The sequence below is a fragment of the Glaciimonas immobilis genome, assembly GCF_011947285.1.
Taxonomy (GTDB): Bacteria; Pseudomonadota; Gammaproteobacteria; order Burkholderiales; family Burkholderiaceae_D; genus Glaciimonas; species Glaciimonas immobilis.
This window is the reverse complement of the sequence record NZ_JAAOZT010000011.1, coordinates 1-55,123: the sequence shown is the minus strand read 5'-3', so window position 1 is coordinate 55,123 and position 55,123 is coordinate 1. Positions and strand designations below refer to the sequence as shown.

The 55,123-nt window shown below is 51.0% G+C and carries 47 protein-coding genes, 1 pseudogene and 1 riboswitch; of the genes and pseudogenes, 26 read left to right on the top strand and 22 right to left on the bottom strand.

Annotation, left to right across the window (positions count from 1 at the left end; all coding sequences use genetic code 11):
• Positions 1 to 409 precede the first annotated feature (409 nt).
• Positions 410 to 1,028 (bottom strand): annotated as a pseudogene (locus HAV38_RS17120) (trimeric intracellular cation channel family protein).
• A gap of 510 nt (positions 1,029 to 1,538) precedes the next feature.
• The gene (locus HAV38_RS17115) at positions 1,539 to 2,003 is read right to left on the bottom strand and encodes a YXWGXW repeat-containing protein (RefSeq protein ID WP_168056609.1); all 465 of its coding nucleotides are present in this window, start codon (positions 2,001 to 2,003) and stop codon (positions 1,539 to 1,541) included.
• Between the two features lie 260 nt (positions 2,004 to 2,263).
• On the opposite strand from HAV38_RS17115, the gene HAV38_RS17110 reads away from it, so the two are divergent.
• Positions 2,264 to 2,563: a 4a-hydroxytetrahydrobiopterin dehydratase gene (locus tag HAV38_RS17110; RefSeq protein WP_184013434.1), complete on the top strand. Its 300-nt coding sequence runs from the start codon at positions 2,264 to 2,266 to the stop codon at positions 2,561 to 2,563.
• Positions 2,564 to 2,588: 25 nt separating this feature from the next.
• Complete coding sequence (locus HAV38_RS17105) at positions 2,589 to 3,359, top strand: SDR family oxidoreductase (protein ID WP_168056608.1); 771 nt, start codon at positions 2,589 to 2,591, stop codon at positions 3,357 to 3,359.
• A 24-nt stretch (positions 3,360 to 3,383) separates the two neighbouring features.
• Here the strand turns inward: HAV38_RS17105 and HAV38_RS17100 are convergent, their stop codons facing one another.
• Positions 3,384 to 4,427, bottom strand: coding sequence for a flavin reductase (locus HAV38_RS17100; protein WP_168056607.1), 1,044 nt, complete (start codon positions 4,425 to 4,427; stop codon positions 3,384 to 3,386).
• 365 nt (positions 4,428 to 4,792) lie between these two features.
• Here HAV38_RS17100 and HAV38_RS17095 point away from each other — a divergent pair, with 365 nt between their 5' ends.
• The 8 genes from HAV38_RS17095 (at position 4,793) to HAV38_RS17065 (ending at position 13,927) form a co-directional block, all read left to right on the top strand.
• Positions 4,793 to 5,590 (top strand): TatD family hydrolase, encoded by a 798-nt coding sequence (locus tag HAV38_RS17095; RefSeq protein ID WP_168056606.1) that lies wholly within the window; start codon positions 4,793 to 4,795, stop codon positions 5,588 to 5,590.
• Positions 5,590 to 8,142, top strand: coding sequence for a DNA internalization-related competence protein ComEC/Rec2 (locus tag HAV38_RS17090; protein ID WP_168056605.1), 2,553 nt, complete (start codon positions 5,590 to 5,592; stop codon positions 8,140 to 8,142). Before HAV38_RS17095 ends, HAV38_RS17090 begins: the two co-directional genes overlap by 1 nt.
• Before the next feature lie 169 nt (positions 8,143 to 8,311).
• A complete protein-coding gene (locus tag HAV38_RS17085; RefSeq protein ID WP_245182413.1) occupies positions 8,312 to 9,094 on the top strand; it encodes an alpha/beta hydrolase in 783 nt (260 codons plus the stop codon).
• A 214-nt stretch (positions 9,095 to 9,308) separates the two neighbouring features.
• Positions 9,309 to 11,789 carry a penicillin-binding protein 1A gene (locus HAV38_RS17080; RefSeq protein WP_245182412.1) on the top strand — a complete coding sequence of 827 codons (2,481 nt, stop codon included), beginning with the start codon at positions 9,309 to 9,311 and terminating at the stop codon, positions 11,787 to 11,789.
• A 477-nt stretch (positions 11,790 to 12,266) separates the two neighbouring features.
• Complete coding sequence (locus tag HAV38_RS22135) at positions 12,267 to 12,395, top strand: hypothetical protein (RefSeq protein ID WP_260326442.1); 129 nt, start codon at positions 12,267 to 12,269, stop codon at positions 12,393 to 12,395.
• Between the two features lie 149 nt (positions 12,396 to 12,544).
• Positions 12,545 to 12,823 carry a SemiSWEET family transporter gene (locus HAV38_RS17075; protein WP_168056603.1) on the top strand — a complete coding sequence of 93 codons (279 nt, stop codon included), beginning with the start codon at positions 12,545 to 12,547 and terminating at the stop codon, positions 12,821 to 12,823.
• Between the two features lie 378 nt (positions 12,824 to 13,201).
• Positions 13,202 to 13,627, top strand: coding sequence for an OsmC family protein (locus HAV38_RS17070; protein WP_168056602.1), 426 nt, complete (start codon positions 13,202 to 13,204; stop codon positions 13,625 to 13,627).
• Between the two features lie 75 nt (positions 13,628 to 13,702).
• The gene (locus HAV38_RS17065; RefSeq protein WP_168056601.1) at positions 13,703 to 13,927 is read left to right on the top strand and encodes a hypothetical protein; all 225 of its coding nucleotides are present in this window, start codon (positions 13,703 to 13,705) and stop codon (positions 13,925 to 13,927) included.
• Between the two features lie 432 nt (positions 13,928 to 14,359).
• Here the strand turns inward: HAV38_RS17065 and HAV38_RS17060 are convergent, their stop codons facing one another.
• From HAV38_RS17060 to HAV38_RS17035, 6 genes are all read right to left on the bottom strand, one after another.
• On the bottom strand, positions 14,360 to 14,521 hold the full coding sequence (locus HAV38_RS17060) for a hypothetical protein (protein ID WP_168056600.1): 162 nt from the start codon (positions 14,519 to 14,521) through the stop codon (positions 14,360 to 14,362).
• Between the two features lie 128 nt (positions 14,522 to 14,649).
• Positions 14,650 to 14,823, bottom strand: coding sequence for a cytochrome bd-I oxidase subunit CydX (cydX, locus tag HAV38_RS17055; RefSeq protein WP_168056599.1), 174 nt, complete (start codon positions 14,821 to 14,823; stop codon positions 14,650 to 14,652).
• An 84-nt stretch (positions 14,824 to 14,907) separates the two neighbouring features.
• Positions 14,908 to 16,050, bottom strand: coding sequence for a cytochrome d ubiquinol oxidase subunit II (cydB, locus tag HAV38_RS17050; protein WP_168056598.1), 1,143 nt, complete (start codon positions 16,048 to 16,050; stop codon positions 14,908 to 14,910).
• Positions 16,047 to 17,666, bottom strand: coding sequence for a cytochrome ubiquinol oxidase subunit I (locus HAV38_RS17045; protein WP_168056597.1), 1,620 nt, complete (start codon positions 17,664 to 17,666; stop codon positions 16,047 to 16,049). The genes cydB and HAV38_RS17045 overlap by 4 nt, the downstream gene beginning before the upstream one ends.
• Positions 17,650 to 17,952 carry a cytochrome oxidase putative small subunit CydP gene (gene cydP / locus HAV38_RS17040; protein WP_184013435.1) on the bottom strand — a complete coding sequence of 101 codons (303 nt, stop codon included), beginning with the start codon at positions 17,950 to 17,952 and terminating at the stop codon, positions 17,650 to 17,652. Before cydP ends, HAV38_RS17045 begins: the two co-directional genes overlap by 17 nt.
• Before the next feature lie 2 nt (positions 17,953 to 17,954).
• Positions 17,955 to 18,602 carry a GbsR/MarR family transcriptional regulator gene (locus HAV38_RS17035; RefSeq protein WP_245182411.1) on the bottom strand — a complete coding sequence of 216 codons (648 nt, stop codon included), beginning with the start codon at positions 18,600 to 18,602 and terminating at the stop codon, positions 17,955 to 17,957.
• Between the two features lie 516 nt (positions 18,603 to 19,118).
• On the opposite strand from HAV38_RS17035, the gene HAV38_RS17030 reads away from it, so the two are divergent.
• The 5 genes from HAV38_RS17030 to HAV38_RS17010 all read left to right on the top strand — a co-directional run bounded on the left by HAV38_RS17030 (position 19,119) and on the right by HAV38_RS17010 (position 26,334).
• Positions 19,119 to 21,077 carry an IucA/IucC family protein gene (locus tag HAV38_RS17030; RefSeq protein ID WP_168056596.1) on the top strand — a complete coding sequence of 653 codons (1,959 nt, stop codon included), beginning with the start codon at positions 19,119 to 19,121 and terminating at the stop codon, positions 21,075 to 21,077.
• Entirely contained in the window at positions 21,067 to 22,287 is a 1,221-nt protein-coding gene (locus HAV38_RS17025) for an MFS transporter (protein ID WP_168056595.1), read from the top strand. Before HAV38_RS17030 ends, HAV38_RS17025 begins: the two co-directional genes overlap by 11 nt.
• Before the next feature lie 54 nt (positions 22,288 to 22,341).
• Positions 22,342 to 24,450 carry a TonB-dependent receptor gene (locus HAV38_RS17020; RefSeq protein ID WP_168056594.1) on the top strand — a complete coding sequence of 703 codons (2,109 nt, stop codon included), beginning with the start codon at positions 22,342 to 22,344 and terminating at the stop codon, positions 24,448 to 24,450.
• A gap of 182 nt (positions 24,451 to 24,632) precedes the next feature.
• Complete coding sequence (locus HAV38_RS17015; RefSeq protein ID WP_168056593.1) at positions 24,633 to 25,229, top strand: GNAT family N-acetyltransferase; 597 nt, start codon at positions 24,633 to 24,635, stop codon at positions 25,227 to 25,229.
• Between the two features lie 304 nt (positions 25,230 to 25,533).
• Complete coding sequence (locus tag HAV38_RS17010; protein ID WP_168056592.1) at positions 25,534 to 26,334, top strand: alpha/beta fold hydrolase; 801 nt, start codon at positions 25,534 to 25,536, stop codon at positions 26,332 to 26,334.
• 178 nt (positions 26,335 to 26,512) lie between these two features.
• On the opposite strand, the gene HAV38_RS17005 is transcribed toward HAV38_RS17010, so the two are convergent.
• Positions 26,513 to 27,154 (bottom strand): glutathione S-transferase family protein, encoded by a 642-nt coding sequence (locus HAV38_RS17005; RefSeq protein WP_168056591.1) that lies wholly within the window; start codon positions 27,152 to 27,154, stop codon positions 26,513 to 26,515.
• A gap of 385 nt (positions 27,155 to 27,539) precedes the next feature.
• Here HAV38_RS17005 and ppa point away from each other — a divergent pair, with 385 nt between their 5' ends.
• Positions 27,540 to 28,082 carry an inorganic diphosphatase gene (gene ppa, locus HAV38_RS17000; RefSeq protein WP_168056590.1) on the top strand — a complete coding sequence of 181 codons (543 nt, stop codon included), beginning with the start codon at positions 27,540 to 27,542 and terminating at the stop codon, positions 28,080 to 28,082.
• A 202-nt stretch (positions 28,083 to 28,284) separates the two neighbouring features.
• Here the strand turns inward: ppa and HAV38_RS16995 are convergent, their stop codons facing one another.
• Positions 28,285 to 28,971, bottom strand: coding sequence for a dihydrofolate reductase family protein (locus HAV38_RS16995; RefSeq protein WP_168056589.1), 687 nt, complete (start codon positions 28,969 to 28,971; stop codon positions 28,285 to 28,287).
• A 415-nt stretch (positions 28,972 to 29,386) separates the two neighbouring features.
• Here HAV38_RS16995 and HAV38_RS16990 point away from each other — a divergent pair, with 415 nt between their 5' ends.
• A complete protein-coding gene (locus HAV38_RS16990) occupies positions 29,387 to 30,838 on the top strand; it encodes a sensor domain-containing diguanylate cyclase (protein ID WP_168056588.1) in 1,452 nt (483 codons plus the stop codon).
• A 223-nt stretch (positions 30,839 to 31,061) separates the two neighbouring features.
• Here HAV38_RS16990 and HAV38_RS16985 read toward each other — a convergent pair whose 3' ends face one another.
• The 3 genes from HAV38_RS16985 to HAV38_RS16975 all read right to left on the bottom strand — a co-directional run bounded on the left by HAV38_RS16985 (position 31,062) and on the right by HAV38_RS16975 (position 33,630).
• Positions 31,062 to 31,214, bottom strand: a complete 153-nt coding sequence (locus HAV38_RS16985; RefSeq protein ID WP_168056587.1) for a hypothetical protein — start codon at positions 31,212 to 31,214, stop codon at positions 31,062 to 31,064.
• A 166-nt stretch (positions 31,215 to 31,380) separates the two neighbouring features.
• Positions 31,381 to 32,262: an EamA family transporter gene (locus HAV38_RS16980; RefSeq protein WP_168056586.1), complete on the bottom strand. Its 882-nt coding sequence runs from the start codon at positions 32,260 to 32,262 to the stop codon at positions 31,381 to 31,383.
• A 144-nt stretch (positions 32,263 to 32,406) separates the two neighbouring features.
• Complete coding sequence (locus tag HAV38_RS16975; RefSeq protein WP_375791687.1) at positions 32,407 to 33,630, bottom strand: GNAT family N-acetyltransferase; 1,224 nt, start codon at positions 33,628 to 33,630, stop codon at positions 32,407 to 32,409.
• Between the two features lie 271 nt (positions 33,631 to 33,901).
• Here HAV38_RS16975 and HAV38_RS16970 point away from each other — a divergent pair, with 271 nt between their 5' ends.
• The 9 genes from HAV38_RS16970 (at position 33,902) to HAV38_RS16930 (ending at position 44,251) form a co-directional block, all read left to right on the top strand.
• Complete coding sequence (locus HAV38_RS16970) at positions 33,902 to 35,524, top strand: NAD+ synthase (protein ID WP_168056585.1); 1,623 nt, start codon at positions 33,902 to 33,904, stop codon at positions 35,522 to 35,524.
• 178 nt (positions 35,525 to 35,702) lie between these two features.
• Positions 35,703 to 36,041 (top strand): P-II family nitrogen regulator, encoded by a 339-nt coding sequence (locus HAV38_RS16965; protein ID WP_168056584.1) that lies wholly within the window; start codon positions 35,703 to 35,705, stop codon positions 36,039 to 36,041.
• Positions 36,042 to 36,495: 454 nt separating this feature from the next.
• Positions 36,496 to 37,539, top strand: coding sequence for a nicotinate-nucleotide--dimethylbenzimidazole phosphoribosyltransferase (gene cobT, locus HAV38_RS16960; RefSeq protein ID WP_168056583.1), 1,044 nt, complete (start codon positions 36,496 to 36,498; stop codon positions 37,537 to 37,539).
• Positions 37,540 to 37,544: 5 nt separating this feature from the next.
• Positions 37,545 to 38,369: an adenosylcobinamide-GDP ribazoletransferase gene (locus tag HAV38_RS16955; protein ID WP_168056582.1), complete on the top strand. Its 825-nt coding sequence runs from the start codon at positions 37,545 to 37,547 to the stop codon at positions 38,367 to 38,369.
• An 8-nt stretch (positions 38,370 to 38,377) separates the two neighbouring features.
• Positions 38,378 to 38,998 (top strand): histidine phosphatase family protein, encoded by a 621-nt coding sequence (locus HAV38_RS16950; RefSeq protein ID WP_168056581.1) that lies wholly within the window; start codon positions 38,378 to 38,380, stop codon positions 38,996 to 38,998.
• A gap of 62 nt (positions 38,999 to 39,060) precedes the next feature.
• Positions 39,061 to 39,316, top strand: a riboswitch (cobalamin riboswitch).
• A gap of 114 nt (positions 39,317 to 39,430) precedes the next feature.
• A complete protein-coding gene (locus tag HAV38_RS16945; RefSeq protein ID WP_245182410.1) occupies positions 39,431 to 41,332 on the top strand; it encodes a TonB-dependent receptor domain-containing protein in 1,902 nt (633 codons plus the stop codon).
• An 86-nt stretch (positions 41,333 to 41,418) separates the two neighbouring features.
• The gene (locus HAV38_RS16940; protein ID WP_168056611.1) at positions 41,419 to 42,426 is read left to right on the top strand and encodes a FecCD family ABC transporter permease; all 1,008 of its coding nucleotides are present in this window, start codon (positions 41,419 to 41,421) and stop codon (positions 42,424 to 42,426) included.
• 38 nt (positions 42,427 to 42,464) lie between these two features.
• Positions 42,465 to 43,244 carry an ABC transporter ATP-binding protein gene (locus tag HAV38_RS16935; protein WP_245182409.1) on the top strand — a complete coding sequence of 260 codons (780 nt, stop codon included), beginning with the start codon at positions 42,465 to 42,467 and terminating at the stop codon, positions 43,242 to 43,244.
• A gap of 110 nt (positions 43,245 to 43,354) precedes the next feature.
• Positions 43,355 to 44,251, top strand: coding sequence for a cobalamin-binding protein (locus HAV38_RS16930; RefSeq protein ID WP_168056580.1), 897 nt, complete (start codon positions 43,355 to 43,357; stop codon positions 44,249 to 44,251).
• A gap of 2,246 nt (positions 44,252 to 46,497) precedes the next feature.
• Here HAV38_RS16930 and HAV38_RS16925 read toward each other — a convergent pair.
• The 8 genes from HAV38_RS16925 to HAV38_RS16890 all read right to left on the bottom strand — a co-directional run.
• Positions 46,498 to 47,649 carry a Gfo/Idh/MocA family protein gene (locus HAV38_RS16925; RefSeq protein WP_168056579.1) on the bottom strand — a complete coding sequence of 384 codons (1,152 nt, stop codon included), beginning with the start codon at positions 47,647 to 47,649 and terminating at the stop codon, positions 46,498 to 46,500.
• Positions 47,650 to 47,789: 140 nt separating this feature from the next.
• Complete coding sequence (locus tag HAV38_RS16920; RefSeq protein WP_168056578.1) at positions 47,790 to 48,722, bottom strand: DNA ligase; 933 nt, start codon at positions 48,720 to 48,722, stop codon at positions 47,790 to 47,792.
• Positions 48,723 to 48,899: 177 nt separating this feature from the next.
• Positions 48,900 to 51,002: a T6SS phospholipase effector Tle1-like catalytic domain-containing protein gene (locus tag HAV38_RS16915; RefSeq protein WP_168056577.1), complete on the bottom strand. Its 2,103-nt coding sequence runs from the start codon at positions 51,000 to 51,002 to the stop codon at positions 48,900 to 48,902.
• Entirely contained in the window at positions 51,003 to 51,485 is a 483-nt protein-coding gene (locus HAV38_RS16910; protein ID WP_168056576.1) for a DUF3304 domain-containing protein, read from the bottom strand.
• Between the two features lie 166 nt (positions 51,486 to 51,651).
• Positions 51,652 to 52,143 (bottom strand): DUF3304 domain-containing protein, encoded by a 492-nt coding sequence (locus HAV38_RS16905; RefSeq protein WP_168056575.1) that lies wholly within the window; start codon positions 52,141 to 52,143, stop codon positions 51,652 to 51,654.
• A gap of 166 nt (positions 52,144 to 52,309) precedes the next feature.
• The gene (locus HAV38_RS22325; RefSeq protein WP_425338701.1) at positions 52,310 to 52,678 is read right to left on the bottom strand and encodes a DUF3304 domain-containing protein; all 369 of its coding nucleotides are present in this window, start codon (positions 52,676 to 52,678) and stop codon (positions 52,310 to 52,312) included.
• A gap of 141 nt (positions 52,679 to 52,819) precedes the next feature.
• Positions 52,820 to 53,698 carry a DUF4123 domain-containing protein gene (locus tag HAV38_RS16895; protein WP_168056573.1) on the bottom strand — a complete coding sequence of 293 codons (879 nt, stop codon included), beginning with the start codon at positions 53,696 to 53,698 and terminating at the stop codon, positions 52,820 to 52,822.
• Positions 53,695 to 55,123: DUF2345 domain-containing protein (locus HAV38_RS16890; protein WP_168056572.1), on the bottom strand; the 1,429-nt coding region annotated here is incomplete at its 5' end. The genes HAV38_RS16895 and HAV38_RS16890, both read right to left, overlap by 4 nt.

The window sequence follows — 55,123 nt, the reverse complement described above, 5'->3', positions numbered from 1 at the left end:
GTCTGGCAGCTCGTCGGGCTCATAACCCGAAGGTCGTAGGTTCAAATCCTGCCCCCGCAACCATTAGGTCGAAACCGTTGAACAGCTTAGCTGCTCAACGGTTTTTGCTTTGGATAATCGATTTTGTGGCGAATTGAATACAGTTTTGGCAAACGGAACGACGGGTTCGCCTACGAGATGGTTTGCAGCGGTTTTACCGGTTTATAAAAGTACGACCATTATTAATATTTTGACATTGGATAATCCTGGTCTTTGCGAACCGAGCGGGATACTCAAGAGTCAACGGGTTATGCGGTCGGCGGCGGAATGCCAAAGCAGGTGCGTTGCTATAAGCTGCACCTTCAGATTGGCCCTGTCATTGATGATCGAGCCGATCCTACGTGGCGTGAAGCATGTGTCTGATGTGTCTTCAATCCAGTCCACGGATACCAACGCCGCTAAAACCGGGCAAGCGCCAGTGAAACCGCAGAGCCAATAAACGAAACAAAAATCCCACGCCGATAGCGATTAGCATTGCCATCTCGTTCGTGACCTGAAACCACAGTAAGCCGACGTACAGGCCACCGGTTAGCAGCGACACGGTCGCGTATAGTTCTTTCCGCAGTACCCATGGGATTTCGTTGCACAATACATCCCGTAAAAGGCCACCAAAAACACCGGTCATCATTCCAGCGACGACGACAATTGCCGGGGACATGCCGATAGACATTGCAACATCGCATCCGATCACGGTGAAGGCGACCAGACCCAATCCATCGACGACCAAAAAGACGGTGCGCAAGTGATGCAGTATGCGCGCTACCATCGCCGTAACGAGGGCGGCACCGATGGTGAACAACAGGTATTCTGGATTGGCAATCCAGCCGAGAGGGTAATGTCCGAGTAATACGTCGCGCACCGTTCCACCCCCCCAGCGCTGTTACGGTCCCTATCAAGCAAATGCCGAACAAATCCATGTCGCGACGCATGCCCATGATGGCACCGGACATGGCCTCGGCGACGATTGCGATCAGGTAGATGGAATGCAGTAGCAAGTGTGTTCCTTTGCAGGGTAGGGAGCATAAATCGGACCGCCCTTGCAGGTCGGCTCGGGGAGTTCGTTGTCTAGCCTTTCTTGTAAGATAGATGCAGCGGCATAAAGATAACGTAACGGGCGATGGCTGTCACTTTTTTCGGAAAGCGCAAAGATCAGACCGAACCGCGTTCTGGCGCGAGAGGACCGCAGCTTCGTGTCGGCTGGCGGCTTCTCCAGCGTGTTTTATGAGGTGCTGGTCAAGCTAAAACAGCGTAGACCACGCCCGCATCGTGAACGTTTTAAAGGCCGATAGCTGACCGTACCGATCAGATCGCTACTTTTGCACTTCAATTTAGGAAAATAACTTGATGTGGTGGTTGTATAAAACGACGAGCGCATTAATTCGATGCTTTATGATGTGCAAAAAATTCCCTCGTCGCTTTCGCGCTGAAGGATTTTTGTCTCACCAAGTAATCGGGAGGGCCACTGATGCCATCCCCAGAACTTAGTGCCACTGATTTAATTAGTGATTGCCACCACGATGATCACCTCCGCCGCCACGATGACCATCGCCGCCACCGCGATTTTCGCCGCCATGATCACCGCCACCACCGCGATGATTGTCATAATGCGGACGACCGTTGCCGCGATTGTCCGGGCGACCGCGCCCGCCCGGCCCGTGCTGCCAGCCGCCGCGGTTTAATTGCCAGCCCTGACGACCTTGTTCCCAGCGAGGACGCTGGTATATATAGCCTGGGCGTGCCCGGTTCCAGTATCCCTGGCGCCATACATGATGACCACCGGTCCAATTCCAGTAACCTGGCGCCCAGATATAGCCAGCCCGGCGTGGTGGAAGGCGTTCATAGCGCGGGGGAGGAGGCTGTGAGCCGATGATAATATTCACGCCCACCTGAGCATTCGCTTGCGTTGAAATAATCGCGGTAGAGCTAAGGGCGACTAACAATGCCGCACAGAGTAAGCGTTTCATGATGGCCTTAAAAATTGAATATACACAAACTATACCTCTATAAACATTTGTCACAAGCAACGATTCAACTCGTTACAAAATCTCCTTCTCAAATACGTTGCGTCACAATCCGGAGATATGCAGTGTTTTGGGGAGGTATATTTTTGGTTGTCAAAGATAAGAGCGGACCCATCTGTCGTAACCAAAGGAAAAGATGCATGCTTTTCTCCGCTTAATCCTTTCTGGCGATAGAATTGAGTTTTGATACACGGATAATTGTTATGACACGACCGTCTCTGATCGGCACCGATAGCGCCTTGCGCAGTTTAACCGGCTGGACCGCTGTAGTTGACCGCGATGCAATTCAAAAGACATTTGCGTTCGCCGATTTTAATGCTGCGTTTGCGTTTATGACTCAGGTCGCTTTGCTGGCGGAAAAAATCGATCATCATCCCGAATGGTCCAATGTTTATAATCGCGTCGTCGTGTTACTCACCACGCACGATGCAAACGGGGTCACTGAAAGGGACCTCCAGATGGCGCAATTTATGGATCGTATTGCAGTGAAGAGCGCACCGTAACCACTTACAACGTAAAAGAACCCCCATGACGCAACCTGTAGTATTGATAACCGGCGCTGCCAAACGCGTCGGTCGCGTAATCGCCCAGCGCTTCGCACGCGCCGGTTATGCGGTAGTGGTGCATTATGGTAATTCCCAATCCGAGGCGCTGGAAACCGTTGCGCTGATTGAGGCAACCGGCAATCGTGCAATCGCGTGTCGTGCCGATTTAGCCAACCCCACTGAACTGGGGGTCATGATGGCGACCACTTACGCGACTTTTGAACGACTCGACGTGTTGGTCAATTGCGCGGCTATTTTTTTTCCGGACACGCTGGCGGACTTTGCTCTCAATGACTTGGAGCGTTCATGGCAGATTAATTGTCGTGCGCCATTATTGCTGACCCAGTCTTTTTATCAGCAGGCCAAAATACGTGGTCAGCAAGGGGTGGTCGTGAACGTAGTCGATCAGAAGGTCCGGGAAAATTTTCATCCTGACGATTTTAGCTACACGGTGGCTAAGGCAGCGCTCGGCAATATGACCGCGATGTTAGCGGTCTCAGGCGGTGACGTATTGCGGGTGAACGCGCTGTATCCGGGACTGATGACGCCTAGCGGAGATCAGACGCAGGCAGATTTTGAGTTCTCCTCGGCGCGCTCCACTCCGTTGGGTTACGTTGCGCCGCTGGGTGATATTGCAGATGCTATTTTGTTACTGACGCGTCCGTCCTTCAACGGTGCCGAGTTTGTGGTGGACGCCGGGCAAAACCTGGTGCGGGTAGAGCGGGATGTCGTGAATCTTTACCGCGCGCCTTAAATTCGACAGGCTCCGGGATGCCCTTTACTCGTCTAAAGAAAGAGTGTCACCGGGAATATTAATGAAGCGGCGCAACAAAGTACGCAGAGCAATCGCGTCGACTGTGCCCATTTTTTTCATCATATCTGCTTCAATCGCCGATCCGGCCTCGGCAATTTTTTGCGCCAGTTGCTTGCCCATTGCTGTTAGATAGAACAAACCGTTGCCAAATTTTTCGCCATGATCAGTCACAACCTGCAACAAGCCACGCGCTGTCAGGTCGTCCAGCACGATGCTTAATGGTGAATGACCGGCATAAGCAAACAAGCGGTTTAATTCGGCAATACTTAGTCCATCCCGGGCGGCAAGCGTATTGAGGATAAAAAATTCCGTGTCGTTCAGGCCTTGCTGAGCGCCAAATTCGCGGAGTTTGCCGTATAGCTGGAAATAGGCACTTCCCAGTAAATGGCTCATGGCGCTGGTGTTCAATATGCGTGCACCGGTGGTGGCCTTGATCAATGCTTCGGCTTCGTCAGCCAGTTCTTTACGGGTGGCGATGGCATAGTTGCCGCGCTGATACACCAGTGGTGGGAGATCGGAGTGATCAAAATGCATCACCTCGCCGACCATGATGATGTGATCGCCGCCGTCGTAACGATAGGCCGTCTTGCATTGCATGCGGGTAGTGCAGGCCGGCAGCAGCGGAATGCCGCCAAGTCCCTTTTCTGTCTCTAAGCCTGCAAATTTAGCAATTCCACGCTTGGCAAAACGGTTAGCCAGCGCCTCCTGATCGTGTGACAAAATATGCACCGCCCAATATTCAGCGTGCTCGAATACCGGCGCGCTACTTGACGATTTGGCCAGACTCCACAAGACCAGCGGCGGGTCTAGCGATACCGAGTTGAAGCTGTTTGCGGTAATCCCAACGCGATTTTCTGCGTCAGCGCCGTCAATCGTGCCTTGGCCGCACGCTGTGACAATGGTGACGCCGGTGGTAAACGTCCCTAGAGCGCTGCGATATTCTTGTTGGTCGAAAAGCCGAACCAGTGTTTCGGCAGACGCTAACGGAGTGGGTTCTTGTGTGAGCATTCGATTTAATAAGTTTTCTTCGAACAGCATGTTATCAGGTATGACATGAAACTGGCGTGTTGCCCACGTTAGTACGCATTAGTATGCGTTGGTCGGCATCGGCAGGCATTGGATATTTCCTGGCAAATAAATAAAGGTGACGCTTGGGGCGACAACGTAATGTGACAACGGCGAGACCGGCGTTAGGTCACATTAATCAAGTCCGTAACTGCGTCGCAATAGCTACGTCACATAAGGAAAAACCTTAACTTTAGCCGTAATACCGTTTAACGATATTACCGCATGCTACGATATTAATCTGCGAATTCAGCCATGTCTTCGCTTCACCGCAATTCACCCTCTTGATGAGCAAATAGGAAGCATTCATGTGGATAGACACGCACTGTCATCTAGACGCCGCAGAATTTTGCGGCGATCAGGCGCGTTATGCTGACGCTGCAGCCCAGCAAGACGTCGCCTGGATTGTGATTCCCGCGGTTGAACGTGGCAATTTTGCCAGGGTTGCAGCGATAGCGGCGGCGCAGCCAAATTGCACTTATGCACTTGGCATACATCCCATTTTTGTTCCAGATGCAAAGGAAGCGGATTTACTTGCGTTAAGACAGGCGATCATTCTGGCGCTAAAAGATCCTTTATTTGTCGCAATTGGTGAAATAGGTTTGGACTTCTTCGTTCCCGGTCTGGGCGAAGGCGCGCTGCGTGAGAAGCAAGAATACTTTTATATGGAACAACTTAAACTGGCACGAGAGTTTGATCTGCCGGTTCTCCTGCACGTCCGGCGATCTCAGGACATTGTGTTAAAACATCTGCGACGCATCAAGGTGACGGGCGGGATTGCCCATGCATTTAACGGCAGTTTTCAACAGGCTCAGGCATTTATTGGCTTAAATTTTAAACTTGGGTTTGGCGGGGCAATGACGTTCATGCGGGCCTTGCAGATTCGAAGGCTGGCGGCGCAGTTACCGCTGGATGCGTTGGTGCTGGAGACCGACGCACCCGATATGTCGCCTGCGTGGTTGCATCCACAAAAGAACGTACCGGCACAAATCCCACAAATTGCAGCGGTGCTGGCAGATCTGCGCGGTATCCCGCTCCAACACCTCGCTGAGGTCACGACAACTAACGCTCGTACAGCATTGCCGCGCCTGGCGCTCCTGAATTAGTGCGCAGCTTTATTCTTGGTTTTCTGGGTGGTGTCGGTTATTTACAAACGCAAGGCGAGCTACCGTCGTTTTCTTTAGTTGGTATCCTTTTGCTAGCGGCGGCTCTTGCAGGTTTATTGGTCTGGCGACTGGACTATCGTCTTGTTAAAATTTCTGGATTAGCTGGATGTGGAGCGTTACTGGGCTTTTGCTGGGCGGCACTGTTTGCGCATTATTATTTACAGCAGGAATTGCCTGTAAAGTGGGAGGGTCGTGACGTGACCGTTATCGGCACCGTTGAAAGTCTTCCGACGTATTTCGAGCAGGGTGTGCGCTTTAATTTCGCGGTAGAAAAAGTCTTGCCCCAAAACGGCGAAGTGCCGCCGATTCCCTCACTATTGGCATTGTCATGGTATCGCGGATTTAGCCGACCCGGTGCGCCGCAGCTTGATAGCGAGACCCCGATTGGTCATATTGAACCTGGCGCCCGCTGGCAACTGAGCGTTCGCTTAAAACGACCGCATGGCAATGCAAACCCGCACGGGTTTGATTATGAAGTTTGGTTGCTTGAGCAGAATCTGCGCGCAACCGGTTATGTGCGGGCCGACAAAATATCCTCAATAATTACTGCAAACGGCGGCGCAGATTTCCTCCCTGAATCATTGCCAAATAACCGTCGACTGAATCGTTTTGTTTTCACTATCGGCCACAGCATTGAAGCGGTGCGAAGCTGGGTAAGGCAACGAATGTTATCGGCGTTGCCGGAGAAGAAATATGTCGGGGTCTTGATCGCACTGGTCATCGGAGACCAGCGTGCAGTCGATCAAAGCGACTGGCAAATCTTCAACCGCACTGGCGTCGGGCACCTGATTTCAATATCCGGGCTGCATATAACAATGATCGCAGGTTTATTTGCCGCAATTATGTCGGCCCTGTGGCGCCGTTCTTTTTTTATCGGTAGCGCTTTGCCGCTGCGTTTGCCTGCCCAAAAAGCCGCAGTGCTGGCAGGAGCAATCACCGCATTGCTGTACGTTCTGCTGGCGGGCTTCGGCTTGCCTGCCCAGCGTACGCTCTACATGTTGCTGATGGTCGCGCTGGCACTCTGGACTGGACGACTTGCCAGCGTTTCGCACGTCCTGTGCATGGCATTAATGGCGGTGTTGGTGCGCGATCCGTGGGCGGTGCTCTCGCCGGGATTCTGGTTATCCTTCGGTGCGGTGGGCACAATTTTATACGCCAGCGTTGGACGCACCAAGTCATTGATCGATCCAGACGCGCTAATGCCGATACCGACAACGTGGACTAAAGCGTGGTTTGAGGCCTTAAAAGCAGGCGCACATACGCAATATGTCGTGACCATCGGATTGGTGCCCCTGACAATATTGCTGTTTGGCCAAATATCACTGGTCAGTCCATTGGCAAATGCCATCGCCATTCCGTTGATTGGTCTAATAGTGACGCCGCTGGCATTAATCGGGAGCATGCTGCCTGCGCCCTTATCGACAGGCGTGTTGCTGGTCGCCCATACCTTGGTAGAATGGCTTGCATCGATTCTCGGATGGCTAAGTAGTTTTCCGCTGGCGGTATGGCAGGCCCCATTGCCGCCGCTGTGGGCGTTTGTAATCGCCATGATTGCTACGCTGTGGTTGCTGGCACCTCGCGGCTGGCCGTTGCGTTGGTTGGCGTTAATTGGCTGGCTGCCCTTGATTTTGAATTCGCCTACGCAGCCCGCGGAAGGTGAAATGACCGTTACCGCGTTTGATGTGGGGCAAGGCATGGCGTTATTGATCGAAACCTCGCGGCATCGTTTACTGTATGACACCGGTCCTTATAATTCGCCCGAGTCGGACGCTGGAAGTCGCATTATCGTACCGTATCTCAAGGCACGTGGTATCACGTCTATCGATACAATGGTAATTTCGCATTCCGACAGCGATCATTCGGGTGGTGCTTTGTCGGTCATGAAGGCAGTCGAGGTTGGCCACGTGGTTTCGTCATTACGCTCCAGTCATCGGATTGTTGCAGCGGCGCTCAAGCATACGCGCTGTGAGAATGGACAATCCTGGAATTGGGACGGTGCGCAGTTCGAAATGCTGTTTCCGACAGCGGCGAATTATAAAGATAGCCAGCGCAAGGACCGAAAACCACCCAAAGCTAATAACATGAGCTGCACCCTTAAAATTACTAATGGTGATTATTCCATCCTGTTACCCGGTGATATCGAGAAAGCGCAGGAGCGGCAACTGGTCTTAAGTAATGGGGCAAACGCCGCAGACCTGATTGACGGCGCACGCTCCTTAAAGTCCACGGTTCTGCTGGCCCCCCATCATGGCAGCGGGACTTCTTCAACCAGTGAATTTTTGGAAGAAGTCGATCCTTCCGTTGCGATTTTTCAGGTCGGTTATCGTAACCGCTTTCATCACCCGCAGGCGCAGGTGTGGGAACGATATGTGCAACGGAACGTACAAAATCTAAGAAATGATCACTCGGGAGCGATACTTTTACACTTTGGAGGCACGCTGGTGGCGACGGAATATCGCCAGCAGCATAAGCGCTATTGGTATGGCCGTTGAGCGTCAACTCTAAAATTTGGTTTGTTACAATTGCGGGTTAGGGCTTTAATAGAGTCCGCGAAGTCCCGCTCGAACTCGAACTTGCCATTATATTTCCTCCATGATCCTATTAACTACACCACCGAGCTCACCCGCCAGCACTACTCAAACGTCTTCGACCCGGCCCATCGTGCATTTTGCACACGGAAACAGTTTTCCGGCGGGGACCTACCGGCGTTACCTTGAGTTGCTGGGCAACACTTACGATGTCCGTGCGCTGGCAATCCATGCGCACAATCCCGCGTATCCCGTGACCGACGGCTGGCCTGCGTTGGTGCAGGAACTGGTCGACGAACTGCTTGCGCGTTATAAAGACCAGGTGATTCTGGTCGGTCATTCGCTGGGAGGGCTTTTGTCCTTAATGGCGGCCAGACAGCGTCCTGATTTGGTGCGATGCGTCGTGTTGCTGGATAGCCCTGTGAGCGTCGGCTGGCGCGCGGTCTTGCTGCGCGTGGCAAAAGCATTTAACGTCGCCCATCGATGGTCACCGGCCCGCTACTCCATCAAGCGCCGCAATCAATGGCCGGATGCGGAAGCGGTCTTTCGGCATTTTTCGACTAAACAAGTATTCGCCAGTTGGCCCGAAGAGGTGTTGCGTGACTACATTGAGCACGGCACGGTAGAGCAACCTGGTAGTGTCAAATTGCGTTTCAGGCGCGATATTGAAACCGCGGTATACCTCACCTTGCCCCATCATCTAGGTCAGGTAATCAAAGCGGGATATCCGGTTCCTGTCGGTTTTATCGGGGGTGTTGATTCAGTCGAGTGCCGACAAGCCGGAATGGCGGCCACGCGGCGTTTGGTCGGTCGCCATATCCGGATGCTGCCGGGCGATCATTTATTTCCGCTAGAAACGCCAGATGCTGCAGCCAGCGCGACTGACGAGATGATTCAATCACTGCTTACAGCGTAGATCGTGGTCCGGATCGTGGACTATACCGACGATTACCTTGGTAAGTTGGGACGCATATCGCGGGGCACTTGTTTGCATAAATGCGCGCCCGAGTTGGCGCAGAATCGTGAGATTTGACCTTATTTATGGAAAATGTTACCTCTGCTTACAGACGATTCTTGGGGGTTTGGCCTGCATGTTGTAGCATGTACGGCTACTCTTAGCCAATACAGTTATGTTATTCCTAATAAAATTTCTTAAAAGTAATGTAAACAAGCGCGGTGCTGCCATTAATAACGTTATTAATGGTGATGATCTCGACCTCTCGACATCATCGCTTATCTCGATCAGCCGTCGGTCCATTTTCCGCAACCCAAGAAAGCAAGCGGGAACGTTATTGCATGGCTTGCTATTCACGTTCGGCGGGTTGATTCTGGCGGGTGCGGTGATTTGTGGCTTGCTGGTTTCATACGCACTGGTCGTGATGCAGCCGCAATTGCCGGATTTGGGTGCGATTACGGATTATCGGCCTAAAGTGCCATTGCGTATCTACACGGCAGACCATGTGTTGATTGGTGAATTTGGCGAGGAGCGTCGCAGCCTGGTGAAATTGCAGGATATTCCCGCCAATATGAAGAACGCGGTCCTTGCTATCGAAGATGCCCGATTTTATCAGCACGGCGGTATTGATTTGATCGGCATTGCGCGCGCCATAGTGACCGACATCATGCATGGCGGTGCTTCGCAAGGGGCCAGTACGATCACGATGCAGGTTGCGCGTAACGTGTTTCTGTCCAGTGAAAAAACTTATTCGCGCAAGATTTATGAAATTTTACTGGCCTACAAAATTGAATCGGCATTGACCAAAGATCAGATTCTCGAAGTTTACATGAATCAGATTTTTCTGGGACAGCGCTCCTTCGGTTTTGCCGCCGCCGCACGTGCCTACTTTGGCAAGGAGCTGAAGGACGTTACACTGGCGCAGGCAGCAATGCTGGCGGGTTTGCCAAAAGCGCCGTCTGCCTACAATCCGGTAGTCAATCCAAAACGTGCGCGGATACGTCAGGAATATATTTTAAAGCGCATGTTGGACCTGGATTTTATCAGCAAGCCCGAATACGATCAGGCCATGGTAGAAGATATCAAAGTCAAGACGCGTGGCAACACCTACAGTGTGCATGCGGAATATGCGACCGAAATGGTGCGCCAGATGCTGTACGCCCAATATAATGATTCGATTTATACCCGCGGCCTCAGTGTCACCACCACGCTTGACTCAGCCGACCAGCAGGCTGGTTATGAGGCGGTGCGTAAAGGTGTCATGGATTATGATCGTCGCCACGGTTACCGCGGTCCGGAAGGTCTGATCGAATTACCTGCAAGCGCGAGTGAGCGTGAGGATGCCGTCGGCGACGCTTTAGACGGCAAGCCGGACAACGATGATATTGTGCCAGGCGTAGTATTGAGCGCGTCGGCTAAACAGGTTCAGGTGATGTTGCGTAACGACGCCATCGTGACGATTACCGGTGACGGTTTGCGTTTTGCCGCGGCAGGCCTAAGTTCCAAAGCATCGAAAGGTATCCGCATTCAGCCCGGCTCGGTGATACGGGTTATTCAGACGCCAAAGGGATGGCAAATCACACAACTGCCTTCGGTTGAAGCGACTCTGGTGGCACTGACGCCGCAGACGGGCGCGATCAAGACATTAATTGGCGGTTTTGACTTTAATCAAAATAAGTTCAATCACGTTACCCAAGCGTGGCGTCAGCCGGGATCGACCTTCAAACCGTTTATTTATTCCGCGGCCCTTGAAAAGGGCTTCGGACCGGCGTCCATCATTAACGATGCGCCGGTTTCATTTCCCGGCGGTCCGGGGCAGCCTAACTGGGAGCCGAAAGATGACGACTCTCCCGATGGTCCAATGCCATTGCGAACCGGTTTGCAACGCTCCAAAAATCTGGTCACGGTACGTTTGATGGACGCCATCGGTGCTAAATATGCGCAGGATTTTGTGACCTCGCATTTTGGATTCGATCTGGATAAGATTCCGGCCTATTTGCCGACTGCACTGGGTGCCGGGCAAACCACGCCGCTGCAATTGGCGGGCGCTTATGCGGTGCTGGCTAACGGCGGCTACCGTGTTAATCCGTATCTGATTTCTGAAGTGGTGGATGCCCATGGCGTAGCGTTATCGCGTGCACAACCAGAGATCGCGGGCCAAAACGGGACGCGCGTTCTGGATGCGCGCAACAGCTATATCATGACCAGCCTGTTGCAAACTGTGGCACAGCGCGGTACGGGATCGGGGACCAATGTGCTGGGGCGCACTGATATTGCGGGTAAAACGGGCACCACCAACGATGCTTTCGATGGCTGGTTTGCGGGTTATCAAAACTCTTTGGTCGCGGTGGCGTGGATGGGTTTCGATCAACCCAAAACGCTGGGTAGCCGCGAGTTTGGCGCGCAACTGGCGTTACCAATCTGGGTCGGTTACATGGGGCACGCATTACGCGGCGTACCGCAGGTGCAAATGGCCATGCCAGCCGGTGTCACGACTATTAATGGGGAACTGTATTTTGATAACTTCACCCCGGGCAACGGCTTTATAGCGTCACTGGGCGTAGGCGGCAACTTTGGCCTGAATGAAGATGGAACGCCCGCCACGCCGGAGGACGACGAAAAAAATAGTATTTTGAAGCTATTCGGCGGGCATTGACTGGCGGCGTTGATGCCGCATGCCTGACTCGCGTTTGGTGTGCGGCTGTAACTATTGCAATCGATTTTACGGTGATCGTTAATTGGAGCAGTTGGGTGCCTTCGCCCCATCTCCGTCGTGTTCGTCTACAACTTAGCGTACCGGCCAACAACTTTATCTTGCCCATGATTTCCTCCGTTCTTCGGCAGCGCGCAAGGTTTATGATGTGGCCTCTTCCTCTCCCTCACCAGAATCAGCTTTTCCCCTATGGCATCGCCTGCATTGATCGATAACACTTGTAACTCGTGCGTAGTGATATAGATTTTACTGATTTCCCTTGCAGTAGGCGTGACGCTCTTTACTCTGAGCACGGTCTGTGAAACGGACGTGATCGATGCAACATTCGTGTTATTTACAAAACGATAGTATTGATCGTATTCATTCTGATACCGGCTATCATCTACATTATCTACCGGTGTGCTGATCGCCTGGTGCGATGTGACCCTCGGCGCAATTATTCGCGCTACGCTATTTGCTGCCGAAAAATCGGCAATCAGTGCGTATCTCAGCAAAATTCCTGTCAGTTCGGGCTACGGGACGGACGGCTTGCTGATGTTGCTGCTCTGATAGGTCTGTTACTCGGCCCATATTTTCTGAGGAGCGATGTTTATGCATGAGCATGGGCTTAAAAACGGAAGAGTGGCACAGTCGTTAAGGCCTTCACCGGACTTGCCAAAAGGCAAGCTTTCGTTACTTTCATCTAAGCAGTCTGCGCAATGATCACCGAGCTGGTCGGCTGGTTTAGTACCATCGTCTTGTGTTTGACGATTTCCCGTCAAGTGTACACTCAGTGGAAAACCAAGAGCACAGCAGGAGTCTCTCGCTGGCTTTTTATAGGCCAGTTGACCGCTTCCGCCGGTTTTGTCATTTATAGTATTCTTCTGGATAACTGGGTTTTCGTCTTTTCAAATGTATTTTTATTAATTACGGCATTGATTGGGCAGGTGCTATATTTTAAGAATCGTAAAAATTCCGATGACACGCCCCGGGGCTGATTGTTTCAATTTGAGATTGGCGGTACCGCGTTTCTTGCAGGACAAAAAATTGCGCGATGCCGGTCCCGGTTAATAACGACGCAAAGCGCAATCCACCCCGTTGTTTAAAACAAGATCGGTTGAGGCGATAACTAATTTGATCCCGATTTGAACCGCAAGCGTTGCGTGCGATCTCCTCAATAGGCAGAGCCCCTAAGCATTCGGATTGATAGGACGACCTGCCGGATGGCGTATTAAAACGGCAAAATAATCATCGCATAATAAAACCGCAATATTCTTGCAATTTTTTGCTGCATCAAGTGTCCCATAAAAGTTCGCTGTAAAAGCGGCGTCCTTTTCCAACATATCTCACATATCTCACATATATAAGGAGCTATCATGATTAAGACGGCATGGGCAATCTGGAAGGGCGGTTTTAAAGATGGAGGTGGGACTATTTCTACCGAGACCGGGGTGCTCAACGATGCGCCTTATGGTTTCAAGGCAAGATTTGAAAATGGCGACGGTACTAATCCCGAGGAATTGATTGGTGCCGCGCACGCCGCTTGTTTTTCGATGGCACTTTCTTTAATGCTTGGAGAGTCCGGTTTAACGCCAGAAAAAATCGAAACGCATGCCAAAGTTACTCTGGAGAAGGTAGGGGACGGCTTCGAGATCACTGCCAGTCATCTTAGTGTGGTGGCAAAAATTCCAGGTGCAGATCAAGCGAAGTTTGAGGAGATTGCAAATCAAGCAAAGATCGGTTGTCCTGTATCTAAATTAATGAAGGCAAACATTACGATGGATGTAAAGTTGGAATCATGAATAAAATGTGGACTGCCGCATTAACTGCTAATCAGCTTACAAATTTTTGTGCATTTCCCCTTGAAGGAGTCGTGAATGAATAAATTATTGATGACGGCTTTCGCAGCCTTGATGGCGATCGGTTTTGGCACGGCATTGGCGCAAAGCGACACGAATAAAAACGAAACAATAGGCAAGGATTCCATGGCACAGAAAAAGCACATGAAGAAAAAAATGCACAAGAACCGGATGCACAATGATGACATGAACAAAGATAGGATGGATAACAACAAGGCGGGCAAGGAATATAAGAGGCCTTGAGGCGGCGCCGGGCCGGTGCGTTAATTTCGTGGGACTTTCCTACTTCAAATAAGCAGTTTAAGCCATTCCAGAGCGCATTAATCGGGGGCGGGATTTTTGATTAATATAACCATCTGAAATTTTCACCGCTTGTCAGATCAGCAGGCTCGAAATTCTTTTTCGTTGCCAGCAAAGGTTCTTGAAAGAACCGCTGAACGCGAGAGATCTATAAGGGTGCGCAATGCTGGTGCAGGGCCGTGTGGCGGTCTTGAATGGGGAATTAACGCTTCGCGAAAAACCGATAGCGCGTCGTTTCCAAGCAGGAATAACGACGCCTGTCAAACGAACACCTGACTACTTGGGTGCTTCTGGTTTTGATCGCTCTCTTCTAAGCCGCGCATAACGTTAATAATAACGTTACTAATAACGTTTTGATGGTGAAGAAAAAATGTCTTAGATATGGGGAATGAAACCACCTGCATTTTCGTAAGGCTTAATCCACAGCAAAAATATTTTTTGCAGAAGACTTTGTTTGACCACACCACCGGTTAGGGCTGCGGTATCGGCGACCGTGTTAAAGTCGTTAGCAGAAAGGGGGATGTTTTGCGTGGTCATGATGGTTTTCCGCAGAAAGTGTTTAGTAAGCAGAGTATAAGGACGCCCAGATCAGTTTCCCAATTTCATGTTTTGATACGAGATATATCAAATCCGCATAACTTTCTATTGCTGCTATTTTGCACCCCTTACTTTTTACGCACTCTTTCCTCCTCCTCTTCTCTGGCAGCATCTTCAAATCGCCCGCGTGTGGTGTCCTCATCGCGGCTACCAAAAGCGTAATTTGACTCTAGCCACATCACATTTATGATGCCGAATGCGAGCGCTAATCCCACTCCTAAAATCCATGCGAAGTACCACATAAGCGTTTTCCTCTGTTATGTCATTTATTGAAGCCAGGGGCCGCAAAATTAAGCATCATTTATAGCTATAGCGATCATTAGCGATCAATAAGCGGTATGTTCGTTGTCGTGAATGTCCTGAATGGTTACTTTTCCGCGCATGATCCGGTAAACCCAACTGGTATACAGGATGATGATCGGCAGCATGATCACCACTACCCAGAACATGATGCCAAGCGTCTTGTAACTTGAAACCGCGTCCCACACGGTCAAACTGCTGCCCGGATCAAGTGACGAAGGCATCACAAACGGGAACATTGCGGTACCTGCGGTCAGAATAATGCACGTCACTGCCAGGCCGCTGGACAGGAACGCCGGTAATGCCTTGCGCGTCCAACTGAACGCGATACATAACACCGCTGCGACCAGAGCTATAATCGGCAATGTCCACGTTACCGGCCATTTTGTATAGTTATCCATCCAGGCACCGCTTGCAGAGATGACCGTTTTGGCAGTGGGCATAAAGGCACTATTGGCGTCTGGCATCGCGGTGATGCGATAGCCATCGATACCAAAGGCAATCCAATATCCGCCGATAATAAATAATACGATGGTCACGAGCGCCGCACCGATAGCAATCTTGCGCGCTCGTAAGGCGATCAGCGCATCTGTTTTAACTTGCAGAAAGCCTGCACCGTGCATGACTAACATGGCGATGCTGAGGACGCCCGATAATAGCCCAAACGGATTCAGTAATCCGAAGAAACCACCGACATATTCAACCCGCATAGTATCGTCGTAATGGAATGGCACGCCCAAAAGAAGATTCCCGAACGCAACGCCAAATATCAATGCCGGTACCAAACCCCCTGCGAACAATCCCCAATCCCAAAAGTGTCGCCAGCGCGGATCGGCGATCTTACTGCGATAATCAAATCCGACCGGGCGAAAGAACAAAGAAAACAGTAACAACATCAAGGCAACGTAAAAGCCGGAAAATGCGGCGCCATAGACCAGAGGCCAGACCGCGAACAGTGCACCGCCAGCGGTGATGAACCAGGTTTGGTTGCCTTCCCACGTGCTGCCGATAGAATTGATGACGACGCGCCGTTCGGTGTCGGTCTTGCCAATAAACGGTAACATGATGCCGACGCCAAAGTCAAAGCCGCCGGTCAATGCAAAGCCTACCAGTAGCACCCCAACGAAGCCCCACCAGATTATTTTTAATGTTTCATAGTCAAAGATCATGGTGTTTCCTCTGAGGCTACCGTTTTGGGGGCGCGTTTATTTAACGGCGGTGTCGTTTTTTGTTCCGGTAATTCCCAATGATATTTACCTGTATGCAGACTGCTCGGGCCACGTCGTGCATATTTCACCATCAGAATCATTTCGACTACGAACAGGAAGCTATAGAAGAAAAGAAATCCGGCGAGACTGAAATACAAGCTCGACGGCTGCAAGGTCGATGCCGATAAATGGGTGGGCAGAATGCCGGAAATAGTCCATGGTTGACGGCCGTATTCGGCAAGGACCCAACCTAGTTCAATCGCGACCCACGGCAAAGGAATGCTGTACATCGCCAGACGCAAAAGCCAGCGTTGTTGTGCCAGTTTTTTGCGGATAAGGAAATAGAATGAGGTGGAGAAAATAAACAGAAACAAGATGCCTAGTCCCACCATCAGCCGAAATGACCAGAACATCGGTGCTATTTTAGGGAAGGTGTCATTGACTGCCATCGCGATTTGCTGCGGGGTCGCATCGATCACGGCGGGTGTGTATTTTTTTAATAGTAAACCGAATCCCAAATCGTTCTTCAGCTTATCGAAAGCGGCAATGGCTTCAGGCGATTTGTCACCGGATTTAAGCCGCGTCAAGGCGGCGTAGGCCAACATGCCGTTACGTATGCGCACTTCATGCTGTTTTTTTAAATCGCTGATGCCGGTGATTTGTTTATCTACGGAACGCGTGCCAATCAGACCCAAAACGTAGGGGATTTTAATAGCGTAATCGGTGCGCTGTTCTTTTTCATTCGGCCAGCCAAATACCGTGATGCCAGCAGGCGCGGGTTCCGTGTGCCATTCGGCTTCCATGGCCGCCATTTTGACTTTGTTGACTTCACCGGCTGTGTAGCCCGACTCGTCGCCAAGAACGATGACCGATAATGTAGAGGCCAGACCGAATCCGGCGGCAATGGCAAATGAACGCAGGGCGAAGGCTGTATCGCGTCCTTTTAACAGGTAAAAGGAGGAGATGCCCAGGACAAACATCGATGCGGCCACATAACCGGCAGAGAGAGTGTGAACAAATTTCACCTGCGCGACCGGATTGAAAATGACGTCAACGATACTGGTCAGTTCCATGCGCATCGTGGCATAGTTGAATTCTGCTCCGACCGGATTATTCATCCATCCGTTAGCGATCAAAATCCATAACGCAGATAAACTTGACCCCAGCGCTACCAGAAAGGTGATGAACAAATGCTGGACTTTGGAGAGTCGATCCCAGCCAAAGAAAAACAGTCCCACAAAGGTCGATTCCAGGAAAAACGCCATCATGCCTTCGAGCGCTAACGGGGTGCCGAAAATGTCACCAACATAATGCGAGTAGTAGGACCAGTTAGTCCCAAACTGGAACTCCAGCGTGATGCCGGTAGCAATCCCCATCGCAAAGTTAATCCCAAACAGCTTGCCCCAGAAACGCGTCATGTCTTTATAGATCGGGCTGCCAGTCATGACATACACCGACTCCATAATGACCAGAATCCAGGCGAGGCCGAGAGTCAGGGGAACAAATAAAAAATGGAACATCGCGGTGGCAGCAAACTGCAGCCGCGATAGATTAACTACTTCATCGATGGGAATCATGAGGCGCCTCGGACGTGGGAGAGGGTGAAGGTGCAGCTGTATTAGTAGATAATGGGATTGCCGGTACGGATGAGGTCGCCGCGCTGGTCGGTGCCGCGTGCGGGCGATTCGTCAGAAAATGCTGCTCAACCAGATCGGTTGGCATGCGCATTTTTTTAGTCTGCGGTTCGGAGAAAAAGAGCTTCCACAGAACAAAAAGCAGCGCCAGTTTGATGATCACAATTAAAGTAATTTCTACCGCCAGTGGTAATCGTGACCAACCTTTCGGAAAAATAAAAGAGAGCATCTTTACTCTTTCGACTCCATGTCGGTAGGAATGATCGCTGGCTTCGCTGCCTTGGATTTTTTGGCGGTTGGGGAAAGACGAAACTTATCCCGTACGTCGAGCAACTTACCCACTTTTGATCCCATTTTCATTAGCGATGCCAGCGTCTCGGGCGATAGCCGTTGTACATCGTCGAACCATGAGCTGGATAATTCTATCAAATCATACATCTCACGCATGCGTTTTTGCGCCTCTTTATCGGAAGCCGACGATGGATTTTCCAATAATGCATCGCGCAGCATTGACAGCGTCGGCTCTATTTCGCGTCGGCGACGCTCTTCCAATAGCGCCTTAAAAATGTCCCAGATATCTTTTGGTGGCTCAAAATATTCACGTCGGTCCCCCTGGCGGTGCAACAGCTTGACCAGACGCCATGATTGCAATTCTTTTAGTCCCATGCTCACATTTGAGCGCGAAAATGCCAGGTATTCCGCAATTTGATCCGCGTTCAAAGGTTGCCCAAGTACATAAAGTAACGCATAGATTTGTCCGACCGTGCGATTAATCCCCCATCGACTACCCATCTCGCCGAAATGTGAAATAAAACGCGACGTGAGGGGAGTCAAAGGTGGTAGTGCGGGACTGCTGAGGTCTGGGGGATTTAATGGCATAAAAGTAATCGTAATGGAGGTTTTGTATTGTGAGTTTTCAGTAATTACTGAAATATATGACAAATCAGGAATCTTTGCAAGCCGGGTGCTGACGTACATGGCAGCACAACCCAAGGTAACGTGTTCTGGATATGGAAAGTCGGTTGAACTTGCCGAGCATCAAAACCGTCGCCCGCGGCCAGAGAATATGTTCTCGATGTAGTGATCAGGCCTTTAAATAAATGCTTTCATTTGCGATAAAGGGTCTTTTGACGACCGACGACGGGTGGCATTTTTTTTATCCTGACCTTGCGCGCTAAAATTACTTTGGACAGAAACGTCCTCTTTTTGCAAAAACGTATTATTTACTTGAATGAGAATCATTAGCATTAATAGGAATATTATGTTTAAATGACTTCCTACATTCAACATGTCCTACGGGACATTTTAAGCAGTTTTCTCTCAGCTCCTGGCATTTGTAAAGCGCTATAGCAGAGGCGGACCTGACTTCATTTTTGCAACAATAAGGGTCTACACATGATCGACACTACAGCTCCGAATGTGACTAGTAAGCTTACAGAATGGGCCGATGATTTTACTCAAAATTTTACCCAGGCGCAGTTGACTCATGCGAGAGCCGAAGCCGATCAACGTGGTTTACGGCTATTACTGCAAGCTTTATTTCGTGAAAAATTACTAGATTCCGAACAGTTAATTTTTGATTCTGCTACTGATACCGTCTGGTTGCCGCATTGGAAGAGCAAAACGCTGTTTCGGTTCGAAGGTTTGAAGTCAGGCATGGCAGGGAGCTGGCAATTGAATGGTCCTATGCATTATCTGAAAAATCATCAAAAGCCGCTTAAAGTAACGACCTCGGCGGCAGCGCTAAAGTTGTTGAGCAGTTTGTTTGAAGTCACGATATCGCCACCCGACATTGCACGATTCCAAGCCGAATTAGACAACAGTACAGAGAACGATACGTTTTGTCTCGCTTACCGTCAGGCTTGGGCCAGGCGACTTGAACAGGAAATTCCAGCAGGTGATGGGATGATCTCCTGGCTACAAAAAAAATCCCTTTACACTCAGCAGCATGCACGTTTTAACGGCTGTCTGTTGCTTGAGCAATGGGGTACTCTCGGTCATCCATGGCATCCCAACTACAAAACAAAGATAGGTTTGTCTAAACAGGATGTGTTTGCCATGTCGCCTGAATTCGAGGCTAATATCGATATCGCGATCGCTGCAGTGCGGGCTGACGCGATGCATATTGAAAGCATGCCAGCGATGCCTGGGTTTTCTACTTATCTGGCCTGGTTCGAACACACCTTTCCGCAAGTTTTTAGGCATTGGAAAGAGGCTTTGCTTATGCGTAATCTGACTGTCTCCGAATGGTTGCCGTTGCCCATGCATCCATGGCAGGCACAGCGCCATTTGCCGAGTGAATTTCCGTTCGAGATTGCCACTGAAAAATTAATTCTACTCAGTGAGGTGACGTGCTCTGCAGCGCCGACCATGTCGTTTCGGACGTTAGTACCGCAGCGCTCGTCGCATTTGCCGCTAATGAAATTACCGGTCTCATTGCGACTGACTAGCGTGCAACGGACTTTGTCGCCAAAGTCGGCCCGAATGGGGCCACGCGTCAGCGCTTTATTAGAAAAAATTCTGGATCGAGAACAACATTTTGGGGATACATTGGCGATAGTGTGCGAGCAGATTGGCTTGCATTACATTGATCCCCAAGGAAATGACGATCACGCTCGGCATCTATCAATTTTGTATCGTGCTAATCCTATGCAGCATGCCGAAGATAATATGTTTCCAGTGCCGGTCGGTGCACTTTTCGCCCCATCACCGATACAAAAAAATGGCACCAGCAGGGCCCTGATTACGGAACTGGTTGCTAGCGCTTTTCAGGATAACGCACAAGGTGCTATCGACTTCTATCGACGCTATACCGAGATTGTGGTTGGCGCTACGCTAGGTGCTTATTTGTTGTATGGGATTGGTTTTGAAGCCCACCAACAGAATAGTTTTTTACTAATCGATGCGAAGGGCATGCCACAAAAATTATTATTGCGTGATTTTGGCGATATCCGTATTCATGCCGAGGCTCTGCGGTTAGCCGGATTAACATTGGCGTGTCATAAGGCCGGTCACACCGTTTTTGAGGATAGACAACCGGTGCGCGACAAGTTGTTGCACGCGGTTTTTCTCTGTCACCTGGGCGAACTGGCTTTGTTATTGACACAGATTTACGAGTTGCCAGAGACGGCATTGTGGATCGTTCTTCGTGATGCAACACAAGCTGTTTTCGATCAACTAAAGCCACGCATCCCGGACACACTCTGGCAGCAGGAATATGCGCTAGTGCTGGAACAGCCGTGGCCTGCAAAATCTTTCATACGCATGCGTCTGGCGGATAGTGCGGACGATGAAGTGCGCAGTATGCCAAATCCACTTATGCAGTTGGATGCAGCAAGGACCAATGGCAACTGAGGACGCCCAACGTACTTTGTGGTGGCTGTACGGGATTCAACTGGTGTCGATGGGAGCGCTCGAAATGAGCGGCCCGTTTTGGCCGGTCTACCTGCGGTCCCTGGGCGATCTTTCACCACGCATGACTGGTATCGTTGGCGGTGCGGCATATGCCGGTCCGATGTTGGCAGCCATGTTGACGACGCCATTATGGGGGCGACTGGGGGATCGTTATGGGCATAAGCCGATGTTATTGCGAGCGCTGTTTGCGCTAGCGGCCACCCAATTGTGGGTGGTGTTCGCGGGCAGCGTCACCAGCGTGTTGTGCGCGCGTTTGGTACAAGGTGGTTTTGCTGGTTTCATTGCCGCCGCGCAAGCCTATGGGGCTGGTATGAGTACCGCCAAGCGGCGTACATTGTTGATCGCGCAATTACAGACGGCGACGGCAATTGGTTCTTTCGCCGGGCCGATGCTGGGCGGATGGCTATACGCCGGTTACGGTTTTGAAAGCGTAAATCTGGTGGCAACCGGCCTGTGTTTGAGTTGTGCAATTGCTGCGCTGGTGTGTTTGCCGCAGCAGCGCAAGCATTTTTCGGCGCGTGAATCTCAAATAAAAAAACCCCCTGAACATCATGTCTCTCCTTTATGGCTGGGGCTGTTATTGGCGATCGTACTGATACAGGCCGGAAAGATGATGCCGCAAATTTTCTTTGCGTTGTATGTCGATAGCGTATTAGTGGCTCCGGCGTGGGTAACCGGACTTTGTTATGGGATTACCGCGTTGGGTTTGACCTTTTCCGCGCCGCTGTGGGCGCGTTATTTTGACAAATTGCCTGATGCGCGGGCATTGCGTACCGTTGAATTCGTTACGTGGCTGTGTGTAGCCACTCTGGTGTTGCAGGCTCTGGCAAGCAATTTGACCGTGTTTATTTTAGTACGGTTTTTATGGGGCATATGGCTAGGTGGATTATTGCCAGTTTTTTATGCGTTGTTGTCGCGTGCCAGCGGCGACAACATTCAGGGCTACATCATGGGTTTGGCGAATAGTGCGTCCAAAGCTGGTGGATTGTTGGGATTTGGCTGCGGTACGGTTGCCATTGCATGGTTTGGCTTAACGCAGGGATTTTGGTTTGTCGCGTTGACATATCTGGTTGCAGCACTCGGTATACGCGTGTTGCGTTGTTATTTTTTACCCACTAGTCAGACTACCTGTGCGGACATGTTGCGTTAGCCGCTTTAAGTCACAGACTGGGCCCTCAGGTCCTGACGCTTTAATTTAAATCCTATGAAATATAAAAACCTTGTGTGTTGTCCTGTAATGATGGTTGCCAGCCTTTTGCTGGGTGTGACAAATAGCGCCTTTGCCGAAACCGAATTACCCACTGTGATTGTCAATGAAAGGCTTGAGGAAACCGCGACCTACGACGTACCAACTGCCACCACCGCGACCAAGACCAAAGCCATGCTGCGCGATATTCCCCAGACCGTCAATGTGGTGCCGCAGGCAGTAATTCAGGATCAGAATGCATACTCAATGCAAGATGCTTTACGTAACGTGCCGGGTGTGAGTTTTAGTGTGGGCGATGCTCAGCGGGATCAGGTAGTGATGCGCGGTTTTCTCACGATATATGATCAATACGTGGATGGTGTGCGCGACGATGCAATGTACTATCGCGACTTATCAAATATCGAGCGTATAGAAGTTTTAAAAGGCCCCGCGTCGGTATTGTTCGGGCGTGGTTCTCCCGGTGGGTTGATCAATCGCGTGACAAAAAAACCAACACCGGAACCGGTCCGTGATGTTACCCTGATAGGTGGTACAGGGGGTCAGCGACGGGGCGAATTTGATGTCGGGATTAACACCGATCAAAACCCGGTTCAGTTCAGACTGACTGGTGCTGTAGAAAATTCGACCAGCTTTCGCAACCAGTATTTTCTGGATCGGCGTGTTATTGCCGGTACGGCGTTGTTGAATCTCAGTGAGGATACCAAGCTGTTATTGCAAATAGATTATTTGCACGATAAACGCCTCGCTGATCAAGGGCTTCCTGGCTATCACGGTCGTCCTGTAAAAGTTCCTGTCGAGACTTATTTTGGCTCTGCGGCAGGCAAGGATCAAGCTTATAATTTATCCATAGTAAAAAGTGCGACGGCAACCCTGGATCATAGAATCAATGATGATTTATCGTTTCATAGTGTGCTGCGTACTTATGAGGATTCGTTGAATCGTAACTACACCACCAATAGTGTTGACGCTGCCGCACAAAAATTGAGTATCAGTCGTAACACGCGTTTTCGTGATGAAAGCGGGATTTATTGGCAAAATGAGTTGACCCAAAAGTTTGAGTTCAGCGGTATCAAGCATGCGGTTCTGTATGGGATCGAACTTGGTCAGCAAAAAAAGGCCGAGCGCTTGTACGGGTTAAAAAACGCCGCAATTTATGATTTATTCAATCCAGTATTAAGCGTCTTGCCACCGATTCCAGCAGGAACGATTGCTGGCAACGATAACACCACCAAAATTGAAATCGCCGGTGTGTATTTACAGGATCTGGTGACGTTATCGTCGCAATGGAAATTGCTGGCGGGCGCACGTTTCGATTATCTGCGTCAAACCCGTGATGATCGTACCGCTGCCAATAGGGATATGCAACGTAGCGACAATACAATTAGTCCTCGTCTGGGCCTGGTGTACCAGCCAATTGAACCGGTCTCACTATATGCGTCGTATAACCGATCATTTCAACCTTTGGTTGACGCGTTTACGTTTAAAGAAAATGCCGATCAACTGAAACCGACACAGACTCAGAGCCTGGAATTAGGTGCCAAACTGGATATCTCCAACAGGGCCAGCGCAACCCTATCGATATTCCAGATGACCCAGTCGAATATTCAGGTCGAGGACCCGAGCGATCCGAACAATGCATTGCCAATAGGCAGCCAGCGTACCCGTGGTGTGGAATTGACGTTCTCCGGAGAGATTGCGCAGAACTGGTCATTGATTGCAGGTTACGCCTACCTCGACGGCAAGATTATTGCCTCCACCCAAAATACCTCAAATGGTTCACCATTTCAGGGGAAAACCTCATCGTTAACCCCGCGTCACAGCATGAATTTATGGCTCAAGCGGGATTTGTCGAACGGATTTTATGTTGCCGGTGGTGTGCGGATTGAAGGTGCCAGATTTGCCTCTGCGGATGATCAGCTTACTCTACCAGGCTATGCGACCGTCGATTTGGGTGCCGGATATCGCGGAAATAAAATGGATATGACGCTCACCGCAGGCAACGTGTTGAATCGTGAATATTTTGTCTCGGCGCATAGCGGTGCCAACGATTACAATATGCCAGGTGCGCCGCGCAATTTGTTGTTGGCGATGCGCTGGAAGGTGTAATGGTATGGTTGCTGAATAACGTCTTCTCCGTACGCTTACTTCTATTTTTCTTTAGCTGCTCCAGCACCACAGCGGTGAAAATTGGTAGTCGAAAGTTGCGATTGAATAAAGTCGCCAGATTGTCTGCTACAAATCTACTGAATCTTACCGTTACTATAATTGATTAACCAGGAGAGCCAGAGATGAGTTTGACCCAGCCAGTAACATTGAGCGGGCAGTTTGGGACGTTGGTACCCCTGTCGCACGCGCATAAAAATGATCTGATCGCGGCAGTGAAAGACGGCGAGCTTTGGAACTTATGGTACACCGCGATCCCTGCGCCGGAGGGTATGGAGGCTGAGATTAGCAGACGGCTTGATCTGCACAAAAAGGCTGTGATGCTGCCGTTCGCGATTATTGAAAATGCTACCGGACAAGCAGTGGGCATGACGACTTACATGAATATAGACGCACTCAACCGGCGACTCGAAATAGGTTCTACGTGGTATCGCAAACGGGTTCAGCGTAGCCCGCTCAACACAGAATGCAAACGACTGTTACTGACGCACGCCTTTGAACAACTGGATTGCATCGCGGTCGAGTTTCGGACACATTTCTTCAATTACCAAAGTCGGGCGGCCATTGAACGGCTAGGTGCCAGATTAGACGGTATTCTACGCCAGCATCAAATAACATCGAACGGTACTTTGCGCGACACCTGCGTCTATAGCATCACGTCTGGCGAATGGCCGACGGTGAAAGCACACCTGAACTATCAACTTAGTAAGCCGAAAGATTAGTAAAGGACTCAGGTTGAAGGGCGGAGTGCTCTGTTGTTAAGATATTTCGGGTTCATATCGGCCTATTTTTTTACTGCACCGAATGTCTCCGGAATGACTGTCGATGAATGCTTTCAGGCACATGGCTTGCCATAAAAATGGTTCATAGCGATAGTGCCCCTTGTCTGCCAGTTAAGTAAGGCCGGCTTGCAGGTCAAACTAATGGAATGTTTGACTTCCGATAAAATTCCAGAGGTAGAAGTACTGACCTCGCGATAAAATGTGCCAATTTTGGTGTAGCTTTATTGAGAGAGAAAGAAGTCGTATGGAGGAAGCCGGTTTTATAGAAGTCGATACGGTTCGCCTGGAGTATCGGCGTTGGACCGGATTGCAGCCGCCTATTCTGCTGATGCACGAAGCACTCGGATCAATATCGATATGGCGCAATTTTCCGGATAAACTTGCCCATGCAACGGGTCATGAAGTAGTCGCGTGGTCAAGACAAGGGCATGGCGGTTCGGATCGGCCTGTGGCGCCACGGCTTGCTGACTATTTAAATATAGAAGCTAAAATTGTGCTGCAGGTCATGGATGCATTAGCCATAAAAAAAGCGCATTTTTTCGGGCATAGCGATGGCGCGACAATCGCTATTCTGGCCGCAGCGCTAGCGCCTGAACGGGTAGTCAGTCTGGTGTTGGAAGCGCCTCACGTTAATGTCGAACAAGGGGCGGTAGATGGTATCGTCGTAGCCAGACGCGCGTACGAAACGACGGATTTTCGCCCTAAATTAGCGAGGCACCACAGGGACGTGGATCATGTCTTCTGGTCTTGGCATGATGTGTGGGTCTCTGTCTCTTTTCAAGACTGGAATATTGAACAATGTTTGGCGCAGATACAGATACCGGCGCTGGTTATTCAGGGCTTGAAGGATGAGTATTTTAGTATGGGACAGGCTGAGCTAATTGTGGCCGGGCTACCAGAGGCTCAACTTCTTGCTTTAGAAAACTGCGGACATTCCCCGCATCGTGATCAAGAGGGTGCGGTCTTGCGTGCTGTGATTGCCTTCATCAACGATGCCAAGGCGTGCGTCATTAAGGGGCCGAAAAATATCGCGAAAACACGCTGAAGCGGCGTCACTAATGCGCGCCACGCTTCAGCCTTAATTTGCTTTGTTTTTTTCCTGCCCCGGCGTGTTTCGCCATCTTAAATTCTGGACCAAATTAATAGTTTAGAAGACAGGACCGTAGAGGATCTGCAAAATATCGGCGCAGGATTTCGCGCCGCAATCCTCTGTGCTGGCTGTATTACGTTAAAAGAAGTGCCATGTCGGGATCGCCTTTTTGCATCGCCCTCTGATACCCTGCGCGGCCGCCGATCCGTTGCAGATAACTCAGAATATGCGGATAGGGCGTGAGGTCTAGCGGCAAAAAGTAACGCATGGTCGTTAGCGTGAAGACAATCATGATGTCGGCTGATGTGAGTTCCTGACCTGCCAGATAGTCGACCTCGCCCAGTCGGGCATTGACCAAATTCAGGGCTTGCTCCAATCGGGTCTTGTTACCGGTCAAAGCCGGGTCATCGGAGGACAAATTGAGTCTGCGCAAAGTCATATTTCGTCCCATGTTAGCCTGAAGATTCGCGTTCGCGAAGTGCAGCCAATAGAGATACTGTGCAAAATCCGGATGAGTTGGAGGCAAGGCCAGGCGACCGTCGCCGTACTTGCCTATGATGTATTCAATGATTGCGCCCGATTCAGCCAATATAAGATCGCCGTCGGTAATGGCCGGCGCTGTGCCCAACGGATGCAGCGCCTTAAGCGCTGGCGGCGACAGCATCGTCACGGCGTCGCGCTCGTAACGTTTTAATTCGTAAGGAAGTCCCAGTTCTTCGCAGAGCCAGATAATTCGCTCAGATTGCGATTTTCCCAAATGGTGGATGATCAGCATAAGTAAGTTACTCCAGGAAATGATCAAGAGGTTTAGTGTATCTGTTCTTTTGCATCGTGCGCAAAAGCCTGCGATTTGTGACGACGTTAGTGCGCCGTCCGGGATTAAGGAGATCCAGGTACGAATAGTTGGGGTGGCACTAACCCGAAGTTGACGCGCCCATTTATAGCGCCTATCTTAGGGGCAAACTTTAAGATAATTTGTGTGGACCTTGGATTGCGCGATGGCGGTTTTGCGACACAAATAAGTAGAGATAGCCCTATTTATTGCTTAATCCCAACGAATGCCCTGATTTCTTTAAATGTTGCAGTGCATGATGCGGCCCATAAACGTTATAATTTCGCGCTAATGAATTTTTTACCCCTTCTATAAGACGAGAGACCACATGAGCTTGAATGACGTATCCTCCGGACGTGATCTGCCTAACGATTTCAATGTCATTATTGAAATACCCATGAATGCCGATCCAATCAAATATGAAGTCGACAAAGAATCCGGTGCGATTTTTGTTGATCGTTTTATGGGCACGGCGATGCATTATCCGTGCAATTACGGCTATATTCCGCAAACTTTGTCTGAAGATGGCGATCCGGTGGATGTTTTGGTTATCACCCCGTTTCCACTTTTCCCCGGCGTCGTCGTGCGTTGTCGTCCGATTGGCGTCTTGAAGATGTCCGATGAAGCGGGTCAGGACGCGAAGCTATTGGCTGTACCGGTTGATAAAGTGCTGAGCATCTATACGCATTGGCAAAAGCCGGAAGATATGAACGAACTGCGCCTGAACCAGATTCAGCATTTCTTTGAGCATTACAAAGATCTGGAAAAAGGTAAATGGGTCAAGATTGATGGTTGGGGCGGTCCAGAAGACGCGAAAGCGGAAATATTAGCTGGCGTCGCTGCTTACAATAAAACGCTCGAAGCTAAATAATGTAATTTGTGGCAAAGAAAAGCGCACCTCGGTGCGCTTTTCTCGTTTTCGTTGCAACGCAGTGGAGCGGTATGCACAGCAAGACGGATGCTGTGATGACAATGTAACTAGTTGTATAACCTACCATTTGGCACGGTTCTGGCACCATAGAGAAAGCGTGCTTACTAATTACAGCAAGCCTAAAGACCGGACTCTTAAGATTTTACTGCTTCCTGTACCGTAGCCACACACCACCGCCTTCCTGAATATCTGCTGAATCCAGAGTAAGGTAGGTTGGGGTGGTCCAGGTATCTTTGGCAATCTCGAATGATGCAGGATGATCCCCACGTCCATCTATAAGTGGCAAGATGAGAACACTGACCTCATCGACAAGTCCGGCGTGTACAAATGATCCGCTTACGGCGGGGCCGCCTTCGACGATTAGACGCTTGGTGCCGAGTTCATCCGCAAGGGTCGCAACAACCTTTTCCAAATCAATTTCTGTCTTGCCACCAAAGATGTAAGACACGTTAATGGATTTCAGGTAAGCCAGATAATCATCCGATACCGCTTCTGTCACAACCGCGACCACATGCGAACCCAGCGCTTCGTTGCTCTTCCAGGCTACTTTTCCATGAGGATCAATCGAGACGGCATAGCAGTCCGCATCACGTTTGGCAAAATGATGAATGCGTGGGACAGGCGCTTTGGCCAAGCCCCGCTGATAATCGTCGCCGTGCGCGATTTCCTGCATGGTGACTCTACCGCAGATCCACGCATCGAACTTAAACTGCTGAGCAAGCTTTTCATACAGCTCACCGGCATTTTTTTTAAAAGGGCGGGCCCAGCCGTCGGTGAGCGCGTGTCCATCAATAGAGGACAGCATGTGGCAAATGACATACGGCTTCATAGAAAACTCCCAACAATCTTTAATAGTTAATAAATTCGGATGATGTCAGCCTATCGGCAAACGATCAGATTTATTTAAGATTACCACATCTAAATTTTCAAAAAGGGCACCCCCGTTTTAAGCGTAAACGTTATAAGTCTGTTAAGATTGTAAGGTGAGACAGCGTTCCAATGCCTCGATGATAAAAGACAAGCTGCTGAAAACAGGATTCCCATCCTATGACTGTGCGGTAAAGTCGATCGTCCTCATGTGAGGTGTTGCAGTAACCGTCCGCATGCCGCCATAGGTTGTCAAGCAGCGTTCGATATTTTTCATAAAACAGCGTACCTATTTGACAGCCAACTTTCTCCATTAAAACGATTTTCGGCAGGCATATAAACAATCGTTCCTCATCCCCTTGTACAGCTCCAAATATATGACCCTGCGTCCTAAAACCGTGATCGTAGCCAGTGTGGCCATTGCCTGCGCGATTCTTTCTATTACCTTATGGGTTTTACTACAGATGCGGCACGACGCATTGAGGCGCGCAAAGGAATCTGCATTAAACGTATCGCTCTTGGTTGAGCGTGATACCGCGCGCACTCTTGAGGTCTATGACCTGTCACTGCAGGCAGTTATCGAGGGACTCCGGCACCCCGCTGTGGTCAAACTATCGGTCGACCTGCGCCAATTGGTGTTGTTTGATCATTCTGCAACAGCCCAAGACATGGGGTCAATGTTGGTTCTCGATAAGGATGGCAAGGTTGTAATCGAATCGACGACGACGACGCCCCTTCCGGAAAACTTAGCGGATAGCGATTATTTCAAAGTCCATCGCAATTCCTCGAACGTCGGGCTTTACATCAGTCATCCGTTTGAGTCACGGCTTGGAGGACATGGGGCCAGCATCGCTTTGAGTCGGCGCCTGTCGCATGCGGATGGGAGCTTTGCCGGTGTGGTCGTTGGGACCATGCACCTGAACTATTTCAGAAAACTGTTTGTCGGCATGCATTTGGGGGCAGGCGGTTCGATGGCGCTGATGCTCGCGGATGGAACGATGCTGATGCGTCTGCCTTACGACGCGAAGATCGTTGGGCAGAGTCTGATCGGCACCCCCAACTACACGTTATTTACCAAGGTTTCGAATGGGGAATTTTTTGGCACGGCGGCCATCGACGGCATGCGTCGCTGGTACACGTTCCGTCAAATCGGAAAATTTCCGTTGATCCTGGATGTCGCCCTTGCTACCCAAGACATATACGCGGAGTGGGATCGCCGCACCTGGATTATCGGGTTCTTAGTCGGCGCGGTAGACCTGATGATCATCGCACTGTCCCTTCTGTTCGCGCAGCAGCTTAGATGCCGTTTGGCGACGGAAGCTGAGCTACGATCACTCGCCAGAACGGATGGCCTGACGGGTCTGTACAACCGCCGAACTTTTGACGAAATTGCCCAAATAGAATGGCGCCGAGCGCAGCGCAAAGATCTGCCGTTGTCGCTACTATTAATTGACGTCGACCAATTTAAAGATTTTAACGATTTTTACGGTCATCCAGCCGGAGACGATGCGCTCGCTGCCATCGCCCACTGCCTCAATCATGCCATTCGGCGGCCAGGTGATACCGCCGCGCGCTACGGAGGGGAAGAATTCGTTGTGCTACTGCCAGACACCGATCTGGTGGGCGCAGCCCAAGTTGCAGAACATATTCGCTCGTCAGTACAGGCACTCGAACACCCCCACTTAACCAGCGCTCATCAGATCGTCACGGTCAGTATCGGGATTGCATGCACTACCGAGCAGCAATTTGCAACGTTAAGAGCGTTCGTGAGTACGGCGGATGCGGCGCTCTATGACGCAAAAGCTAGGGGGCGCAACCAGGTTGTCTGAAAAAAATTATCGGACATGACCGCTACCATTCAGAAATAAAATATACAGAAACGCTGTAAATAACACAGTGCTCCGACATTCCCGTGAGGCAAACCTCGCAAAAAGCGAGAGCAAAGAAGTCTCTGATGTTGACTGCGGCCAGCGTTTTAAGGGATTGCGCTAGCCGCAGCAGATACACTTAGTGCATGTAAGACCTGGAAAATAGCATAGGGATTTTCAGTTGTTAATGTCCCGTATTTGTTCCAACGACCATAGTTTGCATACCTTGACCGGTGCCGGAAGCGCCGCTCATATCCATGTCTGGACGTGAGCCACTGTTCATCATGCTGGAGCAACTTGTTAATAATAGACTGCAGGCAATCAGGTATTTTTTCATTTTTAAACTCCTTCTATGAAAGTGATGCCATTGTCGGCAAACGCGACGAGATGCATCAGTCTTAGTGTAGACACTGAGTGCAGATTTGCACGGATTTAATGATGCGGACTGGAGCATGTCCGGTGTTGATCTGCCAAATTTAGTTGCAGCGGACGGGACGTGATCTTTACCTGGCGGGTTTGAGTAGCAGGATTAATCTCGCACCAAATTGATTCAGCGCCAGACCACATAACACCAGTAATCCCGCCGTTATTTTCCACCATTGCAACGGCTCATCAAGCACCAGCGTTGCGCTGAGCATGCCCACTACGGGTACTAATAGCGCAAATGGGGCAATGGTGGCTGCGGGATATTTGCGCATGAGCACCGACCAGATACCAAAACCGATGATCGTATTTGGATACGATTGAAACGCCACGGTGCCTGCGGATCGCCAGGAAAAGTGCGATGCAGCACTGGCCCATGCCGCTGGTCCTTCGGTCAATATTGAGGCCAACAATAACGGCGGCACAGCAACCAGAGAGCCCCACACCACGAGCGCCAATGGATTCACTTTGCCGATGGTTTTGGTCACGATATTGGCTGCTGCCCAGCTGACGCCAGCGCTGACAACCAGCAAAAATCCAATCAATGTAGCCGCGCCGTCAAGGTGAGCGGCGACCAGCCCCATGCCCGCCAATGCAATGAAAGCCCCTATCAACTGCGCTGCACGTGGGTGTTCTTTGAGGACTAAAACCGCAAGGCCGATGGTAAAGAAAGCCTGTAACTGAATAACCAAAGACGCCAGGCCGGCGGTAAAACCAAGTTTCATTCCAGAAAATAACAAAGCAAATTGCAGCGCGAACTGAAACAGTCCGTAAGCGATCAGCAGGTGCCACGGGATAGCGGGGCGCTTGATGAAAAAAATCAGCGGTATGGCGGCAAAGAGGAATCGCAAGGCCGAGAACAACAATGGCGGCAGGTCGTGCAAGCCGATTCTTATGACGACAAAGTTAAAGCCCCAAATAGTGACCGTCAAAAGCGCGAGAAGAATATCAGTGAATTGCATGTTCGGGATTTTGCATGGATCAATGGCATCGCCGATGGGCACTTACCAAAGAGCAAGCCTTTCTATTGAGGAGACGTTATTGTTGTTAGCGGCACACCGTGCGCGCTTTTTATTCTTTCCAGTGAGTCTGCGCTAAATCTCCGCTTATGGTCCCCGCTTATGGTCCTCTGTCTCCGTCTGGTCATCGTTCCGAAAAGGGTTGCGATCATTGAGCTCATCCATATAAGCATCGATACCGTTGCTTTCCCGTTCCAAAAAATTGGCGACGGCATTGGAAAAGTCGGGATGGGCGAGCCAATGGGCGGACCAGGTTTTTTGCGGCAAGAAGCCACGTGCCATTTTATGTTCGCCTTGTGCGCCGCCTTCAAAACAACTTATTTTTTGCGCGATGCAAAACTCTAGTGGCTGATAATAAGAAGTCTCAAAATGCAGGCAAGGGACTTCTTCAAGGGCACCCCAGTAACGGCCATACAAGGTTGTCTCTGTGTGGATCAGCAGCGAGGATGCAATGGGGTGACCATCGCGTTCGGCCACAATCAACAAAATGTTTTGTGGCATGGTCGCGCCAATACGCTTAAAAAAAGCCAGATTCAGATACGGCGTAGATCGATGTGCAGCATAGGTATGCCGATAACAGCGATTGAAAAAGACCCAGTCGGCCGCGGTAACGTCGGCACCCGGAACATGCCGGAAAGTAATGCCGGCATCGGCCACCTTGCGCCGCTCTGCGCGTATATTTTTGCGTTTTTTCCGTTCGAGGGTTTCCAGAAACGCGTCAAAGTCGCGATAGCCCGGATTGAGCCAGTGAAATTGCACGCCGCTGCGCAGTAAAAATCCGGCAGCTTGCAGTGCTTCGGCCTGATCTGCAGGCGGATATAAAATATGGGTAGAAGAGGTTTGCGTGTCAACACGTAATACCTTGATGACCTCCATTAGCGCAGCGGCCGAGGCGGCGTCACGTGCCATCAGACGCGCGCCCGTAACAGGTGTGAACGGAATGGCGGAGAGCAACTTCGGGTAGTACTCTAAACCACTGCGCTGATAGGCATCGGCCCAGGCCCAGTCAAACACGTACTCGCCGTAAGAATGGTATTTCACATATAGCGGTAAGGCGGCTAACAGTTGCGGTTCAGCGGTATTCTCTTCGGCATGGTCACTCCAGATCGTCACAAATTGCGGTTGCCATCCAGACTGCTCTGACGCACATCCCGCTTCGTGCAACGCATGTAAAAATGCAAAAGACAGAAACGGGTTAGCCTCAGCCTGCAGCGCCAGCAACGCATCCCATGCGGGTTGCCCGATTTCATCCAGAGAAGAAACAATACGTGTGGCTGATTTCAATGGTGGTAGTTTAGTCTGCTTAGTCACTTACTTGATCACTTACTGCGTCACCTATTGAGCTCAGGCAGACGTAGAGGGTTGGAAGAGAAGGGCCAAGTTTAGCACTCAAAGAGATAATAATCCGACCACCCCCATAAAATGGTGATGGTAAATATTCAGGCAATAAACTGGCTAGGTGACACAGAAGACATATTAAGGCGGCGCCCATGCGATAATTGAACGCCAGGACAGTACGCTAAGTACCGCGCTTTGTTATTCCTTGTATCACTCATCGTCACTCTTCACTTACATCATTGCCATGACAGTAAAAGTCGCCATCGCCCAAATTAATAGCACCGTCGGTGATCTGGCGGGTAATAGCGCCAAAATCGCGGAATTTGCACGTCGCGCTGCATCTCAGGGCGCGGATATCGTATTAACGCCAGAGTTATCATTAGTGGGTTATCCGCCCGAAGATTTGTTGCTGCGTCAGGCTTTCTACGATAAAACCGTTGAAGCAATGACTGCTTTGAGCGCCGAGTTAGCCGATTTGCGCGATGTCCACGTGGTGGTCGGTCACCCAATTCTGGAAAATGGCGAACGCTTTAATGCAGCATCCGTGATCGTAAATGGTGCAATATCCGGCACCTACCGCAAGTACGCGCTACCGAACGACGCAGTATTTGACGAGAAGCGCTATTTTTCTTCGGCTGATGCGCCCTTGGTCTTTGAAGTGAAGGGCGTTCGTTTTGGCCTCAACATCTGTGAAGATACCTGGTTTCCTCATGCCCCCGCGCGTGCGCGTGCCGCCGGCGCGCAGGTTTTGCTGGTCCCGAACGGGTCGCCGTTCCATATGAACAAGCAGCATTTGCGCTACGACATCATGCGCGCCAACGTTACGGCCAAGGGATTGGCACTGGTTTACGCTAATCTGGTCGGCGCTCAGGACGAACTGATTTTTGACGGCAATTCATTTGTGATGGACAAGCAGGGTAATGTCACAGCGCAACTCAAGCACGCGGAAGAAGATTTACAGATAATTGTGTTTGACGGCGCGCAGCCGGTCACCGGTACCACCTCTCAGATGGCGCCTACGCTCTCGGTGGAGGCGCAGGTATATCAGGCGTTAGTACTGGGTGTGCGTGACTATATCGGCAAGAACGGATTTCCTGGTGTCTTGCTGGGCTTATCTGGTGGGGTCGACTCGGCACTGGTGCTGGCGATTGCTGTCGATGCGTTAGGCGCTGATAAAGTCCGTTGCATCATGATGCCATCGCCTTATACTGCAGAAATTTCGTGGATTGACTCGCGCGATATGGTGGAGCGACTTGGCGTGCGCTATGATGAGATCTCGATTAATGAATGTTTTAGCGCCTTTAAGTCGACCTTGGCTAAAGAATTTGAGGGCTTGGCAGAAGATACGGCAGAAGAAAACATCCAGGCGCGCATCCGCGGTACTTTATTGATGGCGTTGTCGAATAAATTTGGTGCGATTGTGCTGACCACTGGCAACAAAAGTGAAATGGCGGTCGGATATTGCACCTTGTATGGTGATATGGCGGGTGGGTTCGCTGTCATTAAGGATATTGCGAAGACGTTGGTGTACCGCTTGTGTGCTTATCGCAATACGCTGGGAGAGGTTATTCCGACGCGAATTTTGACACGTGCGCCATCGGCAGAATTGCGGCCCGATCAAACCGACCAGGACTCGCTGCCACCGTACGAAGTGCTGGACGCCATTATGCAAATGTATATGGAAGAAAATCAGAGTATTGCCGAGATTGAGGCAGCCGGTTATCGCACGGAAGATGTGCAACGCATCACGCGGCTGATCAAGATCAACGAATATAAGCGGCGTCAGGCGCCCGTGGGTTGCCGCGTCACGCATCGTGCCTTCGGTCGTGACTGGCGTTACCCGATTACGTCAAAGTTCAGGGAGTGACGGGGAAACAACGTTAAATAGTAACCTTACACGACCAGGCGCCTGCAGCGACCGCATGCGTTACCGGGGGTGGATAAACCGGGAGTGGATAAACAAGTAAAATGCGCGGCCAGCGCTACATTTTTTTCCCGTTTTTAAGCTATCTAAAGATTTTTGTTAATTGCATAGAGGAGTTGTCATGAAGCAAATTACTGCCATTATCAAACCGTTCAAACTGGACGAAGTACGTGAAGCATTGGCTGAAGTCGGTGTTAATGGCTTGACCGTAACGGAAGTAAAAGGCTTCGGTCGCCAAAAAGGACATACTGAGTTATATCGCGGCGCTGAATATGTGGTTGATTTTTTGCCAAAAGTAAAAGTTGAGCTAGTGATTGATGACGCCCTCACCGAGCAAGCGGTGGATGCCATCATTAAGGCCGCACGGACCGGCAAGATTGGCGATGGCAAGATATTTGTCCGCGACGTCGAGCAGGTTATCCGTATTCGTACTGGCGAAACTGGGCCGGAAGCGGTTTAAAGGCTGAAACCTAGGCAGCAGGCAAGCAATTAAGGAGCGCATGCGGCTGCATGTACAGTCACTGACTTGCCTGAGCGCAGTTCAGCAAGGTGCGTGATAAGTAGGCATGAAGTCGCATTTAGTATGAGTAAATACGACTAACTCTGACTAACTAGCGCTAAATGCCACGAAATATCACTTAATGGCGCATAACATCTTCCGACGCAACGCAATGCGCCGTGAATTGCGCGACGTCACATATAGTCGAAACAGCAATTGCTTCGTTGTGTTTTCGACGCGTTAGCGAAACGCTATGCGATTGCCGGGTTGATGCGTACGCGTTAGAAGACGGCACCAATCTGTATGCGTTTGAGGTCCTCCATCAGCGCGAAGGTGATGCAAGGTCACTCCAAGGTGAGTTGTTGCGCCGTATATAATTGCCGCGTAATTATAGAAACCCACCGGACAACTCTTCATGCAGATTCCTCACATAGTACCCACGCAAGATAGCGCTCTCAATACAGCGCTTACAGCAGTGATCAATAATAAGACCAAGCCGTTAGGCAGTCTTGGATCACTTGAGGTAATTGCGCTCCAGATAGGCTTGATCCAGCAAACCACGCGACCTGCCTTAATGCAACCTGCCATCGTAATATTCGCTGCCGATCATGGTGTCGTGGCCGAGGGTATTTCCGCTTACCCACAAAGCGTGACGTGGCAAATGGTAGAAAATTTTCTCTCAGAAGGCGCTGCAATTAATGTCTTCGCGCGCCAGAGCCAGTGTAGCCTGCACATAGTGGACGCCGGGGTAAACCACGATTTTGGCACCCGTCCTAAGCTTATTGCTAAAAAGGTTGGCTTCGGCACCAAAAATTTCATCCATGAAGCGGCGATGACGACCGAACAATGCGCAACCGCGCTTACGCACGGCATTGCACTCATCGGCGGGCTACCCGGAAATATCATCGGTTTCGGTGAAATGGGTATTGGCAACACCACAGCGGCAGCGGCAATTATGCAAAAAATCACCGGACTGCCGCTAGTCGAATGTGTCGGGGCAGGGACGGCGTTCGACGCCACCCGTATATTGCTTAAGCAAAGCGTGATTCAGCGTGCGATCAATCACCACGATCGTGTCGCAACGCCGCTTGAGATTTTGGCCACGTTTGGTGGCTTTGAGATCGCTATGATGGTGGGCGCAATGCTTGCCGCAGCTGAGCGGCGCATGGTGCTACTGATTGACGGCTTTATTGTCACGAGCGCGTTGCTAATTGCTGCCCGATTACGTCCAGAAATACTCGATTATTGCGTTTTTGCGCATTGCTCCGATGAGCATGGTCATCGTCAAATGCTGACTTATTTGAAGGCGCAACCTTTATTGCAAATAGGTTTGCGTCTAGGCGAGGGCACCGGTGCTGCGTTGGCGTTACCACTCGTACAGGCAGCAGTGGCATTTATGGCCGAGATGGCGACTTTTGAATCAGCCTCGGTTGACGCCATTTCTCCACTCGACGCTTAGCCAGAATGTCCGGCATTCCACCCAGTGGTATAAAGTCTGGCGTTGTCGCTAAACCGTTGCATCAACTGCGGTTGTTTTTCGTCGCCTTGCAGTTCTTTACGCGTTTGCCAGTTCCGCGCTGGGTCGGGTTTGATCCTGCATGGCTACACCAGGCGTCCCGCTATTTTTCAGCAGTGGGGATAGTGGTCGGGGCGGCGACGGCGTCAATATACTGGGCTTCAGCTCACTTTTGGTCTCCAGCTGTGGCGGTGCTTCTCTCAACCGTCGGGGGAATATATCTGACTGGGGCATTCCATGAGGATGGGTTTGCAGACGTCTGCGACGGCTTTGGTGGCGGTTATTCTGTGGCACGGATTTTGGACATCATGAAAGACTCGCGGGTGGGAGCTTATGGCGTTATCGGGATTGCGCTGATGCTGGGATTGAAATGCACAGTTCTTGCTAATTTGCCGGTATTGCCAACTGTTGCGGGCTTATTGCTTGCGCATCCGGTCTCACGCTGGATGGCTAGCGCGTTGATCTGGCAACTGTCCTATGTTAAAGCCGAGGGTAAAGCCAAGCCGTTAGCAGACCATATGTCCACCAAAGAGTTTGGGATAGCGGCAATCCTGGCCGCGTTACCTGTCGCGTCGGTCGGTTTGCTGGGCCTGTTAGCGTGGAGCGCAATTGCCACCGGCCTTATATTCAGTGCACTTTCGACGTTATGGTTAGCCAGATTATTTGTGAAGCGCATTGGCGGTTACACCGGCGACTGTCTGGGCGCTGTGCAACAACTGGCAGAGGTGATGTTTTATCTTGGCCTGTCGGCCACGATGGCCCATCTCCGATAGGCATAGCTATGCGACTTCATCTGGTGCGCCATCCCAAACCGTCCATACCCGGCGATGCAGGTGAGGTTTGCTACGGCAGCACAGATTTGACCGTATCGGATCATGAAAACGTCCGGGTATTAGGTCTGTTGATCCAGGTCTTACCAACTAAAGCACCGGCAATATTGTTTTCGAGCCCGCTTCAGCGCTGTGCAGCGCTAGCCAGGCAGTTGTCCGAAGAACGTCATTGGCCCGCACCGACGTTCGATGCTCGCTTGGCAGAACTGGATTTTGGTTATTGGGAAATGCAGCGCTGGAGCAATATCCCACGGCCCGAAATCGATGCATGGGCCAACGCAATGGTCGATTATCGGCCGGGTGGCGGAGAAAGCGTGACCCAGATGGCCGTGCGGGTAGGGGAGTTTTATCGAGATTTGCAGCAACGTGCTTCCGAGCGGCAACCTCAAAGCGAGGAGGTTATCGTCATGTGCCACGCGGGGACGATCCGCCTTCTTTTAGCATGTCAAAAAATTTGTCCTCGCCCCGCCGACCTTTTTAACCGGACTGTAATTGTAAAGATAGCACAGCAGGCAGCAGGGACGCCGCACGCAATTGGCTACGGCGAGGTAGTGTCACTCTCGCTTGAATAGAGAAGGGTGTTGTTAGCAACGTAAAAAATGACGCTTGGTGTTGCCGTAAAAGCCGATGAATACTAAAATGCGCATGCTTTTGGTGCTCGCGAACACGGCTGTGTTTGCAGTTAAACGGGAAACACGCAATACGTGTGCTGCCCCCGCAACGGAAAACAAGCGTCACGAACCGTATAATTGCCCCATATGCCTGCTGCAAGCATCAGGTTGATTATCGCCCGTGACAAGCTGCCTCTGACGCCACTGTGCTGATTTGCATGGGAAGGTAAGGCAGTTGGACTTGATAGCCCGGATACCGGCCAAAGCGGGTGGAAATACCACTGAGGAAGCAATTTACAGGGTCATCGGTAAAGCGCGATAAATCTGAATTGGTATCTCTTTTGAATCAGCTCGCGGGGAGGCAAGCTGATACGTATTCATAATTAATTTATCATGACTTCAATTGTTTTAAAGACCCGTCCGCGCACCCCAGCGCGAATGATTGCGCCCTGGTGCCTTTCTACTCTGGTTATTTCTACTTTCTCGTTTTCTATTTTGGCGCACGCTGCGTCCGACGAAGCGCTCGATCCGGTACTGGTAACAGCTACCCGCACGCCGCAAAAGGCTGGCGATGTATTGAGCGACAACGTGACCATATCTGCGCAACAAATTGCGCAATCAGGCCAAACTTCGCTGGTTGAACTGTTGCAGAAGCAACGCGGTATCGAGATATCCACTTATGGTGGTCCCGGCACCACTGCATCGGTTTTCATGCGTGGTGCGGCGAACAACCAGAACGTGGTATTAATTGATGGCGTCCGCGTGGGGTCCTCCACCACTGGCGGCGCGACCTGGTCCAGTATTCCACTGTCGCAAATCGATCACATTGAAATTGTGTACGGTCCACTTAGCAGTTTTTACGGTGCTGATGCCATCGGTGGCGTTATCCAGATTTTCACCAGAAAAGGCGCTGGTACATCCCGCTTTAACGCCTCGGCCGGATACGGCAGTTACGGCACGCGCACGATGGATGCGAGCGTTTCTGGATCCACTGAAGGCGATCATCGCTTTAGCTACGCGATCGCCGCTGCGCATGAAAGTGCGGACGGTTTTTCCGCAACCAAGCCGAACCCTTCGCCTTATAGCGCTTACGATCCGGATAAAGATGGCTACAAAAAAGACAGCACGAGCGGTCAGTTTGGCATTGTGTTGGCCAAGGGACAGGAAGTTGGTGTCACCTTCTTACAGAGCCGACTGAATGCGCAGTTCGACAACGGTCCCGGCTTTGATGCCCGGACTATTCAAAAACTGACAGACGTGGCAGTGTATGCCAAAAACCAGATAGTGCCGTGGTGGACCAGCAAGCTTCAGCTATCGCAGACCACAGATAAGTCGACCAATATCAGTAGCGATCAGTCTTATGGATATAGTGAAATTACCACGACGCAGAATAACTACAGCTGGCAGAATGATTTGCTGCTGGGACCGGATGTTTTGCAGTTATTGTTTGAGCGTCGCGTCGAAGAAGTTGCTGCTACCGGGTTGTCTGGAGACCGCACCACCAACTCTGCGGCGGCATCGTACCAATTAAAACGCGGAGCACATCTGGCAACGATCAGTATCCGCAATGACAACAGCGCACAGTTTGGCGATCATGTCACCGGAAGTCTTGGCTACGGGTATCGTCTGAGCAAGGACTGGCGCGCCAATGCAAGCTATGGCACCAGTTTCAGAGCGCCAACTTTTAACGAGTTGTATTACCCGGGTTATGGGATTGCTACCAACAAGCCAGAAAAAGGGAAAAATGCCGAATTGGGGCTTGTCTACGATGATGGAACGTCACAGTTAAATGTTTCTTACTATCGTAACAAAATCACCGATTTGATAATCTCTACGTCGACTTGCCCAATCGATCCCGCAGCCTATCCTTACGGCTGCGCGTATAACGTTGACAAGGCCACGCTGGAAGGTGTTTCGGTAGGCGCCAGCAGGCTTCTGGGCGACTGGGCGTTACGTGCTTCAATGGACCTACAAAACCCGCGTGATGACACGACCGGTAAATTGTTGCCGCGACGTGCGCGGCAGCATGCAACGGTGGCGCTGGATTATGGTAGCGGCGCGACAAAGGCCGGTGTTGAACTTGTGACCTCGGGTAAACGTTACGATGACACAGACAATCAGACGGTGCTCGGTGGCTATAGTGTGGTTAATTTATATGCCAGTTATGACTTGACCGGCAATTGGGCGTTGTTTGGACGCTGGAATAATGTGTTTAATAAGGATTACGAATTGGCGCGATACTATGCGACTGCTGGCTCCAACTTGTTTGTTGGGGTTCGTTACGGATTCAGATAAGTAGTCGTTGGTCAATTTTTTGTACGAAAGAAAAAGTGATTATCAGCACAGCAATCAAAAAATCTCAATCTCCTTCGCTGTGCGTGATGCAGGGCAGAAGGCGCGCAATCGTGATACTTAGTGGCGTCGGTTTGCTAGCGCTAATCAGTATTTTTTTTGCATGTGCGGTCGGTTCGGTGACGTTGCCGTTTTCTGAAATTGTTGGCGCTTTGACTGATGTGTTACGCGGTGCGCCCAAGACCATGGCGGCGACGCTATTGGCGCTGCGTCTTGAACGCGCTTTAGCGGGGTTTGTTACGGGCGCAATGCTAGCGTTAGCTGGAGTGATGATGCAGGCGTTATTGCGTAATCCGTTGGCCGACCCTTATGTGCTGGGCGTCTCTGGCGGTGCTGCGGTGGGGGCGTTGTTGGCGATGCTGTTTTTTAGTGCGACGTGGATGATTGATGTCGCCGCTTTTGCTGGCGCGATTGCTGTCGCGCTATTACTCTTCGGCCTGGCTTATCGCGATTTACGTGGCGGCATTGCGGATGGTAATGCGCCCTTGCTATTGTTGACCGGCGTGATTGTTGCGTCGGGCTGCGGGGCCATGGTCACATTGATGCTGTCGATCGCGCCGGACAGCCGACTGCGCAGCATGGTGTTTTGGCTAATCGGTGATTTGTCTGGTACACAATTGCGTTGGCTTCCTTGGGTCGTTTTGAGCGGCGCGATGATTTTCGCTTTGCGCAAGGCGCGCCACATCAACGTCATGGTATTACATGCAGAAGCCGCGGCCACGCTGGGAATCCACGTGGCATCGTTGCGTAAAGGATTATTCTTTTGCGCGGCCTTATTGACCGCCTGCACCGTAAGCAGTGCGGGCGCGATAGGCTTTGTCGGACTAATCGTGCCACATGCATGCCGCTTTGCATTGGGCCCGGATCACCGTTTGTTGTTGCCAGCGGCGGCGATTGTCGGCGGCACTTTTCTGGTCCTTGCGGACACGTTGGCGCGTACAGTCATCGCGCCGACTCAATTGCCGGTAGGCGTGATTACGGCATTGATCGGGGTGCCAGCCTTTTTATTGCAATTACACCATATTCGCAAACGATGATAACGACGCCTTCGCTTATGCGCACGCGCGACCTGACAATGACTATTGGGGACCGTACGCTGGTTGCTGGTCTCCATTGGGAGTTGCGTCCCGGTCAGCTTTGGTGTGTCATTGGACGTAATGGGGCTGGAAAGAGTACCTTTCTGCGTTGTCTGGCCGGTTTGCGCCCAGCCGATGGCGGTATGGTTGAGCTGTCCGGGCGCCCCTTATCGGAGTGGTCCTTGCAAGATCTGGCGCGTATGCGGGCATTCTTGCCCCAAGGCACCCGCGATGCCTTCGGCTATCGGGTGATTGAAGCCGTATTGGCTGCGCGGCATCCGTATCATGACGCACGCTATTGGGAGTCTGAGGCCGACCGGGAGTCTGCTTTCGCAGCCTTGCGGGCGCTTGACGTAGAGGCATTGGCGGAGCGTGATATCCGTACCCTCTCAGGTGGCGAGCGTCAGCGCGTAGCGATCGCGGCGGTGCTGGCACAGGATACGCCTTTGTTATTGCTGGATGAACCCGCGAACGCGCTCGACCTGGCGCATCAGGTCAGCGTCATGCAATTGTTGGCTGAATTGTGTGGTGCAATGGGCTCGGACAAGGCGGTAGTGATGGTCGGTCACGACCTTAACCTGGCACATAGTGTCGCCAGTCATGCGCTATTGTTGATGGGAGATGGACAGTGGCAAGCAGGTCCGGTGGCAAAGGTGATGACAGGCCCTATTTTAAGCCGTTGTCTGGGGCATCCGATAGAACTGGTTCGCCACGAAAATAGGACTATTTTTATTCCCGTGGACAAAAGCTCACGAGGCTCACCAGCCAACGTCCTTTGATGTAAAAGGGCATTTATTTCTTCGATAAATTTTCTACAAATCCGTTAGCTGCGCGTGCAGATTTTGTTCGTTCAACCGATATTCAAGCAAATAACCTAAAACCAATCGCCATGAAACGCGCCCTTATTCTTGCCATTTGCTTTATTACCGTACAAATTGCTGTAATGGCAAACGCTGCCGGAGCGGTCAGTGCTCAAGATGATGCCGGTAATATCGTCACGCTAGCCCGGCCAGCAATGCGCGTGGTGACGTTGGCACCGCATGCGACGGAATTGGTATTTTCCGCTGGCGGTGGTGCGCGTATCGTCGGTACGGTGACATACAGCGATTATCCGGATGCTGCCAAACAAATCCCTAGGATTGGCGACAGCAACTTGCTGGATATCGAGCGCCTGATCGCGCTAAAGCCGGATCTGCTCGTGGTCTGGCGCCACAGCGGCGCCGACCGTCAGGTGGAGCAATTGCGCAAGTTAGGAATTCCCTTATTTTTCAGCGAGCCACGTAAGCTACGCGATATTCCGGACAGCGTGATTCGCTTGGGTAAGTTGTTAGGTACTTCCAAAGAAGCCGAAAAAGCATCCGCAGCGATGCTTTGGAAAATCAATGCACTGACCACCGCATATCAGCAGCGCCCGCGGGTCCGGGTGTTTTATCAGGTCTGGAGTCGGCCCTTGTATACGCTTAACGGCAATCAGATTGTCAGCGACGCGATCAACATCTGCGGCGGCGAAAATATCTTCGCTAAGCTGGCGGTAACAGCACCGGTAGTAAACATCGAAGCAGTATTAATTGAAAACCCCGAGGTACTAATAAGTGGTCAGCGCAAAGACGATAAAAGCGATCTGGACTATTGGCGCAGTTACCCGGGCTTGCTGGCAGTGCAACGCGATAATCTGTTCGGTATCGACGCCGATTTGATGAACCGCGCAGGACCGCGTTTAATCGAGGGTACGGCTATTTTGTGCGAAAAATTAGACGTGGCACGTACGCGCCGCACACTTCGTTGATACATAATTATTTACACCCTCATAAGTGACGTTTAAGGGCGCGCTAACATAAAACCTGCGTATCCGGATGTAGGCCAAAACTAGATTACAGCAGTTAAACAGGTATTAGTTTTAATATTGATATAGGCAGCTTAGATTCCTGAAACTCAAAAGCAGGCTAAATGCCCTTGCCCCTGGCCGCAAGTTGTTCATCAACATGTCCCATCCCACTTATGCCGCACCTCCGCACCTTCGGCGGACGCCTAAATATCAGTCGTAGTTAAACCGGAATGATCAGGCGATATGCCCCAATGGAGTTAGAAGGGTTTGGTTCTGGAGTTGTCTTCCATTCTGCTCTGATTCAAAATTCCAATTTTTTCATTCTTGTCTTATTGCCTCATCCAGTAGTTGCCTATAAATTCTGATGTAACCATATGGCAGAATAGATAAGCTCGTTGCCAGAACATTAAAAGTAAATTTCGTTAGTAAATACTATTGTGCTGTGCAGTTCAACACGTAATGTGGCGCACAGCATTGCGCCATTTTCAGGGAAAGGAACTCTTCATACCGCAATAATATGGCAAGTCAAACCGAAGCTGATTCTTTTTGTTATTACGAAAGGTTTGAAAATGCGAATAATTAATCCTTTGTTCCCCCGCCCCAGTACTTATAACCGCGTGGAGCAGTCCGCGCCAGCGCCCGCAATCAGCAATGTCGCCGCTAAGTAATAGCCGCCCGTAGTTCATCAATGCAACTTCGTGCATTCAGTTGGCCCACGTCATTATTAACGCCTTATTCACGCCCGGCTGGAATAGTGAAAAATTCAGGTCGGATAGCGGAGCGCTCCGGTCGTCGGGCTATGCCGAAAGAGGTAGCGCTATTCGCTCCCGGTAGTCAAAGGCTGTCTTCAAGAAAGCCCACTATCAATGCTGTACACACTAAGCCAATTAACATGATCCTACAAAATTATTCTCCACTTTACTTTTTCAGCAGAGCCTTTCAGAAGCGCAACGGCGGAAATTATATCCGGCCACATATCGGGTAATAGATACTTTGATCAGTCCTAGCAAATGGATGAGTGCGAAAGTTACGCTGACTTTCATTGCGCTGTTGCCAGATTTTTCAAAAAATCGCATGTTGCTCATTGTCAGGGATGACCGCAGTGTATTCCAGGCATATACCAGTGGAAAGTTCATCGCAATTGAGAGCGTTCCAGATAACGTGCCCCACGACGTCATCCGGCGAAATGCTGACGATAAATTCAGCGTTATCTTTGGCCACGACGGAAAAACTTACACAAATAGGACCTCACTATTTCGACGCAGGCGGAAGAAAGTCTACATGTTTAAAAGAGATAGAGTATTGCTTACCATATACGGTAGTGTTTGCACTATCCGCACAAATGGGAAGAATGGCAACTCCTTACGAGACAAAGTTATTCATGCACAAGCTGATCCATGATGCAATGCGTAACGCGGACTACATTGAAAGTACTATTGACAACGTCGCGAATCGAGAAGCGCCGCTACTAGCACCCGTGATATTACGCAAATAACACCGCCGTCGTCGCCCCCACCCTCCACCGCACAAGCCTTATTACGAAGTTAAGTCTTTGCTAAAAATCTCATCACCACAGCAGAAAGAAGCACAAACGTGGTATTCGATGGGGCAGGGCCAGATGCCGGAGAGCGGTTGAATAATCAGATAATTACTAGTCCGCAGACTGTATGGGCGCGAATGTAATAGAGCGTTGGTAGTGCAAGGTTGTCAAACGCTCTTCATAGGGGCCATGCCCCCGACAATTGCGACGACTTCGACTGATGAAAAGCCGATGTTCAAGCAGTGGATCGATAATGATGACAAAGAGGACTTTAATTCCAACGATCCAAAACGCCTTGCCGAATAGGAGCGCCCCAGAATGTGTCGCAAAAAAGTAATCTAATGGACGCCCGCTTTCAAATACGGCATCAACGTGCCTGAGTGTAAATCGTAGCTATCCACTAACAATGAAAGGGGCATCCAAGTAAACGATACTATTGACATAGATTGGGCAAAGAACATTTTTTTAGCTTCATGGTGTCGTTACGGCTGTCCGCCCCCCCAACAGTATCCTCGGAGCACCGCGCTGGAATTGTCCGCCAGACTTTCCGTAGCGATAACGCCAGACAAGACTTTTAAATCCCGCTCCCCAAAGATCACTAACGCCCCCCGTTGTGGGCGGACTTGCAGACCGATTGCTTTACTCACTCTACGGTTTCACCACGCCCCTAGCATGCTATATCGGTCCATCGAGCGTCATTTTCATGGCTACGAATAACCGCCTCAATAAACGCCATCCCCGCCACACCATCATGAACATTAGTAAGCCAGCGTGCCGCCTCGGGAATCGACTGACCCGCATTAACAGCCATAATCTGCAACGCTGCATCAACATATAATTGCGCAAAAGCTTCAATATAGCCCTCGGGATGGCCAGCTGGCAATCGCGTGGCATGTGCCGCTGCCGCGCTCCCAACGCGCCCCGGCGTTAAGCGCTGAGCATTGCCGCCTTGCGGTGTAAACCATAATTCGTTGGGATTTTCCTGATTGAAGGCCAGTTGGGCCTTGCTGCCATACAAACGTATGCGCACTGCATTTTCACAGCCGGTTGCAACCTGACTCGCCCACAGCGTTCCACGGGCGCCGTTGGCATAGCGCAGCATCACTTGCACATGGTCATCCAGAGGGCGACCAGGAACGAAAGTATGCAGTTCAGCCAGCAACTGGGTGGGCGTCTCACCGCTGATAAACTGCGCCATTTGATAAGCATGCGTGCCGACATCAGCCAACGTTCCACCAGGGCCCGAACGTAGTGGATCGTTGTGCCAGTTATCAGCGGCGCCGGTATTGGCGCTGCCGATAGAAGCAGCCAGCCAATCCTGTGAATACTCGACCTGGATCAACCTTAAGTCGCCCAAATCACCCGCTTCGACCATTGCTCGGGCATGCCGCACCATCGGATAACCGGTGTAGGTATGCGTCAGTGCAAAAACACGGTTTTTTTGTAAGGCAAGCGCCGCTAGTTGCCGACCTTCCTTGAGCGAAATACCCAACGGCTTATCGCAGATTACATGGATTCCCACCTCTAAAAATGCCGTTGCAACCGGTGCATGCAAATAATTTGGCGTGACAATCGCCACCACCTCGACGCCATCCGGTCTTGCTGCTTCCTGACGCGCCATCTCCCGATAGTCGCTATAACTTCGGCGCGGATCAAGGCGTATGGCGTCAGCGCTGTTGGCAGCGCGTGTCGGATCGCTCGACAACGCGGCTGCTACCAATTCATAATAATCATCAAGCCGCGCCGCAATCCGATGCACCGAACCGATGAAAGCACCCTGACCACCGCCAACCATTCCTAATCTTAAACGCCGTTGCATTGTCTGCTCCTAAAGTGCTCAGGCCTTTATTGGTCTGAGCAATTGATTGATTTGATCTTCACAAGCACAAGCCGAACTAAATTCAGTTGAATTGAATCAACCCTTGAGCGGCTAGCTCACAGCGCTTGAAATACAAGCAACTACGGCGCGCCCGTGGGCGGAGACATCTCCTCCCGAACCCGCATAAAACTGGCAAATCGCGGTACGCCACTGGGGTTCAACCCGCGATAGCGATAGGTGATCCAGCTCCCGATCACTGGTGGCTTTTGTCGGTCCGTATCCTTAAAGCCGGTGCCGATCCGAAAACGTAATCCCTTTGGCGTTTCTACTACTAGCGCTCCCATTACTCCTTGATGCTTTCCTTTGCCTGGAAGGTAACCGACGACCTTTGCTTCGGTATCGTCGTGGGTTTTAAGTTTCAATAAGTCATCGCTACGGATGCCGCGATAGAGTGCATCTCCCCGATGCAACATCAAACCTTCACCATCTTGCCTGACATTTCTTTCGAGCATTGCGGTCAGCGACTTTTGATCTTTGACCTTAACTTGCGCCACTGGCTGCACCCACGGCTTTGCTAATGTGGTAACCAGATTTTGCATCGCCAGAATGCGCGTATCAAACGTTCCAGGATATGCAGGCAAATCAAATACCATAAACTGTATTTGTCGCCATGCTGCATCATCGGGCGTCTTTTGCCTGACGGTAGACACCGCCTGATTAAATTGTCCGCGCCCAGCCCACAACTCACCGTCCATCGCTACCTTCGGCCACCCGGAGGTGAACCATGCCGGCGCATAAATCGGATTGCCACCGCGCGTCCACAAAGCCTCGCCGTCCCAATATCCCCGCACGCCATCAAACTTTTCGCTCACCCAATAATTATTCAAATTCACGCCCGGATGATAAACGTTTGCCTGCATTAACGGTGGAGGAGGTCGCTCGGTCGTTGTGGCGCTTAGTGACAACGGCTGGAGCAATAGTGTGGAGACGAATAGCGCAAATAAATATTTTCGATAATGTAAACTGAAATTGCGGATAACAGGAAATGGCAGGTCGGTGGTGCCGGGGGACATTTGCTTCCTTATATTTGTTGTCTGAATTATCGAGTGTGAAAGTATAACTTTTAAGTAAAGAACGCTCCCAGTATGTTGGCTGCTGTCTTTCACTGGTCGCGCATTGGCAACGCGTACCTCCGTGCACGACTGACATCCAACGCAAGCACGCGATTGTTTTGCGACCAGTTGCAGCTTCTATTCAAACACATGCCGTTGCCGCAAATAGCCACTACCTTCTCGTCGTGTTCTGGTTTGGGAACGAATGACCCAATTACGCAATTCCGCCACATCCACATCACCCTGCGTCGGAAAAAATTCGGCCAGTGTGGCTTGTTCAGCCGGTGAAAATCCGATTTGCTGCTCGGCTCTTTCCTGTGCCCTAATTTTGTCTCTGCGGTAACCAGAAAAATTGTCAGCGTGTTTGATAGTGTCTATACGCTTTTGCAGTATCTGACCTATCTTTGGATCGGCTTTAATGGCGTCCTGATAGTTCTTCCATACCCGACTTCGATACGGTGTCGTCGGGGCTTCGCCATCGTTGTCAAAATCGGTTGCCATCGACAATAATTCTTCCGCCTTATCCAGGTTCGATTGGTAACCGGCAATAGAAAAGCTGGCCAGTGAATCGTGAAGATACTCTTCCAGCAATACCAGAAAAGGGGTTTTCGGGGAGATTGGGCTTCTCATCATTTCTTCCAGTGCCCATAACTCTTCTGGCCCTGGCACAGCACCTTCCTTTGCTAATCTTAATTGCCAGGCGTTAACGCTCAGGTGTGGTTCTGCACTAAACTGCAAGAGCGGGCTACCGGGAATATTGGCAGGTCGGTTAGCGCCGCCGGGCAATACTCTCGCTACTTCGGCCCGTTGCCTGAGCAGGCCCACATCTCCTCGCAGCAAAACGTTATAGCTCTGCAGATCTTCCTGAGCTTGCGGATTGGCGCGGCTATACCCAAGCGAGTTATCCAAACCGCCCAAATACAGTCGCCTGAATGCGTAATACAGCGCCATGTGTTTGCGCACCATGCCGCGATAGGTGCGGACAATGTTATCTCCGGGCACCCCCTCAAACGCACTTTGCCCCGCCGCCATATAATCGTTCCAGGCGACCGCCAGTCGTGGGCTGATGATGTAGTCCTTTTTAAGGCGCTCATCCATCACACAATAGGCGGCCAGTGCAACGCCTGCTTTACTGGCGGCCCGATGCATGTGTGCCAGCGCGACCTGCGCTACCAGCAATCCCGTCTCGCCTTTATTGTTGCGCATGGCGCGCCCCTGATCGCCGGGCGCATAGGCACCCCCGACATCCGAATGCACACCGGGATAGAGCACTTCGGTCACGTTATGACCCTTTACCCGTGTCAGCGGAAAGTTGCGACGTTGCTCATGGGCTGCGATAAAATGGACCGTCTGTTTAACGCAGTCTGGTAATGGATCAAAGAGTTGTTTGGCCCAGCTCCAATGTCCATCTGCGGCTGAGAACGGAAGGGTTTCCGCGATCGATTGCGATGGCCCGATACTTGAGACACTATCGAACAATCCTAAAAAATCAATGCTGACCGGCAGGCCCGCAAAAGTATTATCTGGGGACAACAGTTCGCTAAACCAGTAACAGAACGCCCGCGCTTGTGCCGCGCCACGTGAAAAGCCAATCACAGAGAGGCTGATGTGCGCAATGTCCGGCCATGGACGTTTTATGCGTGCAGCGATCAGTTCGGGCGTTATTTTTTTATTGAAGGCATTCAGCCAACTACGCGAGTTGGGAAGCGGAGCGTGGGGATTCAGCGGATCGCTGTTATCGAGGTCTTGGGCGTATTGTTGGAGTTTGGTGGCAATCTCTAAATCATGGAACATCGCAATGTCTTCATTAAATGTCCTATATACCGCGTTGCACACCTGCAACAAGCCAAATAAAATTCTTGCCGCACCGCCTTCTCCAAATGCATTGCCGCGTGCCGATTCCCCTAATTCGCGATTGGCAGGAAAAGGAGTACCTACTCCCGGAACGTAGAATTTATAATGATAAGGTTCCTGAAGTGCTCCTTTTTCATTAACATCTTTATGGGCATTAAATAATTTTACGACATTCGTGTGACCGTTATTGGGCTCATCGCGATCCTTATTGTTGTTGGTGCCATCAAAGAAAATCCCTATCTTGATCCCGCACTGACATGGCGGTCCATTTTTTGCCGGGCGTTTATCCAAGCCTTGTACCGCACATAGTTCAGTGACCGATAGCGCCATTTCATTTTCGATGCGATCAGAAATAATGAGTGGTGCAGATTTAATAGTGGTATGCATTTATTCTTCCTCTGGTGGCGCAACGGTAGCGCTACTTAATATGGGATGTTGAGGACTTTGGGGATAACTAAGGGGCGATGAGACTACCCGTACTTCGTCGTTTGCAAAGAAATGAACAAAGAGTGTTCCTGGCATATCATATCGCCTGATTGAAGTAGTTTTTTCTATCCATGCACGTGCGTTCGGTTTCCAGCGAACTTTGACCTTCATACCCGATTGCCAATGCATCGGCAGCATATAGCCAAAAGCCCCAGTGCCTCCGCAACTAAGGCCACCGACCATACGCGTACTATAAAATTCCTCGACAGTGAATGAAGAGATAGATGGCGCTCCGTCGTGACTTAAACAACCTATCGATACCGGGGCCATCGCTATATCAACATACGGAATTATCTGTAAAGGTCGGGCAGGTTTGGAAGTCTTTGTAGCGCAGGCGCTGAGCATAAAGATGACCGCTATTAACAGAACGTTTTGTATTCGCATTTTTAGTCCCGGGTGTCGGTAATGGGGGAACGGTGATTACCAAAAAACGTGTCGGGGGTGTCTGTCCATGCCTTGCACGACACGTAATGCGGTAACCGACAATGCCATTTCATTTTTCGATGCGGTCAGAAATAATGAGTGGTGCAGATTGAATAGTGGTATGCATTTATTCTTCCTCTGGGGGTGCAACGGTAACGCTATTTAATATGGGATGTTTAGGACTCTGTGGATAACTGAGAGGCGATGAGACTACCCGTACTTCGTCGTTTGCAAAGAAATGGACAAAGAGTGTTCCTGGCATGTCATATCGCCTGATTGAAGTAGTTTTTTCTATCCAGTAATCTTCACCTTTGATCGGTCGATTCCAACGCACTTTGACCTTCATCCCCGAATGCCACTGCATCGGCAGCATATAGCCAAAAGCTCCAGTGCCTCCACAACTGAGACCACCCACCATACGCTTGCTATAAAATTCCTCGACAGAGAATGAATAGATGTACGGCGCTCCGTCGTGACTTAAACAACCTATCGATACCGGGGCCATCGCTATATCAACATACGGAATTATTTGTAAAGGTCGGGCAGGTTTGGAGGTCTTTGTAGCGCAGGCGCTGAGCATAAAGATGACCGCTATTAACAGAACGTTTTGTATTCGCATTTTTAGTCCCGGGTGTCGGTAATGGGGGAACGGTGATTACCAAAAAACGTGTCGGGGGTGTCTGTCCATGCCTTGCACGACACGTAATGCGGTAACCGACAATGCCATTTCATTTTTCGATGCGGTCAGAAATAATGAGTGGTGCAGATTCAATAGTGGTATGCATTTATTCTTCCTCTGGTGGTGCAACGGTAACGCTATTTAATATGGGATGTTGAGGACTCTGTGGATAACTGAGAGGCGATGAGACTATCCGTACTTCGTCGTTTGCAAAAAAATGAACGAAAATGTCTCCTGCTTCGTCATATCGTCTGATAGCAGTGGTTTTTTCTATCCATTCACGTGCGTTCGGTTTCCAGCGAACTTTGACCTTCATTCCTGGCTTCCACTGCAGAGGCAGCATATAAGCAAAAGCTCCCGAACCTCCACAACTGAGTCCACCCACCATACGCTTGCTATAAAATTCCTCGACAGAGAATGAATAGATGTACGGCGCTCCGTCGTGGCTTAGACATCCTATCGATACCGGGGCCATCGGTATATCAACATACGGAATTATCTGTAAGGATCGGGCAGGTTTAGAGGTCTTCAGAGCGCAGGCGCTGAGCATAAAGATGACCGCTATTAACAGAACGTTTTGTATTCGCATTTTTTGTCTTTGATAATGAGTTGAATATTACGTAAAACGCTGTATCGCGATTTTCGTTCCGTGTTGTTGGGCCGCGTCCAGCATAGCCACTGCGCGTTCGCGATCTGACATCCTCAGTGCATGCGACAGTAAATCTCTGCGTTCAGTGTCATCCATGATGTCGCGGCGATCCATGGCGGCGAGCATGCTGGTGATCATCGTGTACTTTATGGACAGCGGCGCACCGGTGACAAGGGCTGGTACTGTTCGGGCGAAATGACACAATAGGTAGGCTGCCTCGCCACCATGTATTAGCCGTGCGTATTGTTTGTCGGTGATATCGATTGCGTTGTCGGCGCTTACAATGGGCGGCGTGTAGGATGTGGCATTGAAGCAGGTGCCCTCTATAGTGGTCAGCGTTCCTCCGCGATTAACTAAATGCCACGCGGTGAAGCCGGAGCAGAATTTAATGCGTTGTGCGTCATTCAGGCATCGCAAAATATTTTGACTGCACATGGCGTCGGAAAATCGCAGCGGGAAACATAGTCCATCGGAGGGTGTACGTACTTGCAGGAACGCTGAGAAGTGGCGTTGCAATGCATGGATTGTCAGCGTACTTTGCAGGAGGCTGAACATCGGAACGCCTTGACTGCGTGCTAATAATCGGGGCAAGCGAGTCATTTCAGCAGTGAGCAAAAAGGGAGCGCATTCTTCGAGACCGCTTAATACCGAGTTCTCATAGAGCGACACAACGCCTGTCCGCAGCCCCTTACTTTGCATGAAGAACTCGGAGGCCAGCTCGTCATCAAACGTCCCATTGATTAATAGAGTGGTTATGAGATCGGGATGCTTTTCGGTTAGCGCCGCCAATGTCGCTTCGATCTGACCTAATAAATCGGGATGGTGTGGATCAACGCCGTAATTCATATGCTTTTCCTTGATGGCTGTTTTTTATTTGCGGGGTCGCTTAAAGATCTTTGTGCAGTCATTGCCGCTTTTTCACATTCTTTGCATACAGCCTGCGGAAACTGTGGCCACTCTACCGGCAGGCTATCGGGCCCGACCATCGAATGCCCGGCGGCATGGGCGGTCCAGCTACCTTTGGTGCCGCTGGTCATCCCGCTGGCATTCCAACGGCTATAGCTGCCACCGCCATTGATGCAGACTTCTTCTTTGGCGTTGATGGTGATCTGCGTGGCGGTGTGGGTAATGTTAAGTCTGGCTAAAATGTTAACGCTATCTTTCAACGCCGAGAGTTGAATGTCGCCGCTGGCGGCCAGCATTTTCATCCCCGCGTTATACGCAAACAGCCGAATCCCGTTTTTTACATTCGCGATCAGCCGCTGTCCGACCGATAAACTCAGGCTCTCGCCGCTGGTCAGCGCGATCTGTTCACCGCTGGCAATGTGCGTCGAGTGCGGGGTCGTCGTCGCGATGCCCGCCGGGCTGGCCAGCAGCAGATGCGGTGCCGTGAATTCCGGAAAGATATTGTCGGACGGATTGCCGCCGCTGCCAGCCAGCGCCGATTGTTGGGTCGCCAGTCGGTGGATGACCGCATCGTTGTCGGCCGCCTCCAGCGCCCCATGTTGCTGCGCCAGAGCAGCCAGACGTTGCTGCTGCGCCTGCGCCGCAGCCAGACGCTGGACTGTTTCGCTGGCGTCGGTAGTATGCCCGGCGGCGTTGGTGCGCGCTTCGGTCGTGATCAGCAAACCGTCTCTGGCCCGGATCGCGCCATGCCCGTCGGTACGCAATTCAAAGCCTTGTCCGCGTGCATCTTTGCGTCCGGCATTGTCATCAATGCGCGTGATGTGGCCTAAGCTCAACTGGCTATGCTGGTGATCGCTTTTGAGCTGACTCTGTATTTTACCGGCGGTGTCGTCGAGCACCAGATGGTTGCTGCGCCCGGCCACCGCATTGCCGCCCGCCGGCGTCAGTTCGCGTGAGCGCAAGCCCGATAACGCGCTTTGCCCGGGCAGCGCCCACGGCGGACCGTTCATCTGGTTAAACACGCGTCCGGTGCAAATCGGCAAGTCCGGGTCACCGCCGATGAAGTCAACAATCACTTCCTGCCCGATCCGCGGCACCTGCATGCTGCCAAGCTGGTTACCGGCCCACGGTGATGCGACCCGGACCCAGCAACTGCTGGTCTGATCCCGGCGTCCCGAGCGGTCCCACGGGAACTGCACTTTGATGCGTCCGAGCACATCGGTCCACAGGTTGTGGCCGGCCGGGCCGACCACGCGTGCGGTGGACGGGCCGTGCGTGAACGGTTTAACGGTCAGCCGTTCGGGGCGCAGATTATCGCTGGTCGGCTGCACCGTCACATCGGCCTGGACCCGATAGCGTTGCCGT

Bases quoted from the DNA above. Each gene is read 5' to 3' on its own strand.
- HAV38_RS17030 (WP_168056596.1), top strand. From the start codon at position 19,119: ATGATCGACACTACAGCTCCGAATGTGACTAGTAAGCTTACAGAATGG.
- HAV38_RS16910 (WP_168056576.1), bottom strand. From the start codon at position 51,485: ATGCGAATACAAAACGTTCTGTTAATAGCGGTCATCTTTATGCTCAGC.
- HAV38_RS17095 (WP_168056606.1), top strand. From the start codon at position 4,793: ATGTGGATAGACACGCACTGTCATCTAGACGCCGCAGAATTTTGCGGC.
- HAV38_RS22325 (WP_425338701.1), bottom strand. From the start codon at position 52,678: ATGGCCCCGGTATCGATAGGATGTCTAAGCCACGACGGAGCGCCGTAC.
- HAV38_RS16895 (WP_168056573.1), bottom strand. From the start codon at position 53,698: ATGAATTACGGCGTTGATCCACACCATCCCGATTTATTAGGTCAGATC.
- HAV38_RS17110 (WP_184013434.1), top strand. From the start codon at position 2,264: ATGACACGACCGTCTCTGATCGGCACCGATAGCGCCTTGCGCAGTTTA.
- HAV38_RS16955 (WP_168056582.1), top strand. From the start codon at position 37,545: ATGTCCGGCATTCCACCCAGTGGTATAAAGTCTGGCGTTGTCGCTAAA.
- HAV38_RS17100 (WP_168056607.1), bottom strand. From the start codon at position 4,427: ATGCTCACACAAGAACCCACTCCGTTAGCGTCTGCCGAAACACTGGTT.
- HAV38_RS17015 (WP_168056593.1), top strand. From the start codon at position 24,633: ATGAGTTTGACCCAGCCAGTAACATTGAGCGGGCAGTTTGGGACGTTG.
- cobT (WP_168056583.1), top strand. From the start codon at position 36,496: ATGCAGATTCCTCACATAGTACCCACGCAAGATAGCGCTCTCAATACA.
- HAV38_RS17005 (WP_168056591.1), bottom strand. From the start codon at position 27,154: ATGCTGATCATCCACCATTTGGGAAAATCGCAATCTGAGCGAATTATC.
- cydP (WP_184013435.1), bottom strand. From the start codon at position 17,952: ATGCTCTCTTTTATTTTTCCGAAAGGTTGGTCACGATTACCACTGGCG.
- HAV38_RS16985 (WP_168056587.1), bottom strand. From the start codon at position 31,214: ATGAAAAAATACCTGATTGCCTGCAGTCTATTATTAACAAGTTGCTCC.
- HAV38_RS17035 (WP_245182411.1), bottom strand. From the start codon at position 18,602: ATGCCATTAAATCCCCCAGACCTCAGCAGTCCCGCACTACCACCTTTG.
- HAV38_RS17075 (WP_168056603.1), top strand. From the start codon at position 12,545: ATGATCACCGAGCTGGTCGGCTGGTTTAGTACCATCGTCTTGTGTTTG.
- HAV38_RS16905 (WP_168056575.1), bottom strand. From the start codon at position 52,143: ATGCGAATACAAAACGTTCTGTTAATAGCGGTCATCTTTATGCTCAGC.
- HAV38_RS16965 (WP_168056584.1), top strand. From the start codon at position 35,703: ATGAAGCAAATTACTGCCATTATCAAACCGTTCAAACTGGACGAAGTA.
- HAV38_RS17060 (WP_168056600.1), bottom strand. From the start codon at position 14,521: ATGACCACGCAAAACATCCCCCTTTCTGCTAACGACTTTAACACGGTC.
- HAV38_RS16920 (WP_168056578.1), bottom strand. From the start codon at position 48,722: ATGTCCCCCGGCACCACCGACCTGCCATTTCCTGTTATCCGCAATTTC.
- HAV38_RS16930 (WP_168056580.1), top strand. From the start codon at position 43,355: ATGAAACGCGCCCTTATTCTTGCCATTTGCTTTATTACCGTACAAATT.
- HAV38_RS16950 (WP_168056581.1), top strand. From the start codon at position 38,378: ATGCGACTTCATCTGGTGCGCCATCCCAAACCGTCCATACCCGGCGAT.
- HAV38_RS17045 (WP_168056597.1), bottom strand. From the start codon at position 17,666: ATGATTCCCATCGATGAAGTAGTTAATCTATCGCGGCTGCAGTTTGCT.
- HAV38_RS17070 (WP_168056602.1), top strand. From the start codon at position 13,202: ATGATTAAGACGGCATGGGCAATCTGGAAGGGCGGTTTTAAAGATGGA.
- cydX (WP_168056599.1), bottom strand. From the start codon at position 14,823: ATGTGGTACTTCGCATGGATTTTAGGAGTGGGATTAGCGCTCGCATTC.
- HAV38_RS17065 (WP_168056601.1), top strand. From the start codon at position 13,703: ATGAATAAATTATTGATGACGGCTTTCGCAGCCTTGATGGCGATCGGT.
- HAV38_RS16990 (WP_168056588.1), top strand. From the start codon at position 29,387: ATGACCCTGCGTCCTAAAACCGTGATCGTAGCCAGTGTGGCCATTGCC.
- HAV38_RS16915 (WP_168056577.1), bottom strand. From the start codon at position 51,002: ATGCATACCACTATTAAATCTGCACCACTCATTATTTCTGATCGCATC.
- cydB (WP_168056598.1), bottom strand. From the start codon at position 16,050: ATGATCTTTGACTATGAAACATTAAAAATAATCTGGTGGGGCTTCGTT.
- HAV38_RS16940 (WP_168056611.1), top strand. From the start codon at position 41,419: ATGCAGGGCAGAAGGCGCGCAATCGTGATACTTAGTGGCGTCGGTTTG.
- HAV38_RS16970 (WP_168056585.1), top strand. From the start codon at position 33,902: ATGACAGTAAAAGTCGCCATCGCCCAAATTAATAGCACCGTCGGTGAT.
- HAV38_RS17080 (WP_245182412.1), top strand. From the start codon at position 9,309: ATGTTATTCCTAATAAAATTTCTTAAAAGTAATGTAAACAAGCGCGGT.
- HAV38_RS17025 (WP_168056595.1), top strand. From the start codon at position 21,067: ATGGCAACTGAGGACGCCCAACGTACTTTGTGGTGGCTGTACGGGATT.
- HAV38_RS16925 (WP_168056579.1), bottom strand. From the start codon at position 47,649: ATGCAACGGCGTTTAAGATTAGGAATGGTTGGCGGTGGTCAGGGTGCT.
- HAV38_RS16980 (WP_168056586.1), bottom strand. From the start codon at position 32,262: ATGCAATTCACTGATATTCTTCTCGCGCTTTTGACGGTCACTATTTGG.
- HAV38_RS17010 (WP_168056592.1), top strand. From the start codon at position 25,534: ATGGAGGAAGCCGGTTTTATAGAAGTCGATACGGTTCGCCTGGAGTAT.
- HAV38_RS17105 (WP_168056608.1), top strand. From the start codon at position 2,589: ATGACGCAACCTGTAGTATTGATAACCGGCGCTGCCAAACGCGTCGGT.
- HAV38_RS16945 (WP_245182410.1), top strand. From the start codon at position 39,431: ATGACTTCAATTGTTTTAAAGACCCGTCCGCGCACCCCAGCGCGAATG.
- HAV38_RS17115 (WP_168056609.1), bottom strand. From the start codon at position 2,003: ATGAAACGCTTACTCTGTGCGGCATTGTTAGTCGCCCTTAGCTCTACC.
- ppa (WP_168056590.1), top strand. From the start codon at position 27,540: ATGAGCTTGAATGACGTATCCTCCGGACGTGATCTGCCTAACGATTTC.
- HAV38_RS16935 (WP_245182409.1), top strand. From the start codon at position 42,465: ATGACTATTGGGGACCGTACGCTGGTTGCTGGTCTCCATTGGGAGTTG.
- HAV38_RS16995 (WP_168056589.1), bottom strand. From the start codon at position 28,971: ATGAAGCCGTATGTCATTTGCCACATGCTGTCCTCTATTGATGGACAC.
- HAV38_RS17020 (WP_168056594.1), top strand. From the start codon at position 22,342: ATGAAATATAAAAACCTTGTGTGTTGTCCTGTAATGATGGTTGCCAGC.